Annotated in this window: 42 protein-coding genes and 3 tRNA genes (2 of these 45 running past the window's edge); 16 read left to right on the top strand and 29 right to left on the bottom strand. The window is 55.0% G+C overall.

What is annotated here, in order from left to right; all coding sequences use genetic code 11:
- From lpxD to rpsB, 11 genes are all read right to left on the bottom strand, one after another.
- A protein-coding gene (gene lpxD, locus A6U95_RS08620) for a UDP-3-O-(3-hydroxymyristoyl)glucosamine N-acyltransferase (RefSeq protein ID WP_065684171.1) crosses the window boundary here: on the bottom strand, positions 1-205 show its beginning. The gene continues 818 nt to the left of window position 1, outside the view; the window shows 205 of its 1,023 coding nt (coding positions 1-205); the start codon lies at positions 203-205; the stop codon falls past the left edge of the window.
- Positions 206-209: 4 nt separating this feature from the next.
- On the bottom strand, positions 210-707 hold the full coding sequence (gene skp / locus A6U95_RS08615; protein ID WP_065684170.1) for a molecular chaperone Skp: 498 nt from the start codon (positions 705-707) through the stop codon (positions 210-212).
- Between the two features lie 163 nt (positions 708-870).
- Positions 871-3,294, bottom strand: a complete 2,424-nt coding sequence (bamA, locus tag A6U95_RS08610; protein ID WP_065684169.1) for an outer membrane protein assembly factor BamA — start codon at positions 3,292-3,294, stop codon at positions 871-873.
- A gap of 35 nt (positions 3,295-3,329) precedes the next feature.
- On the bottom strand, positions 3,330-4,685 hold the full coding sequence (rseP, locus tag A6U95_RS08605) for a sigma E protease regulator RseP (RefSeq protein WP_065684168.1): 1,356 nt from the start codon (positions 4,683-4,685) through the stop codon (positions 3,330-3,332).
- Between the two features lie 32 nt (positions 4,686-4,717).
- Positions 4,718-5,566 carry a phosphatidate cytidylyltransferase gene (gene cdsA / locus A6U95_RS08600; protein WP_065684167.1) on the bottom strand — a complete coding sequence of 283 codons (849 nt, stop codon included), beginning with the start codon at positions 5,564-5,566 and terminating at the stop codon, positions 4,718-4,720.
- Positions 5,567-5,575: 9 nt separating this feature from the next.
- Positions 5,576-6,334, bottom strand: a complete 759-nt coding sequence (gene ispU / locus A6U95_RS08595; RefSeq protein ID WP_065684166.1) for a (2E,6E)-farnesyl-diphosphate-specific ditrans,polycis-undecaprenyl-diphosphate synthase — start codon at positions 6,332-6,334, stop codon at positions 5,576-5,578.
- Positions 6,335-6,704: 370 nt separating this feature from the next.
- Positions 6,705-7,901, bottom strand: a complete 1,197-nt coding sequence (gene ispC / locus A6U95_RS08590; protein ID WP_065684165.1) for a 1-deoxy-D-xylulose-5-phosphate reductoisomerase — start codon at positions 7,899-7,901, stop codon at positions 6,705-6,707.
- A gap of 158 nt (positions 7,902-8,059) precedes the next feature.
- Positions 8,060-8,617 (bottom strand): ribosome recycling factor, encoded by a 558-nt coding sequence (frr, locus tag A6U95_RS08585; RefSeq protein ID WP_024484316.1) that lies wholly within the window; start codon positions 8,615-8,617, stop codon positions 8,060-8,062.
- A gap of 126 nt (positions 8,618-8,743) precedes the next feature.
- Entirely contained in the window at positions 8,744-9,469 is a 726-nt protein-coding gene (gene pyrH, locus A6U95_RS08580) for a UMP kinase (RefSeq protein ID WP_021179910.1), read from the bottom strand.
- Between the two features lie 134 nt (positions 9,470-9,603).
- Positions 9,604-10,458, bottom strand: coding sequence for a translation elongation factor Ts (tsf, locus tag A6U95_RS08575; protein ID WP_021179909.1), 855 nt, complete (start codon positions 10,456-10,458; stop codon positions 9,604-9,606).
- A gap of 117 nt (positions 10,459-10,575) precedes the next feature.
- Positions 10,576-11,301 carry a 30S ribosomal protein S2 gene (gene rpsB, locus A6U95_RS08570; protein WP_021179908.1) on the bottom strand — a complete coding sequence of 242 codons (726 nt, stop codon included), beginning with the start codon at positions 11,299-11,301 and terminating at the stop codon, positions 10,576-10,578.
- A gap of 360 nt (positions 11,302-11,661) precedes the next feature.
- Here rpsB and map point away from each other — a divergent pair, with 360 nt between their 5' ends.
- From map to A6U95_RS08550, 4 genes are all read left to right on the top strand, one after another.
- The gene (gene map, locus A6U95_RS08565) at positions 11,662-12,456 is read left to right on the top strand and encodes a type I methionyl aminopeptidase (protein ID WP_021179907.1); all 795 of its coding nucleotides are present in this window, start codon (positions 11,662-11,664) and stop codon (positions 12,454-12,456) included.
- A gap of 60 nt (positions 12,457-12,516) precedes the next feature.
- Positions 12,517-15,180, top strand: a complete 2,664-nt coding sequence (glnD, locus tag A6U95_RS08560; protein ID WP_065684164.1) for a bifunctional uridylyltransferase/uridylyl-removing protein GlnD — start codon at positions 12,517-12,519, stop codon at positions 15,178-15,180.
- 42 nt (positions 15,181-15,222) lie between these two features.
- A complete protein-coding gene (gene dapD / locus A6U95_RS08555; protein ID WP_021179905.1) occupies positions 15,223-16,047 on the top strand; it encodes a 2,3,4,5-tetrahydropyridine-2,6-dicarboxylate N-succinyltransferase in 825 nt (274 codons plus the stop codon).
- A 186-nt stretch (positions 16,048-16,233) separates the two neighbouring features.
- A complete protein-coding gene (locus A6U95_RS08550) occupies positions 16,234-16,623 on the top strand; it encodes a DUF3461 family protein (RefSeq protein WP_021179904.1) in 390 nt (129 codons plus the stop codon).
- A 251-nt stretch (positions 16,624-16,874) separates the two neighbouring features.
- Here the strand turns inward: A6U95_RS08550 and A6U95_RS08545 are convergent, their stop codons facing one another.
- On the bottom strand, positions 16,875-17,324 hold the full coding sequence (locus tag A6U95_RS08545) for a flavodoxin (RefSeq protein WP_065684163.1): 450 nt from the start codon (positions 17,322-17,324) through the stop codon (positions 16,875-16,877).
- A 33-nt stretch (positions 17,325-17,357) separates the two neighbouring features.
- Positions 17,358-18,116 carry a tRNA pseudouridine(65) synthase TruC gene (truC, locus tag A6U95_RS08540; RefSeq protein WP_065684162.1) on the bottom strand — a complete coding sequence of 253 codons (759 nt, stop codon included), beginning with the start codon at positions 18,114-18,116 and terminating at the stop codon, positions 17,358-17,360.
- Between the two features lie 264 nt (positions 18,117-18,380).
- Here truC and A6U95_RS08535 point away from each other — a divergent pair, with 264 nt between their 5' ends.
- Complete coding sequence (locus A6U95_RS08535; protein ID WP_065684161.1) at positions 18,381-19,415, top strand: linear amide C-N hydrolase; 1,035 nt, start codon at positions 18,381-18,383, stop codon at positions 19,413-19,415.
- Positions 19,416-19,699: 284 nt separating this feature from the next.
- Positions 19,700-21,022: an alpha/beta fold hydrolase gene (locus tag A6U95_RS08530; protein ID WP_065684160.1), complete on the top strand. Its 1,323-nt coding sequence runs from the start codon at positions 19,700-19,702 to the stop codon at positions 21,020-21,022.
- Between the two features lie 129 nt (positions 21,023-21,151).
- Here the strand turns inward: A6U95_RS08530 and pbpC are convergent, their stop codons facing one another.
- The 4 genes from pbpC to A6U95_RS08510 form a co-directional block, all read right to left on the bottom strand.
- Positions 21,152-23,515, bottom strand: coding sequence for a penicillin-binding protein 1C (pbpC, locus tag A6U95_RS08525; protein WP_065684159.1), 2,364 nt, complete (start codon positions 23,513-23,515; stop codon positions 21,152-21,154).
- Between the two features lie 55 nt (positions 23,516-23,570).
- A complete protein-coding gene (locus A6U95_RS08520) occupies positions 23,571-29,564 on the bottom strand; it encodes an MG2 domain-containing protein (protein ID WP_065684158.1) in 5,994 nt (1,997 codons plus the stop codon).
- A gap of 69 nt (positions 29,565-29,633) precedes the next feature.
- Positions 29,634-30,077: a hypothetical protein gene (locus A6U95_RS08515; protein ID WP_065684157.1), complete on the bottom strand. Its 444-nt coding sequence runs from the start codon at positions 30,075-30,077 to the stop codon at positions 29,634-29,636.
- 207 nt (positions 30,078-30,284) lie between these two features.
- Complete coding sequence (locus A6U95_RS08510; RefSeq protein ID WP_024484306.1) at positions 30,285-30,611, bottom strand: YqcC family protein; 327 nt, start codon at positions 30,609-30,611, stop codon at positions 30,285-30,287.
- A gap of 152 nt (positions 30,612-30,763) precedes the next feature.
- Here A6U95_RS08510 and A6U95_RS08505 point away from each other — a divergent pair, with 152 nt between their 5' ends.
- Entirely contained in the window at positions 30,764-32,002 is a 1,239-nt protein-coding gene (locus A6U95_RS08505) for an MFS transporter (protein WP_024484305.1), read from the top strand.
- 619 nt (positions 32,003-32,621) lie between these two features.
- Here the strand turns inward: A6U95_RS08505 and syd are convergent.
- Positions 32,622-33,170: a SecY-interacting protein gene (gene syd, locus A6U95_RS08500; protein ID WP_065684156.1), complete on the bottom strand. Its 549-nt coding sequence runs from the start codon at positions 33,168-33,170 to the stop codon at positions 32,622-32,624.
- Positions 33,171-33,233: 63 nt separating this feature from the next.
- Between syd and queF the strand changes: the two genes are divergently transcribed.
- The 3 genes from queF (at position 33,234) to xni (ending at position 36,444) form a co-directional block, all read left to right on the top strand.
- Entirely contained in the window at positions 33,234-34,079 is an 846-nt protein-coding gene (queF, locus tag A6U95_RS08495; protein WP_065684155.1) for an NADPH-dependent 7-cyano-7-deazaguanine reductase QueF, read from the top strand.
- A gap of 183 nt (positions 34,080-34,262) precedes the next feature.
- Positions 34,263-35,627, top strand: a complete 1,365-nt coding sequence (gene ppnN, locus A6U95_RS08490) for a nucleotide 5'-monophosphate nucleosidase PpnN (RefSeq protein ID WP_021179892.1) — start codon at positions 34,263-34,265, stop codon at positions 35,625-35,627.
- Positions 35,628-35,685: 58 nt separating this feature from the next.
- Positions 35,686-36,444 (top strand): flap endonuclease Xni, encoded by a 759-nt coding sequence (xni, locus tag A6U95_RS08485; protein WP_065684154.1) that lies wholly within the window; start codon positions 35,686-35,688, stop codon positions 36,442-36,444.
- Between the two features lie 30 nt (positions 36,445-36,474).
- Here the strand turns inward: xni and rlmM are convergent, their stop codons facing one another.
- The 4 genes from rlmM to A6U95_RS08465 form a co-directional block, all read right to left on the bottom strand.
- Positions 36,475-37,578: a 23S rRNA (cytidine(2498)-2'-O)-methyltransferase RlmM gene (gene rlmM, locus A6U95_RS08480; protein ID WP_065684153.1), complete on the bottom strand. Its 1,104-nt coding sequence runs from the start codon at positions 37,576-37,578 to the stop codon at positions 36,475-36,477.
- Entirely contained in the window at positions 37,571-37,966 is a 396-nt protein-coding gene (locus A6U95_RS08475) for a DUF423 domain-containing protein (RefSeq protein ID WP_024484299.1), read from the bottom strand. Before A6U95_RS08475 ends, rlmM begins: the two co-directional genes overlap by 8 nt.
- A gap of 52 nt (positions 37,967-38,018) precedes the next feature.
- Positions 38,019-38,936 (bottom strand): transcriptional regulator GcvA, encoded by a 918-nt coding sequence (locus A6U95_RS08470; protein WP_024484298.1) that lies wholly within the window; start codon positions 38,934-38,936, stop codon positions 38,019-38,021.
- 537 nt (positions 38,937-39,473) lie between these two features.
- Positions 39,474-39,698 (bottom strand): YgdI/YgdR family lipoprotein, encoded by a 225-nt coding sequence (locus A6U95_RS08465; protein WP_024484297.1) that lies wholly within the window; start codon positions 39,696-39,698, stop codon positions 39,474-39,476.
- A 193-nt stretch (positions 39,699-39,891) separates the two neighbouring features.
- On the opposite strand from A6U95_RS08465, the gene csdA reads away from it, so the two are divergent.
- A complete protein-coding gene (csdA, locus tag A6U95_RS08460; protein WP_065684189.1) occupies positions 39,892-41,097 on the top strand; it encodes a cysteine desulfurase CsdA in 1,206 nt (401 codons plus the stop codon).
- A gap of 19 nt (positions 41,098-41,116) precedes the next feature.
- Positions 41,117-41,551: a cysteine desulfurase sulfur acceptor subunit CsdE gene (csdE, locus tag A6U95_RS08455; RefSeq protein WP_065684188.1), complete on the top strand. Its 435-nt coding sequence runs from the start codon at positions 41,117-41,119 to the stop codon at positions 41,549-41,551.
- On the opposite strand, the gene tcdA is transcribed toward csdE, so the two are convergent.
- Both tcdA and mltA read right to left on the bottom strand, forming a co-directional pair.
- Positions 41,542-42,348 carry a tRNA cyclic N6-threonylcarbamoyladenosine(37) synthase TcdA gene (gene tcdA / locus A6U95_RS08450; RefSeq protein WP_024529484.1) on the bottom strand — a complete coding sequence of 269 codons (807 nt, stop codon included), beginning with the start codon at positions 42,346-42,348 and terminating at the stop codon, positions 41,542-41,544. The two genes, csdE and tcdA, sit on opposite strands and share 10 nt — an antisense overlap.
- A 78-nt stretch (positions 42,349-42,426) precedes the next feature.
- Positions 42,427-43,572 carry a murein transglycosylase A gene (mltA, locus tag A6U95_RS08445; protein WP_065684152.1) on the bottom strand — a complete coding sequence of 382 codons (1,146 nt, stop codon included), beginning with the start codon at positions 43,570-43,572 and terminating at the stop codon, positions 42,427-42,429.
- Between the two features lie 237 nt (positions 43,573-43,809).
- Here mltA and A6U95_RS08440 point away from each other — a divergent pair.
- The 3 genes from A6U95_RS08440 to A6U95_RS08430 all read left to right on the top strand — a co-directional run bounded on the left by A6U95_RS08440 (position 43,810) and on the right by A6U95_RS08430 (position 44,168).
- Positions 43,810-43,886 (top strand) — tRNA-Met (locus A6U95_RS08440).
- A 65-nt stretch (positions 43,887-43,951) separates the two neighbouring features.
- Positions 43,952-44,028 (top strand) — tRNA-Met (locus A6U95_RS08435).
- A gap of 63 nt (positions 44,029-44,091) precedes the next feature.
- A tRNA-Met gene (locus A6U95_RS08430) sits at positions 44,092-44,168 on the top strand.
- A gap of 104 nt (positions 44,169-44,272) precedes the next feature.
- Here A6U95_RS08430 and amiC read toward each other — a convergent pair.
- The gene (gene amiC, locus A6U95_RS08425) at positions 44,273-45,523 is read right to left on the bottom strand and encodes an N-acetylmuramoyl-L-alanine amidase AmiC (protein ID WP_024484292.1); all 1,251 of its coding nucleotides are present in this window, start codon (positions 45,521-45,523) and stop codon (positions 44,273-44,275) included.
- Between the two features lie 228 nt (positions 45,524-45,751).
- Between amiC and argA the strand changes: the two genes are divergently transcribed.
- Positions 45,752-47,077, top strand: coding sequence for an amino-acid N-acetyltransferase (gene argA, locus A6U95_RS08420; protein ID WP_065684151.1), 1,326 nt, complete (start codon positions 45,752-45,754; stop codon positions 47,075-47,077).
- A 59-nt stretch (positions 47,078-47,136) separates the two neighbouring features.
- On the opposite strand, the gene recD is transcribed toward argA, so the two are convergent.
- The 4 genes from recD to recC form a co-directional block, all read right to left on the bottom strand.
- Positions 47,137-48,987: an exodeoxyribonuclease V subunit alpha gene (recD, locus tag A6U95_RS08415; protein ID WP_065684150.1), complete on the bottom strand. Its 1,851-nt coding sequence runs from the start codon at positions 48,985-48,987 to the stop codon at positions 47,137-47,139.
- Positions 48,984-52,535: an exodeoxyribonuclease V subunit beta gene (recB, locus tag A6U95_RS08410; RefSeq protein WP_065684149.1), complete on the bottom strand. Its 3,552-nt coding sequence runs from the start codon at positions 52,533-52,535 to the stop codon at positions 48,984-48,986. The genes recD and recB overlap by 4 nt, the downstream gene beginning before the upstream one ends.
- Positions 52,532-55,423: a pitrilysin gene (ptrA, locus tag A6U95_RS08405; protein WP_065684187.1), complete on the bottom strand. Its 2,892-nt coding sequence runs from the start codon at positions 55,421-55,423 to the stop codon at positions 52,532-52,534. The genes recB and ptrA overlap by 4 nt, the downstream gene beginning before the upstream one ends.
- Before the next feature lie 291 nt (positions 55,424-55,714).
- On the bottom strand, positions 55,715-57,671 hold the 3' portion of the coding sequence (recC, locus tag A6U95_RS08400) for an exodeoxyribonuclease V subunit gamma (RefSeq protein WP_065684148.1). 1,415 nt of this gene lie beyond the right edge of the window; the window shows 1,957 of its 3,372 coding nt (coding positions 1,416-3,372); its start codon lies off the right edge, out of view; its stop codon occupies positions 55,715-55,717.

Here is a 57,671-nt window from a genome sequence, read left to right as displayed (position 1 = left end):
AGTGTGGTAGGTCTGCCTCGGTGAGTACCACGGCACTCGCCTGACAGGAAGCCAGCTGCTCTTGGTAGCGGCTGTTTGACAAAAACGTGATTTGGCCAGGCTGTGCGGAATGCATAGAAGCAATGCCGGTGATGGCGAGATCGCCATCACCGTGCAATTGTGCATCCAACTGCTGCGCTAAATCAGCCAGTCGAATTGAAGGCATGGCGTTATTTAACCTGTTTCAGCACGTCTGCAGTAATATCTTTTGAAGAACCTGCGTAAGCAACTGCGTTGGCGTCGATCACGACGTCATAGCCTTCTTTGCTGGCAACGGCTTTCACAGCATCCTGAATACGGCTCAGGATTTTGTTACGCTCTTCCATCTGGCGACGACGATTGTCCTGCTCGAAAGCCTGCGCTTTCTGAGAGAACTGCTCACGCTGAGCCATCACGTCTTTTTCCATCTTGGTGCGATCGCTGGCTTTCATGGTAGAACCATCACGCTGCAGTTTCTGCATTTTGGTTTGCAGATCGCGTTCCATGTTCTGGAGTTCGCTTGCACGGCCTTTGAATTCGCTTTCCAATTGCTTGGCTACGGTTTCACGAGCTGGCAGCTGTTGGAAAATGCTAGAAACGTTAACAACAGCAATCTTGTCAGCTGCCTGAACGCCTGCAGAAGCAGCCATTGCTAAACCGAGGCCTGCGGCACATAACCACTTTTTCACTATAAACTCCTTACCATCACCCATTTGTGTCACATGACACTTTTGAAAGTACACAATCTGCCAGACTTATCACAGTACACAATGAGATTTCTCTCGCTATGAGCTGGTTTAAGCCTGGCATTTGCGATTCTTGTACCGCTATGCCCACAGGTGAAACCGGTTATTACCAGGTTTTACCGATGTTAAACTGGAACTGCTCCGACCTGTCGCCGTCGTATTTCTTGATCGGATCCGCATAGGAGAAGACCAACGGCCCCAGTGGAGACATCCACTGCAGCGCAAGACCGGCAGACACGCGAATGTTGCTCGCCTTGCTGTAGTCTGGTACCCCGTACATCAGCGTCTGATCGGTGTTTTCCCAGTGGGTATCCCACACGGTACCGGCATCGACAAACAGTGAAGTACGCACCGAGTTGGCGTATTTCTCGCTCAGGAACGGCGTAGGCGTGATCAACTCCATGCTTGCCACGGCCATGGCGTTACCGCCCACCGCATCGTTCGAGCTACAAATCGGCTGAGCGGTGCTGGTGCCTGGCGCGTACTGGCACGAATACGAGTTGGAGTTGTAGTACACGGCTTTTGGACCAATGGTGTTGGACTGGAAGCCACGTACGGTACTTGAACCACCCGCATAGAAGTTTTCATAGAACGGCATTTCTTTACCGCCCAACCCATCGGCATAGCCCAGACGGCCACGACCCAGCAACACCCAGGTCTTGTCATCGTTAAGCGGCATATACTGCGCGGTGTCCAACGTCATCTTGTAGTATGAGTTGTCGGAGCCCGGCACGGTCACCTTGGTGTTGAACGTAGTGCGGTTACCCTGGGTAGGGAAGTAGCCACGGTCCAGATTATTATAGGTCCAGCCCAGGTTCAGCGTGAAGTCGTCGGCTGTAAAGCTGGCGCGATCCTTAAAGTCAGGATAATCACCCATCGAGTTCAGATAGCGCCACATGGCGATCTGCGGCTGCATTTCTGACAAGGAGTTATGGACGTAACCCAGGCCAGCACGCAGCGAGTTGTTCTCGTTGATTGGGAAGCCCAGCGTGCCGTCAATACCATAACTGCTGTTGGTATAGTCGGACAGATCGGCATTATTCGCTTTAAAGTCGTTATAGAAGATACGGCCGCCCAGACTCACACCGTCAACGGTGAAGTACGGGTTGGTCACCGACAGCTCGGTATAGGTCTGGTAGTCGTTCTTGGTGCCGCTGATGCCAACAGAGTAGCCCGTACCCAGCCAGTTATCCTGCTGGACACCCGCCTGGAAGCTGACGCCACTTTCGGTACCGTAACCTACGCCAAAGTTCAGCGTCCCGGTGTTACGTTCTTTCACCTTATAGGTGATATCAACCTGATCGGGGGAACCCGGTACACGCTGGGTTTCAACATCGACCGTCTCGAAATAACCCAGACGATTCAGACGCTCTTTACCCTGCTCGACCTGATCGTTACCCAGCCACGCCCCTTCCATCTGGCGCATTTCGCGGCGCAGAACGGAATCTTTACTGGTGTCGTTGCCTTCGAACTTGATGCGGCGCACATAGAAACGGTTACCCGCGTCAATGTTGATGTTCAGCTTCACGGTTTTATCCGCGTCGTTGATTTCAGGTTGAGTCTGTACGCGAGGATAGGCGTAACCATAACGGCCAAACATCTTCTTGATGTTATCTTCCATTTTGGTCACTTTGGTGCCGTTAAACAGCTCACCCGGCTCAATCTTGGTCAACTGAGCCACTTCTGCCGAATGACCGGCAAGGTTGCCATTTACCACCACGCCAGAAAGCTTGTACTGATCGCCCTCGGTGATGTTAACGGTGATATAGATGCCTTTTTTATCTGGCGTCAGGCTGACCTGCGTCGAATCAATATTGAAACGGGCATAGCCGCGATCCAGATAGAAGCTGCGCAGGCTCTCAAGGTCCCCCGCCAACTTTTGTTTCTGGTATTTGCGATCGGCCACTACGTTCCACCACGGAACATCATCACGCAACTGGAAGTGTGCGATCAGCTCATCGTTGGTGAAGGCATGGTTGCCGACAATGTTGATTTGTTGAATCTTGGCGGAAACCCCTTCCGTGAACACCAGTTTCAGGTCAACACGGTTACGCGGCAACGGCGTGACAACGGCTTTCACCGAGGCACTGTATTTACCGACGCTGTAGTAGAAGTCTTCCAACCCTTTTTCAATGCTGGATAAGGTGGTGCGGTCGAGTGCTTCACCAACCCGGACGCCAGAGGCTTCCAGGTTTTGCTTGAGCATGTCATCTTTCACCGATTTGTTACCGGAGAAAGTGATGCTGGCAATGGTAGGGCGTTCCTTAACCTGAACAATCAGCGTATCACCATCGCGCAGTACGCGAACGTCCTCGAAGTTGCCAGTGGCAAACAAGGCACGGATGGTATTACCGATATCATCATCAGAGACGGTATCGCCTACGCGAACCGGCATGTTGAGTAACGCCGCACCGACGGCGACTCGTTGCAGGCCTTCGAAATGAATATCCTTCACTACGAACCCGTCTGCACCGTATACGGTGGCGCTGCCAAACAGCAGCGACGCTATGAGCAACTTTTTCATCGCCATCGTTGTTATGCGTTCTTCCTAACCTGTCCCCGCCCCTAAAGACGAGAAAAATCATTGAAAAGTGCAAGACCCATCAGCAGTACCAACAAGATCGAACCAATGCGGTAGCTGTAGTCCTGTACTCGCTCAGAAACTGGCCCCCCCTTCAGCTTTTCTATCGCCAGGAAGAGGAGATGCCCACCATCTAATACCGGTAATGGGAAGAGGTTGATGATCCCTAAGTTGACGCTAATCAACGCTAGAAACATCATATAATACACAAAACCCACCTCTGCTGATGCCCCTGCTCCCTGTGCAATGGAAATCGGGCCACTCAGGTTGTTCAGCTTCACATCACCGGTAATTAATTTACCTATCATGCTGACCGTAAGATGCATCAGCTGCCAGGTTTTGTCCCCCGCCTGATACAGCGCAGAGAACGGCCCATATTGACGGATGGTCTTGTACTCATCCGGCAGAGGGATAACTTTAGGTATAATCCCGGCAAACCCCACCGCTTTGTCTTTTCCCACCGGCTTTGTATCTGGTATCAGCGTTAAAGACAAGGGGGCGCCGTTTCTTTCTATCTCTAAAACCAGCGGAAGCCCTGGAGCATTGTGGATACGTTTAACCAACGTAACCCAACGGCCAAGTGGCTGACCATCGACTTTAACGATCCTGTCCCCCGCTTGTAAACCTGCCTTTTGCGCAGCCGACCCGGCCTGCACTTCTGCCAGCACGGATTCAATCTGCGGGCCACGCGGGATCATGCCTAGAGAACGCACGGGATCTTCTTTGTCCGGCTCAAAGCTCCAGTGGCGCAAATCCAGGGTCTTGCTCAGCTTTTGTGAAGAACCAAACGGAGCAATTTCTACCTCGGTTTGCGCATCACCGATTTTGGTCACCAACGCCAGACGAACAGATTCCCAATCAGGCGTTTCGATACCGTCAACGGACTTAAGTTCCATTCCCGGAGAAATTTCAGCATGAGCGGCAATGGATTGCGGAGTAATTTCACCGATGACCGGGCGGTAACTCGGCACGCCGATGATAAAGACGATCCAATAGGCAAGAATGGCAAACAGGAAATTGGCAATGGGGCCCGCGCTGACAATCGCCGCGCGCTGCCAGACGGTTTTATTGTTGAACGCCTCATGACGCAGCTCGGGAGCTACCGTTTCGACGCGCTCATCGAGCATTTTGACGTAGCCGCCAAGGGGGATCATGGCGACGACAAATTCGGTGCCCTGGCGATCGGTGCGGCGCCATAGCGCACGGCCAAAGCCGATAGAGAAACGCTCGACACGGACGCCACAGCGGCGGGCCACCCAAAAGTGCCCGAACTCATGCACGGTGATCAATATACCCAGAGCGATAATAAACGCGACCAAGTTCCAGAGTACGCTGACCATAGAATCCCTTTACTCCCCCCGCCGATGACGGATTAAAACACTAACAGCATCAAGCAGGCAAATACCGGTACCGCTGCGGTCAGGCTATCGATACGATCCAGAATGCCACCGTGCCCCGGGATCAGATGACCACTGTCCTTGATACCGGCTTCACGCTTGAACATGCTTTCCGTCAGATCGCCCAACACCGAAGCCAGGGCAGCAATCACCGAACAGACCAATAGGGTCATAGGCACCACGTTCAGCGGCGCATAGCGGCCAAACAGCCACGAAATCACGGCAGACGTCACCAGCCCGCCGACCAGCCCTTCCCAGGTTTTGCCCGGGGAGACCTTCGGTGCCAGCTTGTGTTTGCCAAACAGCTTGCCGAACATGTAGGCGCCGGAATCTGCGCCCCAGACCAACAGCATAACGTACAGCAACCACCAGGCACCGGTAAAATGATTCTCTTCATAGCCGAATTGACGCAGTGCCAGCATGCCCCAGAAAAACGGCACGATGGTCAACAGGCCAAAGACCAGCCGTAAGGTGCGCGAATTACGCCACAGCGCAGCCGAGCCTGGATAGAACAGCACCAGCAGCAGGGCCGCCAGCCACCATCCCAGCGACAACCACAGCGGGCCAGCGATCTGCAATTGGTGAACAGACTGATGGTAGGCAGGCACGCTGAGCATCATCAGCGCCAATAGGAAACCGCATAATATCGCCAGCCAGATACGTTGTGGGCGGGCAGCAAAGCCAGCCAGCTGCCCCCATTCCCAAGCGGCTAACATGCACACAGCGAGTGTTACCAGGGCAAAACCCATCGGCGGCAGCAAGAACAACGCTGCGATAACAATCGGAATTAAAATCAGAGCCGTTATGATGCGAGACTTCAGCAAAAGTTCCCCCTAGGACGCATTGGCGTCGATAGGTGTTGTTCCTCCGAAGCGACGCTCGCGTTGTGCAAATGCATTCAGCGCACCTTCAAAGACAAGTTCATCAAAATCTGGCCAGAGTACATCAGTAAAGTAAAGCTCGGCGTAAGCAATTTGCCACAACAAAAAGTTACTGATGCGATGTTCGCCGCCCGTACGGATCACCAGATCCACCGGAGACAAATCGCTCATGCAGACGCGCTCGCCCAGTAACTCCTCGCTGATCTGGTTCACGCACAGCGTACCCTGCTGCACTTGCTCAGCCAGATCCTTCACTCCCTGAATAATATCCCAACGGCCACCGTAATTGGCGGCTACGTTAAGCGTCAGGCCATCGTTATTTTCTGTCAGCTGCTCCGAGCGGCGGATACGCTCTTGCAAACGTGCGCTGAACCGGCTGACATCGCCGATCACACGCAACCTGACATTATGTTTATGCAGGCTTTTTACTTCGCTGTCCAGTGCGCGGACAAAAAGCTCCATCAACGCGGAGACTTCCTGCGCCGGGCGGTTCCAGTTTTCGCTGCTGAAGGCATAAAGCGTGAGTGCATCTAAATGGTGACTGGCGGCAAAACTGACCGCACGGCGTACCGATTTCACCCCTGCTTTATGACCGAAGACACGTAACTTGCCCTGGCGTTTAGCCCAACGCCCATTGCCGTCCATAATGATCGCGACATGACGTGGCCCATGAGCAGAAAGATTAGCTTCTTGTTGGTTTGCGGACGACATAACTCGTACTTATTTCCTCGGTAGAAACGCCTTGCCATGCCGGAATATCGGACCTTACGCGCAAAAAAAGCCGTGTGCCTGACACAGCTTTTCAGTCTGCCTGCCTGGTGCCCACAAGGAGCGCCCGGCAAAGATTGGCGTAAGTTTTCCCCGTCTTCTGGCTTGGCACTGCCCTATTGGCCGCGCTTGTCAGGTAAAAAGGGCTGCCAATCCGGCCATTATTCAACGGTATAACCGGTGATTATGGCGCAGACTATAACACCTCCGCGAAGCCTGAACAAACGGCCACACGGCGGCCTGGCGAGTTTACCAGCAAATTCAGACAATGTAGCAGAGCCGAATTTGCCCGCGGTATAACCCGCTCAAGTGATTAACCCCGCAGGTTACGAACCAAACCGCCAGCCACCTCACGCGCCTGGCGATCGATCTCCAGCACCATCTCAATGCTGGTGGGCTCAGGCAGCGCCATACATTCAACAACCTTTTGGTTCACGGCTGAAATATCAGTGAAACGAATTTGTTGCTGCAAAAATGCCGCTACGGCAATCTCATTGGCCGCGTTGAGTGCGGTGGTCGCCGCCTGGCCTGCATCGAAGGCTTCGATTGCCAAATACAGGCAAGGATAGCGCTCAGGTTCCGGCTCAGAGAAGGTCAGCGCCCCGATACGGCAGAAATCGAGCGCTGCCACCCCGGAGTGGACCCTCTGCGGATAAGCCATGGCATGAGCGATAGGCGTGCGCATATCCGGCGTGCCCAGTTGGGCCAGCACGCTACCATCGGCATAGCGCACCATGGAGTGGATCACCGACTGCGGGTGGAGGATCACTTCCATCTGCTCTGCCGAGGCGTTGAACAGCCAGCGAGCTTCGATATACTCCAGCCCCTTGTTCATCATGGTGGCGGAATCTACCGAGATTTTGCGCCCCATCGACCAGTTGGGATGCGCACAGGCCTGATCCGGCGTCATGGTGGCGAACTGTTCCATCGGCGTAGTACGGAACGGGCCACCGGAACCGGTCAGCACGATGCGCGAAACGCCGTGGGCTTCCAGCGAGCTATAACCCAGTTGGCGTTGGATGCTTTCTGGCAGGCTCTGGAAGATAGCGTTGTGCTCGCTGTCCAGCGGCAGCAGCTGGGCCTGGCTCTTTTGCACCGCGTCCATAAACAGGCGGCCACAGGTGACCAGCGACTCTTTGTTCGCCAGCAGCACCTGCTTACCGGCACGGATCGCGGCCAGGGTGGGCAACAGCCCAGCGGCCCCGACAATGGCTGCCGTCACCTGGTCTACGTCGTCTAATGCGGCTAGCTCGCAGGCTGCCTTTTCACCTGCCAGCACTTCGGTTTTCACACCGTTTTCTGCCAGCACGGCGCGTAACTCATTGGCGGACTGCTCATCGGCCATTGCCGCATAGCTCGGGCGGAACTCTATGCACTGCTGCGCCATGACCGCCACATTACGGCCAGCTACCAGTGCCTTGATCGCGAAAAGGTCGGGATTTTCCCTGACCACGGCCAGGGTGCTGGTGCCCACGGAACCGGTGGAACCCAGAATTGTCAGTTGCTTCATGAGATCGCTCTGAATCTACTGCGTGATGAGATCGGAGGTACACCACAGTGTAACTTGCATCACGGCTGGTTTACGCTCTGTGCGTACGATAAAACGAGATCTACACCACAAAAAATAAAGCGCCGCCAAGGCGACGCTCTATTTCAAGGCGATGGAGATTAGAAATCCATCAGTTCTTTTTCTTTATCGGCCAATGCCGCATCAAGCAGTTTGATGTAGGCATCGGTCATTTTCTGGATGTCGTCTTGTGAACGGCGATCTTCATCTTCGCTGATTTCTTTGTCTTTCAGCAGTGCCTTCACTTTATCGTTGGCATCGCGGCGCACGTTACGCACGGCCACACGGCCCTGCTCGGCTTCGCCACGTACAACCTTGATCAGATCCTTACGGCGCTCTTCCGTCAGCGGAGGAAGCGGAACGCGGATCACGGTGCCAGCCGAGCTTGGGTTCAGGCCCAGATCGGAAGACATAATGGCTTTTTCTACCGCCGACCCCAGAGAACGGTCAAACAGGTTGATCGCCAGCGTACGGGAATCTTCTACCGTGACGTTGGCCAGTTGGCGCAGCGGCGTTGCTGCACCGTAGTATTCCACCATGATGCCGTCCAGGATGCTTGGAGAAGCACGGCCAGTACGGATCTTGCTGATTTGGTTTTTGAATGCTTCGACGCTTTTTTCCATGCGTGAATCAGCATCTTTTCTGATTTCATTAATCACGTTGCGAACCCTTGGAAGCTGGTTACTTGGCAGGCTGTACTGAAAAGTATAGCCCGTGAATTTTACTTATCAGAAGCACACAACGCCTGGCGTTACCCGCTCCTGGGAAATTTGGCCAAACAGCCGTTATTTGGTGATCAGAGTACCTTCGTTCTCACCCATCACCACGCGACGCAGTGCGCCCGGCTTGTTCATGTTGAATACGCGGATCGGCAAGCCATGGTCGCGAGCCAGCGTAAACGCCGCCAGATCCATCACTTTTAACTCACGCTCCAACACGTCCTGGTAGGTGATCTGTTCGTACAGCGTTGCGTCCGGGTTTTTCACCGGGTCAGCGGAGTATACACCATCCACTTTAGTCGCTTTCAATACCACATCGGCTTCAATTTCGATGCCGCGCAGGCAGGCCGCAGAATCCGTGGTAAAGAACGGGTTACCCGTACCGGCGGAGAAAATCACCACGCGGTTGTTACGCAGCAGGCTGATCGCCTCTGCCCAGCTGTAGTTGTCACATACGCCATTCAACGGAATGGCAGACATCAGGCGGGCGTTCACATAGGCACGGTGCAGTGCATCACGCATAGCCAGGCCGTTCATCACGGTAGCCAGCATTCCCATGTGGTCGCCCACTACGCGGTTCATGCCGGCTTGTGCCAGACCTGCACCACGGAAAAGATTGCCACCGCCAATAACTACACCGACCTGGATGCCCAGCTCGACCAGCTCTTTTACTTCCTGAGCCATGCGATCCAAAACGCTAGCGTCGATCCCAAAGCCTTCTGCACCTTGCAGGGCTTCACCACTCAGTTTGAGCAGGATACGCTGATAAACGGGTTTTGCATTGGTTGCCATGGTGTTCTGTCCTAAGAAGCAGTAGTTATAGTATTGGGGTTTTCAACCGATTAGCCTGGGCACGCGGGGCCCACCATCGGCATTTCTCTGGCTGGATAAAATGGAGCCGCCTCGCGGCGGCTCCATTAACAGCATTAAGACTGTTTGCTCATTGCTGCAACTTCAGCAGCAAAGTCAGCTTCAACTTTCTCAATGCCTTCACCCACTTCAAAGCGGATGAAATTGGTCACGTCAGTGTTGTGCTCTTTCAGCACCTGAGCAACGCTCTTGCTTGGTTCGATCACGAAAGGCTGACCGGTCAGAGAGACTTCGCCGGTGAATTTCTTCATGCGGCCTTCAACCATCTTCTCTGCGATTTCTTTCGGCTTGCCAGACTGCATGGCGATGTCCAACTGAACTTGGTACTCTTTCTCTACCACTTCAGCAGACACATCTTCAGGCTTGACGAATTCAGGCTTGCTAGCGGCAACGTGCATTGCCAGCTGCTTAACCAGCTCTTCATCCGCGCCTTTGGTAGCGGCAACCAGAACACCGATGCGAGCACCGTGCAGGTAGCTACCCAACACGTCGCCTTCCAGGGCAGCAATACGGCGAATGTTGATGTTCTCACCGATTTTTGCCACCAGCGCAACGCGCTCTTCTTCGAACTGCGCTTTCAGCACGTCAACGTCAGTGATTTTGCCAGCAAAAGCCGCATCCAACACTTTGTCAGCGAAAGCCTGGAAACCGCCGTCTTTAGCAACGAAGTCGGTCTGGCAGTTAACTTCCACGATCATGCCGAAGTTGCCTTCGATCTTGGTTTTGATCACGCCGTCAGCAGCTACGTTGCCTGCTTTTTTCGCCGCTTTGATCGCGCCAGATTTACGCATGTTTTCGATTGCCAGCTCGATGTCGCCGTTAGATTCGATCAGCGCTTTTTTGCAATCCATCATACCTGCGCTGGTACGCTCACGCAGTTCTTTTACCAGGGCAGCGGTAATATCAGCCATTTCTTTTTCCTCGGTTATCTCGCTCGGAGATAGTTCTCATTCAGATAAGCAAAGGGGGCCCTTAAAGGCCCCCCTAACCAACATATTCAATACCTGGTTAATAAGGGCTTGACCTTATTATTCAGCTTCTACGAAGCTTTCTTCCGCCTGAACGGCCAGATCTTGAGAACGACCTTCACGGATGGCGGCAGAAACGGCGGTCAGGTACAATTTGATTGCACGGATTGCGTCGTCGTTACCAGGGATGATGAAGTCAACGCCGTCTGGATCGGAGTTGGTATCAACGATAGAGAATACCGGGATACCCAGGTTGTTGGCTTCTTTGATCGCGATGTGTTCGTGATCGGCATCGATAACAAACAGAGCGTCTGGCAGACCACCCATGTCCTTGATACCACCCAGGGAGTTTTCCAGCTTGGCCAGTTCACGAGTGCGCATCAGCGCTTCTTTCTTGGTCAGCTTGTCGAAGGTGCCGTCTTGGGACTGGATTTCCAGATCTTTCAAACGTTTGATTGACTGACGAACGGTTTTCCAGTTAGTCAGCATGCCGCCCAACCAGCGATGGTTCACGAAGAACTGATCGCAGCCGTTAGCATATTCTTTTACCGCTTCGCTTGCTGCGCGCTTGGTACCAACGAACAGGATCTTACCTTTACGGGAAGAGATCTTGGTCAGTTCAGCCAAAGCCAGGTTGGCCATTGGTACGGTTTTTTCCAGGTTGATGATGTGAACCTTGTTACGTGCGCCGAAGATGAAAGGCTTCATTTTCGGGTTCCAGTAACGGGTCTGGTGACCAAAGTGTACACCAGCCTGGAGCATGTCGCGCATGGAAACAGTTGCCATGATTAAAACCTCTATTAGAGTTGATTGGGGTTATGCCTCCACGTATCCCATAACGCCGACCCGGACAATGACGTGAGTCATCTCAAGGCACCCCGGCGGATGTGTCGATACGTGTGTGTTATTTACACAATGTGAGTGCAGTTAAAACTACTTCGGTCATTTCCTCACTGGCACTCAAGGCCGAATGCGGATCTGCCGGCGCGCTTTATACCATAAACCCGCCCCAGACACCAACTTTTGTTGCAGTTGGCCTGGCCCTTCACAAATGAAATTTGGCAGCCTCAAGCCGGGCTGATACCATAACTCAATGCCTTATCTTTCTACCTTGTCGACCATAACGACACCTGCGGACTAACTTTCATGGCAATTTCAATTAAAACACCTGATGACATTCAAAAGATGCGCGTTGCGGGCCGCCTGGCCGCAGAAGTGCTGGAAATCATCGAGCCCCACGTTAAACCCGGCGTCACCACCGGCGAGCTGGACAGGATCTGCCACGAGCATATCACCAATGAACAGCAAGCGATCTCGGCCTGCCTGGGTTACCACGGCTTCCCAAAATCGGTCTGTATCTCGGTGAACGAAGTGGTGTGCCACGGTATCCCAAGTGACGACAAGGTGCTGAAAGACGGTGATATCGTCAATATCGACGTAACCGTGATCAAAGACGGCTTCCACGGCGACACCTCCAAGATGTTCATCGTCGGTAAACCGACCATTCTGGGCGAGCGCCTGTGCCGCATCACCCAGGAAAGCCTGTATCTGGCCTTGAAGATGGTCAAACCGGGTATCCGCCTGCGCACTCTGGGTAAAGCCATCCAGCAGTTTGTTGAAGCAGAGAAGTTCTCCGTAGTGCGCGAATATTGCGGCCACGGTATCGGCGAAGGTTTCCACGAAGAGCCTCAGGTACTGCATTACGATGCCGATGACGGCGGCGTGGTGCTGCAGGCCGGTATGGCCTTCACCATTGAACCCATGGTCAATGCCGGTGATTACCGCATCCGCACCATGAAAGACGGCTGGACGGTGAAAACCAAAGATCGCAGCTTGTCGGCACAGTATGAGCATACTATTGTGGTGACTGATAACGGCTGCGAGATAATGACGTTGCGCAAGGATGACACCATCCCCAACATCATTACGCACGAGATGTAAGAACCACAGGGTTCTTGTGACAAGCCGGCCTATGCCGGCTTTTTTTATGGGCGGCGAAACATGTCTGAAAATTATCGTGAGCTAGAGACCCCGGCCGTACCCAATAAGCCGGATGCTCCCAGCACCTATGGCGATGAAGAGATCAATTGCCTGGTCCTCAAACAGCGGCTTGAGCAGTTTCAGCAGTGGCTGGCAGCGGCCTTCAATGCCGGCGCCAGTGCCGAAAGCCTGGTGGCGGCGCGCAGCAAGTTTATCGATCGGCTATTGCGGCGGCTGTGGCTGTTTTACGGCTTTGACACTATTCCCGAAACGGCGCTGCTGGCCGTCGGCGGCTATGGCCGTGGTGAACTGCACCCGCTGTCTGATATCGACGTGCTGGTGCTCAGCCAAACTCGCCTGAACGATGAACAGGCCGCTCGCGTCGGTGAATTCATTACCCTGCTGTGGGATCTCAAGCTGGAAGTCGGCCACAGCGTGCGCACGCTGGAAGAGTGCCTGCTGGAAGGCTTGGCGGACCTGACCGTTGCCACCAACCTGATCGAATCCCGCATGATCTGTGGCGATGTCGCCCTGTTCCTGCAATTGCAGAAGCATATTTTCAGCGATGGCTTCTGGCCTTCGCCCAAATTCTTTGACGCCAAACTGATCGAGCAGCAACAACGCCACCAGCGCTATCACGGCACCAGCTACAACCTGGAGCCGGATATCAAGAGCAGCCCCGGTGGCCTGCGTGATATCCATACGCTGATGTGGGTGGCCCGCCGCCATTTCGGCGCAACCTCGCTCGATGAGATGGTCGGTTTTGGCTTCCTGACCCAGGCCGAACGCAACGAATTGAACGAATGCCAAAGCTTCCTGTGGCGTATTCGTTTTGCCCTGCACCTGGCGCTGCCGCGTTATGACAACCGCCTGCTGTTCGATCGCCAGCTCAGCGTAGCCCAGTTGTTGCGCTACGAGGGGGAAGGCAATGAGCCGGTAGAGCGCATGATGAAGGATTTCTATCGCATGACGCGCCGCGTCGGCGAGCTGAACCACATGCTGCTACAGCTGTTCGATGAAGCGATCCTGGCATTGGACACCACGGAGAAACCCCGCCCGCTGAACGATGATTTTCAACTGCGTGGCGATCTGATCGATTTGCGCGACGAAACGCTGTTTATCCGCCAGCCCGAAGCCATCATGCGTATGTTCTACCTGATGGTACGTAATCGCGAAATCAAAGGCATCTACTCCACTACCGTGCGCCAGTTGCGCCATGCGCGCCGCCACCTGAAACAGCCGCTGTGCAACATTCCCGAGGCCAGGGAGCTGTTTATGGCCATTCTGCGGCACCCTGGCGCGGTCTCACGGGCGTTGGTGCCAATGCATCGCCACAGCGTGCTGTGGGCCTATATGCCGCAATGGGGCAGCATCGTCGGCCAGATGCAGTTCGACCTGTTCCATGCTTATACCGTCGATGAACATACCGTGCGCGTGCTGCAAAAGCTGGAAAGCTTCTCCGATGAGGAAACTCGCCCACGCCATCCGCTGTGCGTGGAGCTTTATCCTCGCCTGCCTCACCCAGAATTGCTGTTGCTGGCAGCGCTGTTCCACGATATCGCCAAAGGGCGCGGGGGCGATCACTCCATTTTAGGCGCCCAAGACGCCTTGGAGTTTGCTGCATTGCATGGCTTGAACTCACGCGAAGCACAGCTGGTTGCCTGGCTGGTACGCTGCCACCTGCTGATGTCGGTGACCGCACAACGGCGTGATATTCAGGACCCGACCGTGATCCAGCAGTTCAGCAGCGAAGTGCAAAGCGAAACCCGGCTACGCTACCTGGTTTGCCTGACGGTCGCCGATATCTGTGCCACCAACGAGACCTTGTGGAACAGTTGGAAACAGAGCCTGTTGCGCGAGCTGTACTTCGCCACCGAGAAGCAACTGCGCCGTGGCATGCAGAACAGCCCGGATCTGCGTGAGCGGGTGCGCCACCATCGTTTACAGGCGCTGGCCCTGTTGCGCATGGACAATATCGATGAAGAGGCGTTGCACCATATCTGGAGCCGCTGCCGCGCCGACTATTTCCTGCGCCACTCACCGAATCAACTCGCCTGGCACGCCCGCCACCTGCTGGCCCATGACTCAACCAAGCCACTGGTGCTGGTCAGCCACCAGGCCACGCGTGGCGGCACCGAGATCTTTATCTGGAGCCCGGATCGCCCTTACCTGTTTGCCGCCGTTGCCGGTGAGCTGGATCGGCGTAATCTCAGCGTGCATGACGCCCAGATCTTCACCAACCGCGACGGCATGGCCATGGACACCTTTATCGTGCTGGAGCCGGATGGCAGCCCGCTGGCCCAGGATCGTCATGCCGCGATCCGCCATGCGTTGGAACAAGCTATCACCCAGCGAGATTATCAACCGCCGCGCGCGCGACGTCCGTCGTCCAAGCTACGCCATTTCAGCGTACCGACCGAGGTCAGCTTCCTGCCAACCCACACCGATCGCCGCAGCTATCTGGAACTGATCGCCCTCGATCAGCCCGGCCTGCTAGCGCGTGTGGGTGAAGTTTTCGCCGATCTGGGCCTGTCGCTGCATGGTGCACGTATCTCCACCATCGGCGAACGGGTCGAGGATTTGTTTATTTTGGCCGATGCCGATCGCCGGGCGCTGGATCCGCAAACACGCAGAAAATTAGAACAACGGTTGACAGAGGCACTCAATCCAACCGATAAAATGTGATAAAAGTAACCTTTCGTAAATAAAATCAGGACAGAGAACAGCATGCAGCAATTACAGAACGTTATTGAAAGCGCCTTCGAACGCCGCGCGGATATTACCCCGGCCAACGTAGACACCGTAACGCGTGAAGCGGTAAACCAGGTGATCGCCCTGCTGGACAGCGGCGCCCTGCGCGTTGCCGAGAAGATCGAGGGGCAATGGGTTACCCATCAGTGGCTGAAAAAAGCCGTCCTGCTGTCTTTCCGTATCAACGACAACAAGGTAATGGACGGTGCAGAAACCCGCTATTACGACAAAGTACCGATGAAATTCGCTGACTACGATGAAGCTCGCTTCCAGAAGGAAGGCTTCCGCGTGGTGCCACCGGCAACCGTGCGTCAGGGAGCATTTATCGCTCGTAACACCGTGCTGATGCCTTCTTACGTCAACATCGGTGCCTACGTCGACGAAGGCACCATGGTAGATACCTGGGCCACCGTAGGCTCTTGTGCGCAGATCGGCAAAAACGTTCACCTGTCCGGCGGTGTCGGCATCGGTGGCGTGCTGGAGCCATTGCAGGCCAACCCAACCATCATCGAAGACAACTGCTTTATCGGCGCGCGTTCAGAAGTGGTTGAAGGCGTGATTGTCGAAGAAGGTTCGGTGATCTCAATGGGCGTTTATCTGGGCCAAAGCACCCGTATCTACGATCGTGAAACCGGTGAAGTGCACTATGGCCGCGTACCTGCTGGCTCCGTGGTCGTGTCCGGTAACCTGCCTTCCAAAGATGGTTCCTACAGCCTGTATTGCGCAGTGATCGTCAAGAAAGTGGACGCCAAGACCCGTGGCAAAGTCGGGATTAATGAGTTATTGCGCACTATCGACTAAGCTTGAACGGCGGGTGTATCACCCGCCATTTTTTTGCCTTCAATACGCGGGCCGTCACAGTCTGTGACGGGCGTTTTCGCCATACTCTCTGGCAGTGGAATATTCCTGATGTATTTCGATTTGCAGCTTACAACACTGCATATTGGCTAATCAGGCAAATATAGTTGATTAAAAGGTGGCGCTATTATGTATGACAACCTGAAAAGTTTGGGTATCAATCAACCGGAAGATATCGATCGCTATAGCCTGCGTCAGGAGGCCAATAACGACATCCTCAAGATTTACTTCCGCAAAGATAAGGGCGAGTTCTTTGCCAAGAGCGTGAAGTTCAAGTATCCGCGCCAGCGCAAAACCGTGGTGGCAGACAATGCCGGCCAGGGTTACAAAGAGATCCATGAGATCAACCCCAACCTGCGCTACGTGATCGATGAACTGGATCAACTCTGCCAACGCGATCAGGTGGAAGTGGATCTGAAACGCAAGATCCTCGATGACCTGCAGCATCTGCAAAACGTGGTCACCAACAAGATTGCCGAGATCGAATCCGATCTGGAAAAGCTGACGCGCGGTAAATAACAGCAACCCTTGGCGATAATTTGATCGCCTGTGTGCCAGCGGGTTCACATTTTGCCGGTTTTCTGTGTGATAGGGTAAATCGGTAATCGATAGGGTTGTTACTGCTCCGGCAGGCAAAACCTAATTCTTTAACGCTTGATGGCTGCGGCCTTGAGTGCTTAAGGGATTAGGTTTTTTTTTGCTTTATCTTCACCGCAGGAAATAGCAGGAATAAAGTTGTGCCTGGCCGATCGCCACCAGGCACCGAGAGATTATTTCAACAAGGCGCCCCACTGCTCTACCCACGGGCAGGAAACCACTTCCGGTTCAGGTTGCTCGATCGCATCGATCTCCAGCACATCACCTACACGCGTCGCCCCCTGCTCTTGCAGCAAAGCATCAAAGGTACGCCCGGCACCGCAGAAGTTGTCATAGCTGCTATCGCCCAGAGCAATCAAGCCATAACGCAACTCCGGCTGATAGCCCACCTGGTCGCGAATAGCCTGGAACAGCGGCGCAATACTGTCAGGCAAGTCCCCTTGCCCGGTGGTGGAAGTCACGACCAGCGCATAATGCTGGCGGTACAACTGCCAGTCTGCCAGCGTCCCTTCCTCAAACACTTTGACCTCATGGCCCTGTTGTTGCAGGATATTTTCTGCCTCTTCCGCCACTAACAAAGAGTTACCGTAGACCGTTCCGACGAAAATGCCGACCTGAGCCATCGTTGCTGCTCCCTTATGACCGTTAAAAAATGATTAGCTATCCTGACCGTTAGCCTGCGGAAACTCAAGTTCTGGCAGCACGTTATGCCAGCCAAATTGTGACATGACACCTTGCCAATCTGCTTCCCAGGGCGCGGAAATATGCAGCGGCTGGCCACTTACCGGATGAGTAAGTTGAAGATGGCTAGCGTGCAGCATCAGGCGTGAACAACCGAAATGTTCGGCCATCCCGCGGTTTTGCCGCAGATCGCCGTGAGCGGTATCACCAATAATCGGATGGCGCAAGTGCACCATATGACGACGCAGCTGATGCTTACGCCCGGTCTCTGGTTTCAGCTCAACCAGGCTATAACGCGAGGTGTCATAGCGGCCAATCGCCACCGGCATCTCCACCGTTGCCAAGGGCTGATAATGACTTACCGCCGGTTTTGGTCCTTTGTCCGGATTGGCATGTTTATCCGCCAACTTATCCAGCTCTTCCGTCAGCGCATAGTCAACGGTGCCGCCCTCTAAAACATAGCCCCTCACCACCGCGTGATAGGTTTTCTGTACCTGATGCAGTTCAAACTGTTGTGACAATAACCGAGCCACATCGCTGGACAACGCCATCAGCAATACGCCGGAAGTAGGACGATCCAGACGGTGTACGGTAAAAACGTGCTGGCCAATCTGATCGCGCACGGTTTGCATTACAAACCTCGTCTCGTGACGATCCAGCCAGCTACGATGCACCAGCCAACCTGAGGGTTTGTTGACAGCGATCAGATGTTCGTCCTGGTACAACACCTTCATAGAGTGATTTTTTCCATAGATTAGTCATGCATTTTATCTCCTTGCCCCTACAAGTTGCAGCCAACTGGCCGGTTTTCAGGGGCGAGGAAAGAGGTAATTGATTGATTCTATCGTCAAACATAAATAATAACGAAACGAAAATCCCGTTTGGCGCTCTCGTTTTTGCCCCACGGGTCAGTAGTGCCTACACTGTACAAAAAGTAGCAAGGAGAGATAACATTGAATTGGAATATAACGCTTTTGATAGCCCCCCTTTTACTGTCTATGTGCGGCATTCTGTTTTCACCACAGTTGGCAATGGCCTGTACTCGCGCGGTATACCACGGCGAAGATAACCTGGTGATCACGGGCCGCACTATGGACTGGAGAGAACAGCTGCACTCTGACCTGTGGATTTTTCCTCAAGGAATGGAACGCAGTGGTAATGCGGGCAGCAACTCGATCAAATGGACATCTAAATACGGCAGCGTCGTGACTTCCGCCTATGGTGTTGCAACCACCGATGGCATGAATGAAAAAGGTCTGGTAGCCAATATGCTGTGGTTGGTTGAATCTCAATACCCGGCATTTGATGGCCAGCAGCCAACCTTATCATTGGCAGCATGGGCACAGTATGCATTGGATAATTTCGCCACGGTGCAAGAAGCCGTTAACTCACTGGAAAAGGCCCCTTTTATCGTTGTGACCGGCGGCGTGCCTGGCCAGGAACGTTTGGCTTCCCTTCATTTGTCGTTGTCCGATGCCAGTGGGGACAGCGCTATTTTCGAGTACATTAACGGCAAATTAGTGATTCACCATAGCCGCGACTATCAGGTCCTGACCAATTCCCCTACCTTCGAGCAGCAGTTGGCCATCACCAAGTACTGGCAAGGGATTGGGGGTAACGTCATGCTGCCTGGCACAAACCGTGCTGCCGACCGTTTTGTACGCGCACAGTTTTATATCAACGCTATCCCGAAATATCATCAGGCCAGGCTGGCAGCCTCTAGCGTGCTGAGCGTTATGCGCAATGTTTCTGTGCCCTTTGGCATCACGACCCCTGAAGAACCCAATATTTCTTCCACTCGTTGGCGCACCCTGGCCGATCAAAAGAACAAGCTGTACTACTTTGAATCGGCACTGGGCAGCAGTACTTTTTGGGTAGATCTGAAACGGGTCGACTTTGCTGCTGGCGCGCCGGTTAAAAAGCTGGCGCTGGGTAAAGATGAGATGGCAGATTTTACCGGTGAGGTTTCCGCTGAGTTTAAAACCAGCCCTCCCTTTGAGTTCCTTGCTGCCGACGTCATAGATAACGGCTGAGCCCGATCGATGTTGTCTGGTGGCTCCCCCAGCCACCAGTCGCCCTTTGATTCTCAGCCAAGAATACTTATTCAGTCACACTCTCGCACATATTGACTAAAATTTAATCATTAGTGCATTTGCTAAGTTCCTTCCTCCTGTTACGCTGATGTTCACTCTTCAAACTCCGGACTATTCTTGCTTATCGATAAAATGGAGTAGATCTGAACGCTCCAGATAAACACCGATATGGCATTAAAATAACCGACAGAAAAAAGAGAACACCATAACAGGGAGAGAAAAACATGAGCGTTGAACGAGAATATTTGTTGCCAGCGATCTGGGTACGTGAACACCTGGTCCAGGTCCCGCTGAATTGGTTCAATAACAAGGATACCCGCACCATTGAGATCTTTGCCCGTGAGTTGGTTGACCCGTTACGCCGTGATGAACAACTCCCTTGCCTGCTGTTTTTACAAGGTGGTCCCGGAGGAAAAAGCCCACGCCCTACGGCACGCAGCAGTTGGATTGCCGAAGCCCTCAAGAGTTATCGGGTGATCCTGCTCGATCAGCGTGGCACCGGGCGTAGCAGCCGAATTGAAGGTAAAAGTCTGGCCGGGCTAACCGCCCACCAGGCAGCAGATTACCTCGCCTGCTTCCGCGCCGACTCGATAGTGAGCGATGCCGAATATCTGCGTAAAAACTGCTTTGGCGATCGCCCGTGGAGCACGCTGGGGCAAAGCTATGGCGGCTTTATCACGCTGACCTATCTTTCTCAGGCTCCGGAAGGACTACACTGCTGCTTTATGACCGGCGGCCTGGCAAGCCTGCAGCCCGATGCCGATGAAGTCTACGCTCATACCTATCCGCAGGTGATCGCCAAAAATCGCATCTTCTATCAGCGTTACCCACATCTGGAGTCGCTGCTTGGCCAGATTGCCGACAAGCTTGAGCAGGAAGAGGTGTTGTTGCCCGATGGCGACCGGCTGACCGTACGCCGCCTGCAAAGCCTGGGGATCGATCTTGGCATGAGTGAAGGTTACGAACGGCTACTTTGGCTGTTTGACGAAGCCTTCAACCCGGACGGTGAATTCAGCGACACCTTCCTATCGCAGGTAATGGCGTTGACCAGCTACGCGGAGAATCCGCTGTTTGCCGCGCTGCATGAAAGTATTTACGCGCAGGATAAAGCCACCAACTGGGCCGCCGAGCGGCAACGGGGCAACTTCGATGCTTTCGCCGAGGATCGGCGCCCTCTCTATCTGACCGGGGAAATGATCTATCCCTGGATGTTCACCGAGATCGCCGCTCTGCGGCCCTTCAATGAACCCGCAAAGCTGCTGGCCGATCGCCGCGTATGGTCACCGCTGTATAACAGCGATCGCCTGCTCGACAATCGGGTTCCGGTATTCGCCGCCATTTATTTCAGCGATATGTATGTCGATTTGAAACTCTCGCTGGCGACGGCGCAACAGGTGGGTAATTTGACGCCGTGGATCACCAACGAGTATGAGCATAACGGCTTACGCGTTGGTAATGTTTTTGGTCATTTGCAGACGATGGCGCAGAAAGCGGGCATTTACGCCCCCTCACCCCAACCCTCTCTCGCAGCGATGGGGAGTTGGTAAGCCCTGCTCTTTTGGAAGGAAAGCGATAATCTCAGCAAGCTAGCGCCCCCCTATACCAAGGTGAGGCACTACCATTTCAAACACACTCAAACGGTGCCCTCTCACTAAAGGAGAGGGTTAGGGGGCACCTTAGTTCACCAGCTCAATGGTGATCAGGCGGCTATCGGCCCGGCCATGATCGTCCACCGCCCGGATGCGATACTGACCATTGTTCACCGGCCGCCAATCGATGGCGGTTTTACTGGCGCTGCTGCCAAGATAAATATCATCGACAAACCAATACACCGTTTTACTGTCCGCGTCCGTCACCGCATTGAAGGAGATTTTGTCACGCCCCTGTTGAGATTGCCGCAAGGTATAGGTGGTATTTTTCAGCGGCGAGGTAATGCGCGGCGGGCTGCCACCGATCGCCATCGCATTATCCTTGCAATGGTTTACCGGCGGAGCCCGCTTGGGTAATCCAGCCTGCGCAAACACGTTAGCCAGATCAGAAGGCCAGAACTCAAACACTTCGGTGCGGGTTTGTGTTTCATCATACGGCGGGCAAGCCACCTCACCGCTGTTAATATCCAGCACCACCGGACGATAGACGGTATCGACCTTGATCGGCGACTTGCCGGGGATAAACCAGGTTTTGCCTTTCTGCTGGCACCACTGCGTCGGCAGGTTGCCGCTGGCCAGGCAAATATCCACCCGCTTCAACTGTTTCGGGAAGGGGTGTTTCGGCTCCTGCAAGGCCGGATAGCTGGCGTTAATGCTGTCGATAATATTGAAAAATAGCGGAGCTGCCGCATCGGCCCCCACAAACACATTGTTGCCTCTGCTGTCGAAATTTCCTTCCCATACCACCAGCACGTAAGGCCCGAAGATCCCGACGCTCCAGGCATCGCGGAAGCCCCAGGAGGTCCCGGTTTTCCAATAAACTGGCAGGGATGACGAGCGTTGCGCCAGGGTGTCACCAGGCCGACGATGCTGGCGCAGCATATCCAGCGTAGTAAAGCTGGCTTCTTCGCTGAGCAAACGGATCGGTGGCGGATAGGCATCACTCTTTTGCATCCGTAATGGGCGCAATGCGCCCCTGTTAGCCAGCAGCGCATACAGCTTCGCCAGTTCCTGGGCAGTGATTTCCCCTCCGCCCAACACCAGCGACAGCCCATAATGGTTTTCACTGGCCAGGTTGGCGATGCCGGACAGGCTTAAAAACTGATAAAACGTCGGTTGCCGTAGCTGCGAAGCCACATACACCGCAGGAATATTACGGCTGAAATTCAACGCGTCTGTCGCCGTTACCGGCCCGAGGAAACGTCGGTCAAAGTTTTCTGGCGCATAAGCGCCAAAGGACGAGGGCACGTCCTTCAGGATGGTCATCGGATGCAGCACCCCTTGCTCCATCCCCAAGGCATAAATAAAGGGCTTGAGGGTCGAGCCAGGTGAGCGCTTGGCATTGGTCCCGTTCACCTGCCCCTGGATCTCGCGGTTGTAATAATCGGCAGAGCCCACCAGCGCCCTTATCCCCATATCACGACTGTCCACCAACAGCACAGCGGCATTATGGATCCCCCGGCTCTGGTTGCGGACGATAAACGCATTCACCTGCTTTTCGATCAACCGCTGGAGCCCGGCATCCAACGTAGTATCCACACGGGTATCCAGCTGCACTAACTGCTGGGTCTGTTGGCGTAACTGTTCGATAAAGTGTGGAGCAATGTACGGCATCCGCTCTGGCTGGCGCAGTGCCAAAGGGAGTTGAAACAAGGCTCGCTGGCTGCTGTCGGTGCTATATACGCTCTGCCAGCGTTGAAACAGGCGGTTACGGGCCTGCGTCAGAGCTTGCCCCAACACGCCGGTTTTAGGATCGATGCGATAGCTGGGGGACTGTGGCAACACAGAGAGCGTCAGCGCCTCCGGCAAGGTCAGATCCTGCGGTGCCTTGGCAAAATAGATCAGGCTGGCCGCACCGATGCTTTCAATATTGCGGCCATAGGGGGCGTAATTGAGATAGGCTTCCAGAATATCGTGCTTGGAATAGCTGAGTTCCAACTGAACGGCCCGCAGTACCTGCATCAGTTTGCCGCCAGGTGTGCGGGTATTCAGATGCCAATGCATGCGTGCCAGCTGCATGGTGATGGTCGAACCGCCCTGCATTTTGCCACCGGCTACGTAGCTGCGCCAAAAACCACGCAGCAGGCTGACGGGGTTAAATCCGGGGTTGTAATAGAACCAGCGATCTTCATGCAGCAAAATACCCTGCACCGCCAGCGGTGAGATCTTTTCCAATGGCGTCCACAGGCGATAGCGATCGTCATTGGCCAACGTGAGGCGCATCAGCGTCCCGTGACGATCGTAATAAACCGTGGAAAAGGGCATGCCATGCGAAAGAGGAGGATGCGGCCACAGCCGTGCACCTACCAGGCCCAGCGCCAGCAGAAATACCGCCATCAAGATATTTTGCAGCCAGCGTTTTGCCCTAGCAGATGCAGAAAGGATTTTCATGGAGTCTCGGTACCCACGAACCCCGCAGCTCAACGCTGCGGGGCATCGCGATGGCTTATTGACTTTCCGCCGGTACAACCACCAGTTTACCGCTGCTGGCCGACATGGCCTGCACTTCACGATCGTACATGGCTTCGCCATAAGCCGGAGGGATCACAAAGCTACCGGTGTTGGTCGCTTTAATCTGGTAGACAAACTCCTGCACGTCGGTGCTGGCGCTACCATAGATGATCACTCGGTCTTCACGGATATCACTGTAATCAGGTGCCCAAGTGGAGCCCGAGGCAGCCAGTGGCGACTGCCACCCGGCGTCCGTATTCTCACTGGCTTCTCCGTCTTCGCCGGTCGATTCTGGCTCTGGTGCCGTTTGCTGCACCACTTCAAATCCGCCAGGCAGCAGATCGACAATCGCCAGGTTGCTCTGCCCTTCTTTCGAATTGGCGCGGATTTTCAGATGAACGTTGATCTTCTGCCCCAGCGTCACCTGAGTGACAGGTTTACCCTGTTCATCGGTGTAATCACGGGTAATTTCCAAACCGCGAGCAATGGCTTTCTGTGGAGCAGCCAGATCGTAACCGGCCTGAGTGACCACATACCAGGCCGGAGCGTCGGCGCTGTTGGTAAAGCGAATAGCCTTGGCCTCGGCAGTAAACTGGCCTTTGGCAAACAGCCCTATCATCTCTGAAATCACCTGCGGATCGACGTTACCTTGCTTGTCGACCTGCGCAATCGTCAGCGAATCTTTGGCATTGGCCTGCGCCGCCACCTGAGCCGAGTAGCTTTCCAGCGCCAGGATGCTCATCGCCGAAGAATAAGTGGTGTAGCGCTCTTCTTTCAACGCCTTGACCATGTTCTCCAGCACCTGCGGAGGAATGGAAGAGACCTTCTCCGGGAAGTGGCGAGCGATCAGGAACAGACGCGTTGCGTCCTGCACCAGCGGATCGAAGTAATTCTGCGTCCACCAGCCTTTGTCATAGGCTTTGCTCAGTTGCTTCCAGCTAGGTTGCAGCAAGGCATTGGCCTCATCGTCCATTTTCAGCAGACGGTAAGACGATGCCAGATACAGGGCGCTCAAATCGGTTTTCCAGCTGTCTGGATACAGTTTCTGCAACGTATCCTGCACCGAGGCCAGCGAGTTGGTGGTAATTTCGCCCTGCAAGGTCAGCAGGTAGACCGCCCAGGTACGCAGACGCAGATGATACATATCATCATAACGGTTGGCTGCCAGCTCACGCAGCGCGCCGTTGGCATCTTCCAGCATCCCCACCGGCAAGGCATAGCCCGCCGCTTTGGCTTCCAGCAGATATTGCACCACGTATGGCGTGACGAAAGGATCGGTTTCCGGCGATGAACGCCAGGCACCAATGGCCCCGCTGTCGTTCTGGCGGGAACGCAGTACGCCGAGCAGGTTTTTCAGCTGTTTGCTGACTTCTGCCTGGCTCAGGCTGCTTTTCATTTCCGGATGCTGGCTTTGCATGATCAGCGGAATGGAACGGCTGACGATCTGCTCAGAACAGTAATACGGATAATCTGCCAGATACTGCGCCAGACCGTTGGTCAGCACCAACGGCGAGTGGGATACCGCCGCGCTACGCTGCGCATAGGCATCAAACATCTGCCGCAGATTATCAATATTCTGGCTGCTGCTCATCCGGCCCATCACCGTCTGGGTGCGGTAAGGCATTGCCGGACGTACCGAGGTGCTAATGGTACGGCGGCTGGTTTTATCACCATAACGCGCATCAAACACCAGCGGAGCATCACCCAGTGCCGCCTTGGCACGCAGGCGGAAGTTGATCACGCCTTCACGCTTCTCCGCCAACGACAGGCTTTGCTCGGCCTTACCCACCACTTCCAACTGCGGCGGTGGCGTCAACTGCACGGCGATCTCCACAGGTTTACCGTTCAACCCTTCGAGATTATTGCTAACCCCTACGCTAACATCAAACTCATCCCCCGGAGCCACCATGTAAGGCACGTTCGGCGTCATGATGAAGTTGTCACGTACCGTCGCGGAGGTTTGGGCCTTACCAATTTTGCTTGGCGTCACCGAAATGGCCATCACGCGGATCTTGCCGTTGAAGTAATCCGGCACCGGATAGGTAAACTGCTTCTCGCCGTTGACTTCGGTAATGCCAGACCAATAAGCCACCGGCTTGTCACGCTTGCGTTTGAACGGGTTCAGGTTGAGATCCAGCCCTTCCCCTGCATCACCGCCCGGTGCCGCCGAAAGTGCCATCAGCTTGCTGAATTCCGGCAGGATCAGATCGAGGATTTGCGAGCTTTCCACGCTCAGCTCACGCTTACGGAAGAAGTACTCCAGCGGATCTTTCAGGCGGTAACGCGCTACCTGCAAGATCCCTTCATCTACGGCAAACAGTGCCACCTGCTGAGGACCATCGGTTTTCACCGTCATCGTCAGGTTTTCACCCGGCTTTATCACCTCCGGTGTCACTATTTCCAGGCCGTTTTGCCGGGCTTTGGTGCTGATTTTAAACGGCATGACGCCATAGCTCAGCGGGCTCATAAAGATCTCGCTGGAGTTCACGTCGCGCACAAACTGCACGTTGATATAACCGTTGCCTTCCATCCCGGCCGGAACCCGGATTTTCTGCACCGAGCTGGTGGTATCGGTGTGGAACCACTGCCAGGCATAGACACGGTCTTTTTCAATGGTGATCAAACCGCTGCCGGTATAAGGCGCGTTGATCGCCACTTCAATTTCTTCACCCGGCTGATATTCCGCCTGGTTCAGTTTCAGCTTCAGTTCGGCATTGCGATCCAGTGAACGGCTGAGGTTGGCGTTGCCCGCCACGCTATAGGCGATACGGTTGAGCACCTTGCCCTGCGCATCTTCGATCACCAGAACGAAGTCACCCGGGGTTTCGGTCGCCAGGGTCAGATCGGTGCCCTGCTCGCTCAGCGCCAACGGCTGCTCGGACAGCTGCACCTCTTTCATTTTCGACTGGTATTTATAAACGCCAGAATCCTGCTTGGTCAGCACCGAGATGTATTTCTGCTCGATCAACACCTGCTTCAGATCGGCGAGTGCGATCTGTTTCAGGGAAGGATCGACGGCAATCACGTTCAAATGCCGCGCCGAACCCCGGTTGATGTAGCCTAAATCACCGTCTGGCTTCACCCCCACCAGATAGTCATACGGCGACACCAGCACCCGAGCAGTGGCGGCAACGGAACGCCCACCGCCCGCTACAAAGGCCTCCGACAGCAGTTGCAACTGGTAGGTCGCATCCGCATAGGACTTCAGGTCCAGCGGAATATTCGCCACGCCCTGCTCGTTGGTGGTGCGGTCTTCCAGTTCCGTTTCAAAACCGTCGCTATTCTGGCGGTTCTCAAAGAAGGCGTAATCCGGGAAGCGATCGAAGCTTGGATACATTGGCCGTAGCGTCAGCTTCGAGGTAACTCGGCGATCCTGGGCCGGTGTGCCAAACAGGTTCTGCACATCGATGTTCGCCTGCAGCTCAGAAGGTTTTACCCACCCTTGCTGCCGGTTCGGCGTCAACTCCAGCTTGACCTTCAGTTGGTCTGGCTCAAACTCTTTCACGTTGACGGCGGTATGGCCGAGCAAGGTGGATGTGTCGTTATTTTTGCCAATCAGATACAGGTAGACGTTCCACTCGCCCGTTGGCGCGTTCTCATCGGTGGTGTAACTCAATTCATTGAAACCACTGCCACCGAGAGTCAGCGGCACCGTCGTCATCAGTTTGTCGCGCGGATCGCGGATTTCGGCACGCACCGGTACGCCAGCCAGGGCTACGCCCCAATCGGCCGCACGGGTGATCAGACCAATATTGAAGGTATCGCCCGGACGGTACACGCCACGATCGGAGAACAGGTAACTGCTCAGGGTGCGTGGATCGATCGGAGTTTCTTCGCCTTCAATATCAAAGCGGGAGAAATCCAGCCCGCGATCGTTGTAGCGGGTGGTCGGCAAGAAGGACACATCGCCCTCTTTTTCCACCAGGAACATTACCGGCTGGCGTTCGTTGGTATACACGTCCAGCGATGGGAAACGCACGTGCCCATTGGCATCGGTCACCTGGCTGAGCAGCGTCACGCCGTTTTTGGCGATCACCGAAACTTTGGCGTTACCGACTGGCGCACCGCTGTGGATAGATTGGACAAACACATCGCGCGTTTTATCCTGCGAACGTTTGGCAATAATCCCCAGATCGGTCACGACGACAAAGCGCGAATCTCCCACGCTTGGTGAATCATCCCCTTCCTGCTCGCCCTGATCGCCTTCATCCTCTGTAGCCTGCGTCTTTTTCTTTTCCGGCTGCCATTCTGACAGCGTCAGCAGGAACACGCCGCGATGGGAATCCGTGTTGGTGGAGAGGTAACGTGAGAGATCGATGCCCTTGTAGCTCACTTCACCCGGCCGATCGTTATTGATTACCGTTTGATACTTATAGTGTTCGGTAAAATATTCATCGTTAAGCTGGTTGAACTGGGCCGAAGAGTATTCGCTGCTTTTGAATGAGACGATATGTTGCAGCTGGCTTGGGATCACCCGCTTGATATCCAGACGCAGGCCGGGCACGTTACGCGCCGCCACGCTGATTTGCTTGTCACCATTCACCGACAGCAGAGAACCCTGTGACATAAACTGCAAGGTTTTCGGGAAATCTGGTACTTCGACGATGCGGTAGACCTTCTCCGGCATTTTATAGCCGCCCGAAGAGGTCATCAGGTTGGTGATTTCCAGCAGCATAAAGCGGTGAGCCGGTGCGTCAAACTTGAAACTGAACTGCGGTTGATAGGTCTCTTCCACTTCATTCAGGGTCAGCGTCAGCGGCGTAGACTGGGCCATCACGCTGTTTTCGATGCTCTCGGTACCGCCCCACTGATAAAAATCGTCCGGTTCGTTACTGGCTTCAGAGTCGTTAGGGTTATGCTGCGGCAATAACCAGGCCTTGACCGCACGCCCGGCATCTTTGTCTTTGATCGCATCGCTGAAGGCGACAATCAGCGCACGCTGGCCTTTAGTGCCATCGCTATCGACCACCTGAGCACTGGCATCCTTCACCGTGAGACTATACAGGGTTGGCACCGATACCCAGCTGTCTTTCGATTGAGCGATCTCATTGGCAGACACCACCGACTTGATGCCCTTGCCCAGCACCAGATGCACTTTACCACCGTGATCCAGCGCTTTCAGCGGTTCAGAGTGCACCCAGGCGTTCAGTTTCTTGGCGTCAAAGACCACGGAGAAATTGAGTTTCTTTTCAGATTTGGCATTGGCTTCGATCAACCCCATGGCGATCTGCTTTTCAAAGCTGGCCACGTCCACTGGCGCATTGAATTTGACGTTGAAGATAGCGCTGCGCTTTTGCGGATCTTGTGGGTCCTGATAATACTCGGCTTGCCCAAGTTGATAGTCAAAAACCGGGGCACTAAAGCTGTAGTTGGTGTTGGCGAGTTTAATCTGCGGGGCCAGCAACACGGCGGGATCAAGCTTAACCTCATATTTGCTGCCCATCGGCAATGGGTTTTTCGGCGTGAAGACCAGGGTCCAAGCGTTATTCCACTTCCACTGCCCTTCAAGGGCCGGGCTGATGGAGATGCCTTTTTCCACGGCCTTGCCGGCATCGGTCAAGGGTGCCACGGAGTTTCTAAAGGTGAGGGTGACCTGCTGTGGCGCAGATTTCTGCACGGCATAGTTAATCAGCTCAGGATCGGATACCCGCACGCTGGTTTCCTGGTACACCATCGGTGCCGGTTCAATCGGCTGTGGCCGATTCAGCCACCAGTGCCATCCGTAGAAGGCGCCACCCGCGGCGCACAACAGCACCAGCAACGACAGGCTAATGGCTTTGGGATAGTTGTCTACCCCGCCTTCCAGCCGCAGGAAGCCGCGCTTCACCCCGCCGGATACCGCTGCCCACCAGGCAGGTGCATTCCAGTTCAGGTTGCCCACCACCGGCTTGAACAGCCGCCCCAACAGGCCAAAAATCAGGGCCAACAGGCGGAACAGGCCTTTGATCAACGTGAAAGGCAAACGGAGGATAAACTTCAGCAAATCCATGATTGCAGCACCTTTTTATTCCTTGAAAGACACCCAGAGACAAGGTTCCCGACGGCGGAACCTAAGCAGCTAACAGCCCGCACCAATTCCAGAAATCAGTGACAACACCAATACAATAAGAAGAATGGTCATGATCACGCCAAAAGCAAACATGGCAATTTGAAAAGCCAGCGTACCAATACCGAGCATTACCGCAGCAGAAACCGCGCGCGGGTTTTCCTTACACGCCCCAGCAATAGCGCCCAGGATCACGGCCCCCACCGCCAATACGGCAGTGACGATCTTCAATATTCGATCGGCATCATACTGAGGCCGCGAGACCTTTTCGGGGATTTGATGGCCAGCCAATGAGGCCAACAGTGATTCTTTGATAGCCACCGCTTTGCCCGCAACGAGGCTTTCCAACGTCTGCTGAGGGGCAAATGGCCCGGCATAGAAATGCACCATCGCCAATAACAGCGCCAAACCGCCTAGCGCGATCCCCGACCAACCGAATATATTTTGTCTGAGCAAGCGAAACCCTCCCTGGTGACTCGCGATAATGTGCACATTATCTACTAGTTCCACACGGCGGTGGAAACTCTATTGTAGCCATACCGCGTGAATTGCGCATTACCACGCATAAATCGGAAATTGCTGATCAAACGCAACGAGTTCACAACAGATAGGCTAAGCGGGCGCAGCATGCGGCGGCGCCCTACGGTCGAACATACAGCGCGATTACAGCTCGATATTGAGCAGTGAATCCAACTGCTGTAGCAGCAACAGCAGCGGCAGGCAGTTCGGCTGTTTATCTTTTAGCGCTTCTTCAAAATAGGGGGTGATGGCAAAACGCGTTGGTAGTGGCGCATTGGCATCGAGCAGCGCATGCATCCTTGGCAACAGTATCCACTGCAACCACTCTTCGGCCTGCATGCTGTCGATGCAAAAAGGTTCCGTGCTGGCAAAAGCCTCGGCTTCCGGCGGCGTCAACTGCCACAACGCCAAATCCCGCATGGACTGTTCAATCGCCTGTAAATTGTGGCGAACCTGGTTGGATATACTCATCGACATTCCCGAACAATTTAAGCATGTTAATCAGCCTACGGCTGCAAGCCGCAAAGCATAACATTTAAGCCCAAAGCACCCAATTTTATCTGGTGGCGCCACGCCTGGCACGGCACAATACGCGCACCCAAAAATCACTCATGATAAAAGACATGCCCGCAACATCACTCAATAAAAATCACGCTACGCCCGGTAAAGCCATGCTGGCTTCGGTTACCGGATATGCTATGGACGGCTTCGATCTGTTGATACTCGGCTTTATGCTGCCGGTGATCACCACTGAACTGGGTCTCACCTCATCACAAGCCGGTTCGCTGGTGACCTGGACATTGATCGGCGCAGTGATTGGCGGCGTGATCTTCGGCCATCTCAGCGACCGTTTTGGCCGCATCCGCGTGTTGACCATCACTATCCTGATGTTTTCGCTGTTTACCGGCCTATGCGCCGTTGCGGTCGGTTACTGGGACTTGCTTGCCTATCGCACCCTGGCCGGGATTGGACTGGGTGGCGAATTCGGTATTGGCATGGCGTTGATCGCCGAAGCCTGGCCCGCTGAGAAGCGTAACCGTGCCTCAGCCTATGTGGGCATGGGTTGGCAGCTCGGCGTGCTTGCCGCAGCCTTCCTCACCCCGCTGTTGTTACCTTATATCGGCTGGCGTGGCATGTTCCTGGTGGGCCTGCTGCCGGCGCTGGTTTCCTTCCTTATTCGCCGAACCATGGGCGAACCCAAAGAGTTTACGCAGCAAAAAACCAGTGAACAGCAACTCTCCTTTACTCAACGATTAAAGCTGCTATTTAAAGATCGCGCCACCAGCAAGGCCAGCCTGGGGATCTTTATCCTCTGCTCGGTGCAGAACTTTGGCTATTACGGGCTGATGATCTGGATGCCGACCTATCTGGCCAAAAACTTTGGCTTCTCGCTGACCAAATCCGGCGTCTGGACAGGGGTCACGGTGATTGGTATGACCTTCGGTATCTGGCTGTTCGGCGTATTGGCCGACCGCTTTCCCCGTTGGATCATCTTTGTCATTTATCAGGTTGGTGCCGTGGTGATGGTCATAAGCTATGCGCAGCTCACCGATCCCACGCTGATGCTGTTTGCGGGTGCACTGATGGGGGTGTTTGTTAACGGGATGATTGGTGGCTACGGCGCGCTGATTTCTGACACCTACCCGGTACAGGCTCGCGCCACAGCACAGAATATCCTGTTCAACCTGGGCCGCGGTGTTGGTGGGCTAGGGCCATTGGTGATCGGTGCGCTGGTCACTCAGGTTTCCTTTACCGCCGCGATCAGCCTGCTGGCCGCTATTTACCTGTTGGATATTTTTGCCACGCTGTTCCTGCTACCGAAGAAACAAAGCACGGGCGATACGTTGGGGGCAATCGGGTAAACCTTGAGGGGGAAGCCAGGCAGGATTTGCTGTCTGGCCTTTGCTCCAGACAAAAAGTTGGGGGCACTGCGTTAACAGTGCCCCCGGTTCGTTTTATAGCTAATCCCGCTACAAGTGTGCTCCCTGCTCAATCCCTGAAAACTTTTCCTTTCGGCCATCCTGACCAAAACAATCCTTCGCAAAATCCTCTAGCATCATCCTGACGCGGTTCCTCGGCCTTCCTGACCCACCAACAATCCTGTGCTGGCTCTCTATCTCCGTCCTGGAGGTGTCCTTGGTTTCAATCCTGAAACATCCTGTGTATCATCCTGATACCAATCCTTTTCACTCTTCCTGAGTGCATCCCTTTCTTCTTCCTGAAGCTGCATCATCCTGACGCTTTCCTGCTCCATCCGGCTTCCTTCCGGTAGACATAAGATCGCTTATTTCCTTTCCGTTAACAAGGGCATGTAGGACGGATTACAGTAAATTTGACTTAACCTACATCGCCTAAAAAACATAACAAACTGATATATATAACTAATAATTAAAAAATGGCTAACTAAAATGAAAAATTAAAAGCGATCTCTCACAGCTTTTGTAAGAGATCTCGCACACGCACTAAAGGCAAATTAGCCAATTACTTAACTCTGGGGCGTAAAGCATTGAGAAAATCCCCCAAACAAGCGGCTAATAGCGTGCGTTTTTTGCTGCCAAATTGCTCAAGCAGCACGTTGCCGCTGACATTACACAGCGACACCACCGTCATTTCCGATTCTGTGGTTGCCAGGAATAACGTAGGCGAGAGCTTAAGGCGTTTTTGCGTCACCAGATGCCCAATCAGATTCTCCTGCAGGCGAATAAAGTCGTCTTCACTCCAGACCTGCAATAGCGTCAACGAATGCTTACCAAACTGCGCATTCATATCCCCGGCATATTGTTGGGTATAGAAGGTGTGGATATCCGGCTGCAGTTGCAGTTCCAGCGCCTGCTCCACCTTTTCCAGGCTAGCCGCTGGCGTAAAAGGCTGCGGCAGCCACAGCACCGTATCATCGCGATTTTCGACAATACAGGGGGAAGCCACGCCGTACAGTTCCTGGCTAGCCGGGGCATGGCCGTACTGCTGCTGCCATTCGTCAACATAGCGCTGGGTAAATTCACGCAGGGCGTGCGATACATCATGGTCCATATTTTTTCTCGCATACGGTAAACTGGTGCCTATTGTACCTATCTCACACCAAGGTGACAGCTCATGTCCTCCTATCAAGATCATCAGGCTCTGGCGGCACTGACGCTGGGCAAACCAACCGCATACCGTGACAGCTACGATGCCTCACTGCTACAAGCGGTTCCTCGCAGTATGAACCGGGAGCCGCTGGGGCTTTATCCCGATAACCTGCCGTTCCACGGTGCCGATATCTGGACGCTGTATGAACTTTCCTGGCTCAATGCCAAGGGGCTGCCGCAGGTCGCGGTGGGTGAAATCAGCCTGAATGCCAACAGCGTCAACCTGATTGAGTCCAAAAGCTTCAAGCTCTATCTCAACAGCTTTAACCAAACCCACTTCCCGGACTGGGAAGCGGTACGCTCTACGCTACAACGCGATCTCGCCGCCTGCGCGCAAGGGGATGTCAGCGTGAGCCTGTTCAGCGTCGATCGGCTTGAAGGCAGCCCAATCGCCCGGTTAGAGGGTGAATGCCTTGACCACCAAGACATCAGCATTGATAACTACGAGTTCGATACGGGCTACCTAGAAGGCGCAGCCGGTAGCCAAGTCGTAGAGGAAACGCTGGTCAGCCATCTGCTGAAGTCCAACTGTCTGATCACCAACCAGCCTGATTGGGGCTCGGTGCAAATCCGCTATCGCGGCCCGCAGATCAACCGTGAAGCCCTGCTGCGCTATCTGGTTTCGTTCCGCCATCACAACGAATTCCATGAACAATGCGTTGAGCGGATCTTTAACGATCTGCTGCGTTTCTGCCAGCCACAACAATTGAGCGTTTATGCCCGCTATACCCGGCGCGGTGGTCTGGATATCAACCCTTGGCGCAGCAATGTGGCCTTCGAACCGGCGCATGGCCGTCTGGCCCGCCAATAATGCTCAACAACTGAGCTAACAGGCGGTTTGTATTGGTAAAAATCCGGAGACGGCGGTAAGGTTAAATCAAGAGTGCCCGCTTTTTGTTCAGGCATTCCAGTAGGCAATACAAAATTCTTACCGCAGTGCACAGAGACAGGTAAGGATTATTATCGCCCTATTTATGGGCGCAAAGGAGTTACCTTGATTACACATATCAGCCCACTTGGCGCTATGGATTTGTTGTCGCAGCTGGAAGTTGACATGCTGAAGCGTACCGCCAGCAGCGACCTGTACCGTTTGTTCCGCAACTGCTCCCTGGCGGTGTTAAACTCCGGCAGCCAGACCGACAACAGCAAACAGCTGCTATCGCGTTATGAAAACTTTGATATCAACGTGCTGCGCCGTGAACGCGGCGTAAAACTGGAGCTGGTGAACCCGCCAGAAGAGGCTTTCGTTGATGGCCGCATTATTCGTTCACTGCAGGCCAACCTGTTTGCGGTGCTGCGCGATATCCTGTTTGTCCACGGCCAAATTGACAGCGCCGGGCGTTTCCAACACCTGAATTCGGAAGACTCCATTCATATCACCAATCTGGTGTTCTCCATCCTGCGTAATGCCCGCACGCTTCACCTCGACGAAGACCCGAATATGGTGGTGTGCTGGGGTGGCCACTCGATCAATGAAAACGAATATCTTTATGCCCGTAAGGTCGGCAGCCAGTTGGGTCTGCGCGAGCTGAATATCTGTACCGGCTGTGGGCCAGGGGCGATGGAAGCGCCAATGAAAGGGGCCGCCGTCGGTCATGCGCAGCAGCGCTACCACAACAGCCGCTTTATCGGCATGACCGAGCCCTCTATCATTGCCGCCGAGCCGCCAAACCCACTGGTTAACGAGCTGGTGATCATGCCAGATATCGAAAAACGTCTGGAAGCCTTTGTGCGGATCGCACACGGCATCATCATTTTCCCTGGCGGGGTCGGCACTGCGGAAGAACTGCTGTATCTGTTGGGCATTCTGATGAACCCGGAAAACAGCGAACAGGTACTGCCGCTGATCCTCACCGGGCCGAAAGAAAGCGCCGATTATTTCCGCGTGCTGGACGAATTCATCATGAATACGCTGGGCGAGAAGGCCCGCCGTCACTACACCATCATCATCGACGATCCGGCCGAAGTGGCCCGTCAGATGAAAAAGGCCATGCCGCTGGTGAAAGAAAACCGCCGCAATACCGGTGATGCTTACAGCTTTAACTGGTCGATGCGCATTGCACCGGATCTGCAGCTCCCCTTCGAGCCAAGCCATGAAAACATGGCCAACCTCAACCTGTACCCGAATCAACCTGCAGAACAGTTGGCCGCGGCCCTGCGCCGTGCATTCTCGGGGATCGTGGCGGGTAACGTGAAGGAGAACGGCATTCATGCCATCGAACAGTTCGGCCCTTACAAGCTGCATGGCGATCCGTTGATGATGAAGCAGATGGACAACCTGTTGCAGGGCTTTGTCGCCCAGCACCGTATGAAACTGCCGGGTACCGCCTACGTACCTTGCTACGAAATTGTAGCCTGATCATCACCTCTGGGCGGCGTCATAACCGCCCTTATTTTCTGACGTTGTTGCCTTGCCTATGCCTATACATTTACTGATTGTCGATGCTTTGAACTTAATCCGCCGCATTCATGCGGTGCAAGGCTCCCCTTGTGTCAACGCTTGCAAGCATGCGCTACAGCAGTTGATTCAACACAGCCAGCCCACTCATGCCGTGGCGGTGTTCGACGAAGACGACCGTAGCGAGAGCTGGCGCCATCAGATTCTGCCCGATTACAAAGCCGGACGTTCGCCGATGCCGGAAAACCTGCATCAGGAGATGCCGCAGCTGCGTGAAGCGTTTGCCGAGCTCGGGGTGGCCAGTTGGCATTCTGCAGGCAATGAGGCGGACGATCTGGCTGCGACCCTGACGGCCAAAATTGCCGCTGGCGGGCACCAGGTGACGATTGTCTCTACCGACAAAGGCTACTGCCAACTACTGGCACCCAACGTACAGATCCGTGACTACTTCCAGAAACGCTGGTTGGATATGCCGTTTGTGCAGCAAGAGTTTGGCGTGTTACCGCAACAGCTCACGGATTATTGGGGGCTGGCAGGCATAGGTAGCAGCAAGATCCCAGGCGTTGCCGGTATCGGGCCAAAAACGGCAGTATTGCTGCTGCAACAGATGGGGAGTCTGGATGGTCTGTATCAACACCTGGAGCAGGTGCCGGAGAAGTGGCACGGCAAGCTGTTAGAGCACCGCGAGCTGGCCTATATCAGCAAGCAGGTCGCTACCCTCCGTACCGATCTGACGCTGGATGGCAACCTACAACAGTTACGTTTGCCAACAAAGTAAGGGCGCTGCCAGCAGCAACGCCCATATGCCTTACTCGCGCTCGTCGCGGCGGCCAGGAATAGCTGACCACATGCGGCGCACGTGTACGGTGATCTCTTCACGATCGTGGTACAGCTGCTTGGCATGGATCTCTGCGCTAATCCCCTCGTTGGCCAAGGCTTCGTGGATACTTTGCAGGTTCTGCGCCACCTCTTCGTAGCGCTTCTTCATCGGCAGCTTCAGGTTAAAGATCGCCTCACGGCACCAGCCTTTGAGCAACCATTGGATCATCAGGCTGGTCACTTTTGCCGGTTTCTCCACCATATCGCACACCACCCAGTAGTTTTTGCTGGTGGTCGGTTCAAAGCGGAAGCCGTCGGCACGATGATGGGTCACCTGCCCGGTATCCATCAGGCTCTGGGCCATCGGGCCGTTGTCCACCGAATGCACCATCATGCTGCGTTTGACCAACTGATAGGTCCAGCCGCCAGGGCAAGCCCCCAGATCGACCGCAAACATCCCGCTACCTAAACGCTCGTCCCATTCGTCTGCCGGGATGAAAACGTGGAAAGCCTCTTCCAGCTTCAGCGTAGAACGGCTTGGTGCATCGGACGGGAACTTCAGCCGCGGGATCCCCATATAGAACGGGGAGTTATTGTTGCTGTAGGAATACCCCACGTAGCAACAACCCGGCGCGATAAAGAACACGTGAACCACTGGACGAGAGGGATTCTCACGCGCCATCAGCACTTTCTGCTCACGCAATGCGCCGCGCAGTGGCACAGTCAGCTTGCGGCAGAACTTCAGCAGCTCTTTGCTTTCGTTGGTATCTGGCACTTCTACCCGTAATTCACCGCCGCGGTCGACCACGCCCATCAGCATGCCGACAATCGGTGAAACCCGATCTTCCGGCGGCAAATCACGCAGCAGTTCTCCCACCACCAACATCTGGCGGGCAAAGATCAGCTCACGGAACGGGATTTCTTTCGCCAGGCGATCGGCATCGTCCGGCTGATAGCATTCAAACAGCACATAGCCGCTGTTGTCTTTAACCCTGGCAAAGCCAAACACTTCCAACTGGGCGGCCTTGTCGGTAATTTCCGCCGCGCACTCTTTCTCAAAGCCTTGGCGGCAGTACAACGCGATCTTATTCATGGCGCTCGGCCTTTTTCCTCAGACGCAAAGCGCCAATCAACATCAATGCCCAACCGATCAGGAAGCAGGTCCCGCCTACTGGCGTGACATAAACCCAAACCTTTTGGTGAGACAGCGCCAGACAGTACAGGCTGCCGCTGAACAACACGGTGCCGAGCGCCAACAGCGCTCCGCTCCAGTAAAACCACAGGCTGACCCGACGCTGCATGGCAACAGCCAGCCCCAGGATAGCCAGAGTATGGAACCCCTGATAATCAAGCCCGGTGCGGATCCAGGCCATTTCATTGACCCCAAGCGCACTACTCAATACGTGCGCACCAAACGCGCCCAGAGCAACATAGACAAAACCACTGATAGCAGCAAAAATCAGCATAGAACGGCTACTCATCATTATTCACCTTAATCGAGATTAACCAGCCACAACGTCACCGCAGCCGGCCTTATTGTTCATAGCGAAAGCGGAACTTCTCCTGTTCGCTGGCCGCACGCGCCAAGATCCATTGGCGAAAGGCGGCTATTTTACCCAGTTCTGCCTGGCTGTCATGACATACCAGATAAAAAGCGTTTTTACTTACCAACACATCGTTAAACGGGCAGACCAGCCGACCGGCTTCGATCTCGGTTTGCGCCATCACGTTATTCACCAGCGCAATCCCCTGGCCGTGAACGGCCGCCTGAACCACCATGGCGCTATGGCTAAAGATCGGCCCTTGCTGCACGTTGATATGCTGTAACCCCAGTTGGCGGGTGTATGCCAGCCAGTCGCGGCGTGAAGTATCATGCAGAAGCGTATGATAAGCCAGATCGCCCGGCACTTTCAGTGCATGATCGCCCATTAACAGGCTGGGAGAACAAACCGGCAGCAGATATTCCGCATACAAACGCTCGGTGCGCACTCCCGGCCAGTTGCCACGGCCATAAAAGATCGCCACGTCAACATCATCCGCCAGCTTTTCTTCTTCGCGGTCAATAGCCTGGATGCGCACATCGATCCCCGGATAAGCTGAGTTAAAGCTGGAAAGACGTGGCACCAGCCACTGAATGGCGAAACTGGGCGGCAGGCTGACAGTCAAAGCCCCCTTGGCACTGCGAGCCTGAAGCTTGCGTGTTGCCTCATTGATCGAAGAGAAGATCTCTTTGATATCCAGGTAATAACTCTGCCCCTCTTCCGTCAGCAGCAGCGAACGGTTACGCCGTCGAAACAGTTTCAGCCCCAGGAAATCCTCCAGAGACTTGATCTGGTGGCTGACTGCGGCCTGGGTAACAAACAGCTCCTCTGCCGCCTTGGTAAAACTCAAATGGCGGGCTGCCGCGTCAAAAACCCGCAGAGCATTAAGTGGAGGGAGACGTTTAGACATGAATTAACCCTTTTGTATTGCAAACTGCGGCGTTGTCGGCTGAATGCGCCTTTATGCCGCCTGGCTGTGCCGAACAGGGATGTTCAAATGCCGCGAGCGCAAGGATATGCCTACGCGGCCAATCTGCAATTCATCGGCTTTAGTTACATTTATGTAACAAATGACCACCGGGTTTCGCAAACGAGATCAGGCTGCACGATACATAACGCCACTAGCCCATCCGCGTGGACTATTGCCATTAGTTTTTTTAATCCGAGCCATTATAAATTGTCCGTTGAGCATGCGCCAGTAAATACCTATAGTGGCGACACTTCCTGGGCCGGAACGAAAAGGGATTGGGTGTCGAGGACGCCGATGAACTTTTGGCTTGTGGTTGTGATGTTGTGTTTGCAATTTGTCCGCCAATTCGGACATGGTAGCTAGGCTACTGTTTTTCACTTCCTGTACATTTACCCTGTCTGTCCATAGTGATTTTATGCAGCACCGCCAACTTCGCGGTGCTTTTTTTTGCCTGAAACTTACTGTTTTATCTGAAAATTACTGATTACCTTCAACCATTTCCTTCACGTCGGCACGGTTAATCTGCTGCTCAACGCCGTTGGCGTCTTTGTAGCTGATCATCCCGGTATCGTCATCCACCTTGGGTTTTCCATCGGCGACAATGGTGCGCCCATCGCTGGTATGCATGACGTAGTTGCTTGAGCAGGCTGATAGGGTAAACGTAAGCATCAGGGCAGAGATAACTGCGGCTGTCTTGTTCATTTGTGACTCCTTGTAGATAAAAATGCTGTAAAACTCATTTCTGTTATTTAAGGGACTCATTCGAACGCCAATATTCAGCATAACAAACTTTCGTCAGATTTCCAGAAAACAGCGACAATTGTTCGGGACAACTTGTCTCTGACGGCAAAATAGGACAGGATCAATGGCTGACAAAGCCACTGATAATCAGCCGATGAAGCCTTTTGAGCCTACCTTGTTCCGCAGCCAGTTCCCGGCCCTTCAACAGGCAGGAATTTATCTGGACAGTGCCGCTACCGCGCTAAAACCGCAGGCGGTGATCGACGCCACGCAGCAGTTTTACAGCGCAGATGCCGCCACCGTACACCGTAGCCAACATCGTGCGGCGCAGGATTTGACCCAGCGCTTTGAACAGGCACGCCAGCAGGTCGCCACCTTGATTAATGCCCCCTGTGCGGACGATATCGTTTGGACCCGTGGCACCACGGAAGCCATCAATCTGGTCGCGCAGAGCTATGCTCGCCCACGCCTGCAGCCTGGGGATCAGATCCTGGTTAGCGAGGCGGAGCATCATGCCAACCTGATCCCGTGGTTGATGGTGGCAGAACAGACCGGTGCCAAAGTGGTAAAGCTGCCGCTTGGCCCCGATCGCCTGCCAGATTTGACGCTGCTCCCTACCCTATTGTGCGAGAAAACCCGCATTCTGGCCTTGGGGCAAATGTCCAACGTCACGGGAGGCTGCCCGGATATCGCGCTGGCTATCGAGTTGGCTCATGCGGTGAACGCGGTAGTGATGATCGACGGCGCACAGGGCATTGTGCATTGCCCTGCCGACGTTCAGCGGCTCGATATCGATTTCTACGCCTTCTCAGCGCATAAACTCTATGGCCCAACTGGCATTGGTGCGTTGTATGGCAAAACCGCGTTGCTGGCCCAAATGGGGCCATGGCAAGGCGGAGGGAAAATGCTGACGCAGGCTTCTTTCAGCGGCTTTACGCCACAAAAACCGCCGCACTGTTTTGAAGCCGGTACGCCAAATATTGCCGGAGTGCTGGGGCTGGGTGCCGCGTTGAGCTGGCTGGAAACGCAGGATATGGCCGCCGCCGAGCAATACAGCCGCGCTCTGGCGCAAAATGCCGAACAGCGTTTGCAGCAGTTACCCGGATTTCGCAGCTTCCGCAGTTCCGGCTCCAGCCTGCTGGCCTTTGATATCGCCGGGATCCACCACAGCGATATCGTCACCCTGCTAGCCGAACAGAACATCGCGCTCCGCGCAGGCCAACACTGTGCACAACCTTTGATCGCCGCATTAGGGGTCAGCGGAACGTTACGTGCGTCATTTGCGCCTTATAATACGCCGCAAGACGTCGATGCTCTGGTGCTGGCGTTAACTAACGCCATCGAATTACTGGCGGAATAAGATGCAAAATGGAGAACCGATGCTTGCCCCTCACCCTTTTGGCCGTGAAATCACCGCCGAGACGCTGATAGCAACCTTCAGCGCGCTAAAACAGTGGGAAGACCGTTACCGCCAACTGATCATGCTGGCGAAACGCTTACCATCGCTGGCGGACGACCTGCGGCAAACGGAGATGGAACTGAGCGGTTGCGAAAACCGGGTCTGGTTGGGGCACCAGCGGTTGGCTGATGGAACACTGCATTTTTATGGCGACAGCGAAGGACGCATTGTGCGCGGCCTGCTGGCGATCCTGCTGACAGCCGTCGAAGGCAAAACGCCGCAACAGGTACTAGCCATCGATCCCTTGGCCCTGTTTGATAGCTTGGCGCTGCGTGCACAGCTCAGCGCCACCCGAGCCAGCGGCCTGGCAGCCTTGGCGGCAAGGGTGCACGCCATCGCTGCCAGCTATGCCTGACGAGCCGCCTTTGCCACCATCTTCTTCAACGCGTGGGAGACGGCAATAAAGCCAAAGGTCGCGGTGACCATGGTCGCCGCACCAAAACCCGCGCTGCAATCCATTCTCTTTGGCCCTTCTGCGGTACTGCGTGAGGCACACACTGAACCATCCGGCTGCGGATACACCAGCGGCTCGGTGGAGAAGACGCAGTCGATCCCCAGCTTGCCTTTGCTGTTTTTCACCACGTTAAAGTCGTTCTTCAACCTTTCACGCAGCTTGGCTGCCAACGGATCCTGGATGGTTTTGGCCAGATCGGCCACGGCGATCTGCGTAGGATCGATCTGCCCACCGGCACCGCCGGTAGTGACTACCGGGATCTTGAAACGTCGGCAATAGGCCAACAACGCCGCTTTGGGCCGCACGCTGTCGATCGCATCAATCACATAGCTGAAATTATGGTTCAACAGCTCGGCGACGTTGTCGGGGGTAATAAAATCATCCACGCAGGTCACCCGGCATTCCGGGTTGATCGCCAGGATCCGTTCCGCCATCACTTCGGTCTTCGACTGGCCAACATGCTGGCGCAAAGCATGGATCTGCCGGTTGGTGTTGGTGACGCATACGTCATCCATGTCGATCAGAGTGATCGCACCAATGCCGGTTCGCGCCAGCGCTTCAGCCGCCCATGAACCGACCCCGCCAATGCCGATCACACAAACGTGCGCCTGGGCAAACAATGCCAATGCCGGTTGGCCATACAGGCGCGCCGTGCCGCCAAAACGCTGAAGATAGGCCTCTGAATAGGCTGTACTCATTTCGCTTTACTTACCTTGGTTGCAAATAGTCAGGGCCGGAAGATCCGGCCCTGCGGGTCAATCTATATGCCATCGTTCTCAGCGAGTCACCAACTGGGAACCACTCGAGGCGGTCAATGGCTGATTGGCGCTAAACAGCTGCGCCCCAGGATTACCGCCTTTCAATACCCAGACCCGGCCATAGTGATTGTAGAACCCGGCCGAGTGACCGGCTTCTGGGCCAATCCCCTGGTACATATCAAAATGCTGGCCCTTGATGGCACCACCCACGTCAAGAGCGACCATCAGGCGCATTTCATATTTTCCCGTGAACTTGCCCTTGTTGTCCAGTAGCGGGACTTCTGCCAGCAACGTGGTACCAGCCGGGATCAGGGAGCGATCGGAAGCCACTGAGGCTTTGGCGATCAGCGGCACCGCGCTGGCCCCTTTCACCGGAGCGAAAGGCACCGGGTGGAAGAACACGAACGACGGGTTTTGCTCCAGCAGTTCGCGCACTTCAGCTTCGCTGTGGGTATCCGCCCACTGGCGAATGGCCTGCATTGACATATCGGCCTTGGCCACTTCACCGCGATCGATCAGCACCTTGCCGATACTGCGGTAAGCATGGCCGTTCTTGCCGCTATAACCAAAGAACACCAATGGCTGGCCGTTGCCGAAATCAACATAGCCGCTGCCCTGCACTTCCATCATGAAGTTATCCATCAGGGAGTTGGTGTAAGCAATGATGTAACGGCTGTCCAGCGCCCCTGAGTAGATACCGGCACGATCCGGCAGGCGGCGCTTGCCTTTGGCTGGCATGCTGTACAGCGGGTAGCGGAATTCCCCCTGTTGGGTATAACGAGCCTGCAGCACCGGGGTGTAATAGCCAGTGAACTGGACGTTGCCATAGCTATCGACGCCTTCCATCTGATAGGCGCTGAGGCCGAACTGGTTCAGTTGGCGCGTATCCGCCCCCGCCGCCATCCAGTTTTGCACCGCCTGATAGGTGGAGTTATTGCGGTTAAACAGCGACGGCGAAGCGTATTTAATCTCCATCAGCTGGTTGGAGTAATCCTGGCCGTTGATCGGGGCGCCTCTGGCATTGGGCCGATTCACCAACTCCAGCGACTGATCCAGATGACCATCTTTATACTGCTGCCCCCGGTCGGTCGGTTTTGACGAACAACCGGCCAGTACCGCAATCACTAACCCACCGAGCAGGTATTTGCCCCAACGTCCTTTCATTGCACACTCTCTCAGACTGATATGTTCCATACCCAATGGATACGGGTAAACTGGCTGAACGATAACAAACGGCTATAGATAAAGGAATCGCTACCGCTAAAAATTCCCAGCCAGATGATTATGATGAAAAAAAACGCAAATTGGGGACTAATGCAGCATAAAAATGGCTTTCGGTGAATTATATGCAAAAAGGGTTTGCAACAAAATGCCTGGAGAGTATAGTGCGCTTCCATCGGACGCGGGGTGGAGCAGCCTGGTAGCTCGTCGGGCTCATAACCCGAAGGTCGTCAGTTCAAATCTGGCCCCCGCAACCAACCGATACTGTGATAACGGTATCAAAAACAGGTTGGATTCGATGAAAGAAAAGGTATTATACGGACGCGGGGTGGAGCAGCCTGGTAGCTCGTCGGGCTCATAACCCGAAGGTCGTCGGTTCAAATCCGGCCCCCGCAACCAACCGATACGGCAATGGCGGTATCACATGAAGGGTTGGTTCGATAATATCAGTATCAAGACGGACGCGGGGTGGAGCAGCCCGGTAGCTCGTCGGGCTCATAACCCGAAGGTCGTCAGTTCAAATCTGGCCCCCGCAACCAATCTTGATAACATCAGACAAGCACCTTAACGGGTGTTTTTTTGTATCTGAATTTCCCCTACCTTCCCCATTAACCACGCCGCCCCTCCTTGGGCTACGCCTGGTTTAACGCCGTGCCAATGCGCCACCGTTGGCGAAATAGGCTTTGATCCCAGCCAGAATAGATTGCGCCACCTGCTGCTGAAAATGGCTGGTGCGCAGCTTGCGCTCTTCTTCCAGATTGCTGATAAACGCCGTTTCCACCAGGATCGACGGAATATCCGGGGCCTTCAATACGGCAAAGCCGGCCTGATCGACACGATTCTTATGCAGACGGTTAATTTTACCCATGCGGTTCAGCACTTCCTTACCGAACTTCAAACTGTCATTGACGGTGGCGGTCTGCAATAGATCGAACATGGTGTGATCCAGGTAGCGATCGCCACTCTTGCTAACCCCGCCAATATCGTCGGCGGCATTCTGGGTCTGCGCCAAAAACTTGGCGGCGTTGCTGGTTGCCCCTTTGGTAGAAAGCGCAAACACCGAGGAACCGCGTGCCGAACGGTTGCTGAAAGCATCGGCGTGGATCGAGACAAACAGATCGGCCCGCTGCTTACGAGCTTTGGCTACGCGCACCTTCAATGGAATAAACACGTCTTCATTACGCGTCATAAACACTCTCATGTTGGGTTCGCGTTTGATCAACGCACTGAGACGGCGGGCAATCTGCAGCACGATGTCTTTTTCACGGGTTTTGTTTTTGCCAATAGCCCCCGGATCTTCACCTCCGTGTCCAGGATCCAGCATGATCACAATCGGCCGATCGCGCCCAGCCTTACCGGCCTGCGGTGCTTCCGCCGGTAACGTCCGCTCCAGATCGCCCTTGTTGTAATCTTCCAGTAACGCCAACAGCGGATCATACTCTTCACCGCTGCCCCCCTTGGTAGGATAAAGATCCATCACCAGGCGGTTGCGGTATTCGGAGACGGGTGTCAGGGTAAACATATTTGGGCTGACGCTTTGCTTGAGTTCCAGCACCAGCCTGACGGTATTCTTGTCAAACTGGCCGACCCGCGCCTGTTTCAGATAGGGATCTTCTTTGCGCACCTGCCCGGCGATACCTTTAAGCACGCTATTTAGCTGTACCCCTTCCACATCCACCACGATGCGCTCTGGATTGGTCAGGGCAAACTGTTTGTATTTCAGTGGAACATTGGATTCCAGCGTGACTCGGGTATAGGTCGAGGAAGGCCAGACACGGACAGCAATCACATGAGAAGCAGCGGCGAAACCAACGCGACTCACACTCAGCAACCAGGTTGCGGCAACCCCCTGCAACAAACGACGGCGGCCCGGATTGTGATTTGAGTTAGGCATGCGGCTCCGGTAAAAATAACGATTAAAAAAACAGCAAAAAAAAACAATGGCAAAAACTTTACCCAATCCATTCACCGCTGTCATCAGAAAATCTTTTTATGATCTTTCAATTTATTAATCAGTTAGCGCATTTGTCAGAAAAATCGTGCTCATTTCCTACTTGCCTTTGGCGCAATAAAAGAATAAAAATACAAAAATACCGTATAAATATGCAAATGAGGTCTTGCCGTGAAGGAACGTAGTACAGAGCTGGTGCAAGGATTCCGTCACTCAGTTCCCTATATCAATACTCACCGTGGCAAGACCTTTGTCGTCATGCTGGGTGGCGAAGCTATTGAACATGAAAACTTTTCCAGTATCGTTAACGATATCGGGCTGTTACATAGCCTGGGCATTCGTTTGGTGGTGGTCTACGGTGCGCGGCCGCAGATTGACAGCAATCTGGCGCAGCATAACTACGAGCCGATTTATCATAAGCATACCCGGGTGACCGACGCCCATACGCTAGAGTTGGTCAAACAGGCCGCCGGCTTGTTACAGCTGGATATTACCGCACGGCTTTCCATGAGCCTGAATAACACCCCATTGCAAGGGGCGCACATCAACGTAGTGAGTGGCAACTTTATTATCGCCCAACCGCTAGGCGTGGATGACGGCGTCGATTATTGCCACAGCGGCCGTATTCGCCGTATTGATGAAGAAGCCATTCATCGCCAACTAGACAGTAAGGCCATCGTGCTGATTGGCCCGGTGGCGGTATCGGTGACCGGCGAAAGCTTTAACCTGACCTCGGAAGAAGTCGCCACCCAGTTGGCAATCAAACTGAAGGCCGAGAAAATGATCGGTTTCTGTTCATCACAAGGGGTGACCGATGCGGAAGGCAATATCCTTTCCGAACTGTTCCCCAACGATGCACAAAAACGTATCGAGCAGTTGGAAGAGGCTGGTGACTACCATTCCGGCACCGTGCGCTTCCTGCGCGGCGCGGTAAAGGCCTGCCGCAGCGGGGTACGCCGCAGCCACCTGATCAGCTATCAGGAGGATGGTGCACTGGTACAGGAGCTATTTTCACGCGACGGTATCGGTACCCAAATCGTCATGGAGAGCGCCGAACAGGTACGCCGGGCGACCATCAATGATATCGGTGGGATACTTGAGCTGATCCGCCCGTTGGAGCAGCAAGGGATTTTAGTCCGCCGTTCGCGCGAGCAGTTGGAAATGGAGATCGACAAGTTCACGATTATCGAACGCGATAACCTGACCATCGCCTGCGCCGCGCTCTATCCGTTCCCGGAAGAGAAGATTGGTGAGATGGCCTGCGTGGCGGTGCATCCGGATTACCGCAGCTCGTCACGGGGCGAGATGCTGCTGCAGCGGGTAGAAAGCCAGGCTCGCCAGATGGGGCTACAGAAGCTGTTTGTGTTGACCACGCGCAGCATCCACTGGTTCCAGGAACGCGGCTTCACTCCGGCGGAAGTCGACGTGCTGCCGATGCAGAAACAGGCTTTATATAACTACCAGCGCCGCTCGAAGATCCTGTTGGCCGATCTTTGACTTACCCTGGCTAACCCATTGAATATCAGACGGGCGCAGCGTGCTGCGCCCCCTCGTTGTTACTTCCCGATCTGCAAGCGTTCGGCCAACCCGCTGCGGCGCTGCGTGGGGGTGCGGATAGCGCTTACCAACACCTTGTCTACCGCATACAGCGAAAGCCGCTGGCGTGCGCGTGTAATGGCGGTATAAACCAGCTCGCGGGTCAGCACCGGCAGAAAATGATTCGGCAGCACTAGTGCCGTATGGTCGAACTCCGAACCCTGTGATTTATGCACCGTCATCGCATAGGCGGTTTCATGCGCCGGTAAGCGGCTAGGCTGTACCGATTTGATGCTGCCGTCCGGTAATTGGAAATGCACGCGCAGATCGCCACCCTCACCGGGTAAGGCAATGCCAATATCGCCGTTAAACAGCCCCAGCGCGCTATCATTACGGCCAATCATCACCGGCCGCCCCAAATACCAGCGCCCGGCGGGGCCAGGATTACGCCGGATCAAACCGGCACGCTGCAGCCCGCTTTCGATACGCTCATTCAGCCCGGCAACGCCAAATGGCCCTTCGCGCAGTGCGCAAAGCAACTGGAAGCGGCCAAAGGCATCCAGGATCGTCACGGCCCCTGCCCCTTCTGCCACCAGCCGCAGATAGTCGCGATAACCGGCAACGCAGCTATCCAGCAGCCGTTGATAATCTTCGGTTTCTGCCAGCGGGTAACCCGCCACGTCAGCATAGCTGCCGTTCAACGCTGCCAGGGCGCGCTTGCTATCGCCAGCATTCACCGCCAAAGCCAACTGGCCAATGCCGGATTTGGCATCAAACCGGTAACTCTTGCGCAGTAGGCACAGGCTATCGCGCACCGCTGCCTCGGCCTCCGCTGGCTGCCCTTGCACGGGGCAACCGGTCAGACGCGCCAACTGTGCCGCACGGGCCTCGCTATATCCCTGCTCGGCAAACCGGCAGATATCCCCCAGCACGGCTCCAGCCTCCACCGAGGCCAGTTGATCGCGATCGCCCAGGAAGATGACTCGCGCCTTGGGGGGCAAGGCAGCAATCAACCTTGCCATCATGGGCAAATCCACCATCGAAGCTTCATCCACTACCAGCACATCCAGATGCAGCGGGTTCCCCCGGTGATAGCGCATGCGCTGGCTGTTTGGCTGGGCCCCCAGCAAGCGGTGTAACGTTGCCGCTTCCGTAGGGAATAAGGCTCGTTGCTCCAGGGTTAAATCCAACTGACGGCTAGCGCTTCCCAAGGACTCGGTTAGACGAGCTGCTGCTTTACCGGTAGGCGCAGCAAGTTGAATGCGCAGACGCTCCCCGTCCGCCAACTGCACCAGTGCCGCCAACAGCTTGGCAACGGTGGTCGTTTTGCCGGTGCCGGGGCCGCCGGAAATAATCGCGATGCGGCGCGTGGCGGCTACCGCTGCGGCAATTTTTTGCCAGTCGGGTTCGTCCGTAGCCGCGCCAAATAACCGATCGAGAATGGTGCGAAGCTGCGCCTCTTCAAGTTCCTGTGGCACGCTGTCGCTACTGATAAAAGTGGCAACATCACCTTCGCTCTGCCACATGCGTTGCAGATACAGCCGCTGCTGTTGCAGGACCATCGGCGTTGCCGTACTGCCATCGCTAACCGCAGGCGATCTCGCCAGACGCTGTTGCCAACTAGCCACGTCCGGTTGCCCGCAGGCCTGCCAGGCAGCCAGGGCCAACTCAGGCTGGCGGCCATCAAACAGATTTTCCGGCAATAGCTGTTCGAGCAACAGACAAACGTGGCCCGCACCGGCCTCCGAGCTCAGGCAGGCGGCGGCCAGCAGGATATCCGGTTCATCATCGTTGGCGACCACCTGGGCAAATTGCACGTCCAGCGGTCGCAAGGCGCCCAGAGCCAACGCCTGATGCAAAATCTCAATCATTGCCCATCCTCAACGTTGGCCGTTTCACCGCTAAACAGGCGATCCATTCCTTCAACCAGAGCATACTCCGGACGACAGGCAAAAATACCGTTGCCCTCATGCTCGGCATCTACCCCGCGTAAAAACAGATAAATCACTCCGCCAAAATGGCGCTGGTAATCGTAATCCGCCAGGCGATGCCCCAGATAGCGGTGCAGCGCCAAGGTATAGAGTTGGTATTGCAAATCGTAGCGGTGTTCCGCCATCGCCCGCGCCATCGCCTCTTGGGTATAGGCGCTGCTGTCTTCGCCCAGCCAGTTGGATTTGTAATCCAGCAGGTAGTATTTACCCTGCCAGCAGAATACCAGATCGATAAAGCCTTTCAGCATGCCCTGAACCTGTTGGAAATCCAGCGCCGGGCAGCCAGCAGAAAGGGGATCGTAGCGTTTTACCAACTCATCCAGTTGCTGCGCTTGCAGCAGGCCACCGATCGGCAGATAGAACTGTAATTCTGCCTGCCTGGCTCCTGACGGTAAGGCGGATAGCGCGACGCCGCTGCTATTAAGCGGCGCATTCAGCAGCACGTGCATCCAGCCGGATAATACCGGCAACCAATGCTCCTCCAGCCCTTGGTGTTGCAACTGCTCCAGCAGCCACTGCTCATCTAGCGGTTGGGTAAAATCCAGCTCCTCAAACAGGCTGTGGAGGAAAGTGCCAGGGGCCGCACCGCGCGGGAAAGTATGGGGAGTAAATGCGGGGGGGATAACCGTATCGCCCTCACCAACGGCATCAACGTCCAGGCGCGGCAACAGCTCCTGCATCCGGCTTGAGCCATGCTGCTGCAAGCCGGTATAGCTGGTTACCCGCCAGAAATCCTGCATCCTGCGTGGGAACTGCCTGGCCGTCAGTTCTGCGGCGGTTGCCGTCTGCGGCTCCCAGCTCTGTTCACCTGGCGCATCCACCAGCGACAGCGCAATGCCTTGGGTTGCCAACTGCTGCAGGCAGGTTTGCAGATAGGCAGCATCGCCCGCCTGCCCGGCCTGCACCAGATATCCCAGGGCACTGCGGTGCAAATCCGTATCGCCCTGCTTCTTGCGCGTACCGAGAAACAACGGCGCAATACCGATACTGCAGTGATATACCGAACGGGTCAGCGCCACATACAGCAGGCGCAAATCCTCTGCCAACCGTTCCTCTTCCGCCCAGGCCACGCTTTCTTCGTTGGCATTAAGATCCAGCAGGGCTTTAAAGGTCTGACGATCGTGATACAGCACCTGCTGCTGCTGGCGGAAATTCCCCACAAAAGGCAGCCACACCAGATCGAACTCTAACCCTTTCGACTTGTGGATGGTGATTACCTGCACCAGATGACGGTCACTTTCCAGCCGCAGTTGCTGATTATCCGACTGGCGATTCGGCTGAGCGATCTGCTGCGCCAACCAACGTACCAGCGCATGTTCACCATCCAACTGCGCCGTGGCTTCCTGCAACAGCTCCCCCAGGTGCATCACATCGGTCAAACGGCGCTCGCCCCCTGGGCTGGCCAGCAGGTTTTCAGCCAGATGCCGCTTGGCCATCACCTCACGCAGCATCGGTAATACGCCACGGCGCAGCCAGTGGCTACGGTATTCATCAAACTCGTTGACCAAATCATCCCAAGCGGACTCGTTATGGTTTAGCCCATCCAGCGTCAAGGCATCCAACCCCAATAGCCCGGTGGCCAACGCGCAGCGCAGGGTTCGCTCCTGTTCGGGAGCCAGCACCGCCTGTAGCAGCCACAGTAAATCTTTGGCTTCCGGCGTATCAAACACGCTGTCACGGTTGGAAAGGTAAACCGAAGGGATGGCCAGCGCGCTGAGTGCGTCACGTACCAACGCCGCTTCGGCGCGGCTACGCACCAGAATGGTAATATCCGATGCCTGAACGTGGCGACGTTGACCCCCTTTGACCAGCCAGGCTTCTCCGGCCTGCCCGGCACTCAGCCAGTCGCGGATCTGGGCTGCGCACAAGCGCGCCATTAATTGTTGGTAATCACTTACTCCGGCCCCATCCCCGGGTTGCAACCAAAATTGCATGGCCGGTTGCGGTTTATTCTGCCACTCGAAGACCAGTTCCTGATTCTTCGCTGCGGCTGCTACCTCGATAAACGGGATTTGGCCAAACAGGAACGGCTTTTCCACCTGAGCAAACAGGCGGTTAACGCTGCCAACCATAGCAGGTGATGAGCGCCAGTTTGTCTCTAAGGTGTAGTGGGCACTTACCTCTGAGCGAGCCTTCATATAGGTAAAAATGTCTGCCCCACGGAAGGCGTAAATCGCTTGTTTTGGATCCCCAATCAGCAGCAAACCACACTCTTCCCGGCCAACATACAGTTTCTGGAAGATCCGGTACTGCTGTGGGTCAGTATCCTGAAACTCATCGATCATCGCCACCGGATAACGCTGACGGATCGCCAATGCCAATTGTTCACCACCGGCGCTTTGCAGTGCCGCATCCAGCCTGCTGAGCAGATCGTCAAAACCCAGTTCGGCACGCTGACGTTTTTCCTGTTGAATAGAAAGGCGTATTTCACTCAGCGCCCGTGCCATGATCAGGTCACGCAGGGTCAAGGGTTCGGCAAATAGCTCATCAACCGCCACAAACAGCGGATGCCTCGGGGCTTCACCTTTTTTGGTTTTCTCCAGCAGCACCGATTGGCGGAACTTCTCCAGCTCTTTAGGTAACTGGTAATCTTCGGTTTCCTGGCCCGCCCATTCCCCGACCTTATTCAGCCAGTTGGGTAAATGTTTGCTGCTGTAGCTGCGTTTGTCGACGCCAGACTGACTGATAAGCGCTTCCAGATCCGCCGCCGATGCCTGCCATTGCGCCTTGAGGGCATCGATCCGCGCAACTATCTGTTCATGGCGCATCAGCACCGTTTCTTCATCTTTAGGGGGCTGACGCAGAGTGGGAGCTTCGCCATGCAGGTAGCCCGAGAGATCGCTCAACAAGGCCTCTGGGCCGCTCCACTCCTGACTAACCGCCCGGGCAACGCCCAGTGGCAATGGGTAGCAGTGACGCCGCCAAAAATCGGCGCAGGCCTGACGGCGCAACGGCAGTTCGTCCTGCACCAGCGTTTGTTCAAACAGAATGCCCGACTCGAATGCGTTGTGAGTGAGCATTCGCTGACAAAAACCGTGGATAGTGTAGATCGCCGCTTCGTCCATCTGGCGCTCGGCAGCCAGCAATTGCGCTGCGGCCTCTGGCAGATCGCCAATCTCCGCCATCAGCGCGGCAAACAGCGGGTCTGAGCTATGCCCACGTACGCAGGCAATGCGTAATGCGTGGATATTGCTGCGAATGCGGCCCCGGAGCTCCTCCGTCGCCGCTTCGGTAAAGGTAACTACCAGGATCTCTTCTACCGTGAGCGGCCGTGGAAACGCCGCCGCCTGGCCTAAGCCAAGCAGCAAGCGCAGATACAAAGCACCGATAGTGAAGGTCTTCCCTGTCCCTGCCGAGGCTTCGATCAGCCGTTCACCAAACAGCGGCAACGTCGGTGGATCAAGCCGCTGAGGAACGCCTTTCGTCATGGCGTCGCCACTTTACGAGGCAGCGTTTTTTGCAGGGACGAGGCGTTAGGATAGGTCACCCAACCTTCACCCGGCGCAGCAAAGTCGGCTTTCTGCTGGCTGCTGCCACTCACCTGAGACAACAGTGCCAGACCCTGTGGCTTAATCACCGCCTGATGGAAGTAATCCGCCAGTTTGGCAGGCGTTAGAGTCTGCACCTGGGCGATCAGCTTTTCACGGGTATCGAAGGCGAAATTACCGCGATCGAAATCGCTACTGAAACGGCCCGCTTCTTCACCCAAGGTCTGTGGACGCTGTTGCAGCTCATTGATCATGGCCTGTTTGTATTGGGCAAAATCGGCATCGCTCAATTCACGCAGGCGCTTTTCCGTCTTCGGATAGAAATCTTGATAGCGCTGGTAGAGATAGGCTGGCTGCTTACTGTTGCTTTGCAGCAGGAAACCTATGCCCCACTGGCGGCCAACTGGCATCGCAAAGGAGAACACCGCATAGCCGAGCTGCTCTTGGGTACGCAATTGGCTGTAGAACCAAGGTTGGATGATCTGCCCCAGCAATGAGCTATACGCCATGCTGGTCACTTCGTCATACCCCGTTGGGACATACACCGCCGCCAGCGCCGAATCGGTGCTGCTGCCAGGACGCTGCAGATTGGCAAACTGGTTTTTATCAATCACGACGTTTTCGCCGTGCCACCATTCCACACCGGTACAACCCAGGCTCTTCTTCAGTGAAGAGGCCAGCGTGTCCACCTGTTGCTTGCTCATATTACCCACTACCAGCAACTCCGGCGTGGCCCCGGCCATCAGGCTGTCGCGGTAAGCCAGCACGTCTTGCAACGTTATGGTTTTCAGCACTTCACGGCGTTCACTGCGCTCGGAGTAAGGCACGCGGGACAGCATCTGTACCGGCTGGATCGCCAGCTCAAAGGCTTTGCCCTTCTCGGCGGAATCCAACTGTTCCAGATACCAGGATTTCGCCTGTTCCAACTGCTCTTGCGTTGGGGTAAAGCTGGAGTAGCCTTCAATCAATGAGGTCAACAGCTGTGGCAAACGCTGGGTAAAACCATTGGCGCTAAACATCAGGCCATTATTGGGCGCGGTAGAGAAGCTAATCCCGCCCACCGAAGCCTGATAGCTCAACTCATCGAGCGAGATCCCCGCCAGATAATCCATCAACGAGAACAGCACCTGATTACGCGCCGAATCCATGGTTTTGGCGTTACGCAAAGCTACCGTCACATCGGCCTTGGGTTCATCGGCAAAATAGCGGCTTGGCATATACAGCACCCGCAGCCCTGGCTGGTTCACCACCATTTCCGGTTTGGTAAACTCATGTGAGGGCTTGTTCAGGGTAAACTCATCCGGAATATAAGGGTTCAGCCCCGGTAAAGAAAGCGCGATATCTTTACCCAACTGCTGCCATTTCGCGAAGCGTTCCGCGCTGATTTTCTCAACCTGATAAGGTGCATCAACAAAGTAAGCCGTTTTGTTGTGCGGCTCATTCGGGCTGACAAACCAGATACGCGCATTTTGTGGCGTCATCTGACCCAGGCGTTCAGCAATGGCTTTAGGATCGTAGCGATCGGCCAGGTACGGCGCATCCAGCGTATTCTCTACCGGTACGCGCAGCATGGTGTCCACCAGCCACTCGATGTAATTCATGTCGCGGGTAATCGACGGATAGCGGAAATCCAGATTCAGCACATGGGCGATCTCGTCAAAATAACTTTGTTTGATCCCTTCGCCCTGCAGCATTTTCAGATAGCTGAAGATCGCTGCCACCACCTGGTCACGCTCCGCCAGCCCCTTGTCGGTCAAGGAAACGCTGATTGAGAATACGCCGCCGTTGCGATCGACCATCGGGTCGGCACCCGCATTGATGGCATCTGCCAGCCCCTGCTTCTGCAGCCAATCGGAAAGCGTATTGGTGCTGCGGTTGCCAATCAGGTAGCTGATATAGGTATCGGTTTTGCTGCGGAACTCGGCGCTGTTGTTATCGATACGGAATTCGACCTTCAGCTGCTTGCGCGGCTGCGCCGGTACATAATGAATAATGATGCCCTGCTGCTCCGAGGTAACCGCCGGAACGGTGATCGGTGGCACTTTCGCATCATGATTAGGAATGCGGCCGAAGGTTTTAACCGCCAGCGCTCTCAGTTCAGGCAGGGATTGGTTGCTATACAGCACGCCCTTCATCAGGTTGGCAGAATAGTAACGCTGATAAAAACCAACGAGTTCTTCGTGCAGCTTGCTGCCTGGCTTATCCTGCAAAGTCTCGAGGTTGCCGCCAGAAAAACGTGCACTAGGGTGAGCCGGATTGAGGGTTTCTGCCCCAACCTGCGCCATGCGCATACCGTCACGGGAGCGCGCCATCGTTAACTCGGCATTCACCGCGTTGCGTTCACGGTCCGCATTGCCGGGATCGAGAATAGGTTCGGCAATGGCATCGGCCATGCGGTCGACAGCGGGCTCTAAAGCGTCGTTTTCCACTTCCAGATAGTATGCGGTGCGATAAGACGCGGTGCTGGCATTGTGGCTACCACCGTGCTTTTTCAAAAACTCGGAGAGGTTCTCAGGTTCTGGATAGCGCTTGGAGCCCATCAGTACCATATGTTCCAGGTAGTGAGCCAGGCCAAGTTGGCTGTTGGGATCTTCCAGCGAGCCTACCGGCAGCGCCAGGGCAGCCAGTGACTTTGGTGCCAGCGCGTCAGACACCAGCAGTACGGTCATGCCGTTATCCAGCTTGATAGCCTGATATTCACGCGGATCGTGATCGCTTTTGTTGATCTTTTCCGCCAACGGTTGCCAGCCTTGTGCGGCCCAACTTAACGGCGCCCAAAACATAACCAATAACATCAACCCGGTAATGCGGGTCAACAGTCTGCGCATATCCAAAATAAACCCCTGTTCTCTGGCTGTCACGCCAACTCCCTGACGGTGACAGCATGGTGCAAAATGACACAACCGGAAGCGATGCCCAATGAAATTCAATTTCTAACTCAAAGCATTACGGTTTTAAACACTCAACTCACTATAGCCCACATCGTTGGGGGCGTTACGTACGCCACTCTACAACGTATATGCCTATACGTTATGTAAGACCAGACTTAACCTCAATGGTTGAGTATAAAAGCGTAAAATTTTTATCATCTCACTGCGACCTGTGTCACCGAGGGGGTATTACCCCAGGTTATTGCGGGCCACGGGCAACAGGTAACGCTCTGTTTCTTTCAGGATTTGTTCAAGGCGAACATTATCCATTTGGCGGAAAACGCGCTGGGTATAGGGATCTGCCCCCTCGCCCGGGATCCGCTGATCGCCCTGCCAGGCTTGCAGCAGCTTGGCACGCGCCTTGATCTGGACTTCTTCATCCCAGTCTATCTGCTGCGTTTGCGCCTGATAACATTGGCTCAACCAGGCCCAACCGCTTTTATTGAGCAGCATCAGCGGCTGCGACAGGCCACGGCGGTAGCCCGCCACTAGCTCCGCCAACTGCTCATGGGCCTGCTCGCTCGTAAGCGCAGCGAAGCGCCAGGCGGAATTCTTGCTGCCAAACATGCGGCTTTCGCCGCTACCACCAACGCAGCAATACACCAGGTGCTCCAGCCAAAGTAAGATACCGTCTACGGCCGAAAGCGTTGCTGGCCGCCAGCGTAGCAAGCCATCCTGCTGTACCTGATGCAGCCAACCGGTGATACGCATGCCCGCCACCTCGATATCCAGCTCCAGGCTGCCATTCTCCTGGCGCTGTTCACGCACCCGTTCAGCCAGCTCCGCCATTTCTTCCTGCTGCTTTTGCCAGTAAATCTCACCGAAAGCTCCGTAAGGTAATCCCCCCGATGCCCGCACCCGTTGGTATAACTTGCCTGCGTCCTCCCCCTCGATCAGCGTGTTCAGCAATTGGCTGTTGAACTGATAGCGGCTGAGGTTATCCAGCGTAAAAGGCTCGTCTTCCGGCAGATCGGTCTCTTCCAGAATGAAGTTAACACCCAGACGTAGCTGGAAGAAAGCACGGATCGGATGGCGGTAAAAACGGAGCAGTTCATCAAGAGAAACCTGGGTTTTCTCTTCCACCACCAGCGGTTGATTAAATTCCGGATGTGCAGCGCCACGACCATCGGCAGCGGCCAACCATTCTGCCGCATAGCTTTGATCTTCACTCCCCGGCAGGAAGTTTTCCGCAGCAAACGGCATGCGGGCATGGCGTTTAAGCAAGTGCTCACCGACCCTGCGTGCGCTGCCGTCCGCATCCAACGCTTCATCGCCGGGCAAACAGTAGCTTTGCTGCAGATATTCCAGCAGTTCAGTGACCAATACCGAAGGATAACGCTCACTGTTGTCCTGAATGGAACGGCCGATAAAGCTGATGTACAACTGGTGCTGGGCAGAGAGGATTGCCTCCAGGAACAGGTAGCGGTCATCGTCACGTCGGCTGCGATCGCCCCGCTTAATCTGCTGCGCCATCAGGTCAAACCCCAGCGGCGGCAAGGTGCGAGGGTAGACACCGTCGTTCATGCCCAGCAGGCAGACCACCTTGAACGGAATGGAACGCATGGGCATCAGGGTACAAAAGTTGATCTGGCCGGCCAGGAAACGCTGGCTGATGCGTTGCTGATCGAGCCGTGCGGCCAGTTCATCGCGCAGCAGCGTCAACGGCACGGCATCGGGATAGCGTGCTGCCAGGCCAAAGCTGGCCACTTTCTGCCACTGCTCTTCGATCAGCGCCAACGCCTCTTCCGTTTCGCTGTCCGTCTCAAAGAAGCTATTGAGCAGTTGGCGGCACAGCGGCAGCCATTCGGCTAACGGCCGCTCTTCGCTGAGGATTTGCCGCCAACGGCTAAGTTGTGCCAGCAGATCGGCCAATTGCCCGGCCAGTTCGGCCACTAATCCACTCGACTCATCATAAGGTAATACGCCCTGCCAATCTCCGGCGTTACTGTCCATGGCGTAGCCCAGCAGCATCCGCGTCAGGCCAAACCGCCAGGTATGCTGCCCGGTTGCGGGTAGATCCAGCTCACGCACGTTGTCATCATCCAATCCCCAACGTACCCCTGATTCGCCAGTCCAGTGGCGTAACAGGCTTAACCCCTCTTCCTGAATCGAGAAACGCGCCGCTAACGCGGGCACGTCCAACAGC

Origin of the sequence: Serratia sp. 14-2641 (genome assembly GCF_001692375.1) — a bacterium.
Lineage (GTDB): Bacteria > Pseudomonadota > Gammaproteobacteria > Enterobacterales > Enterobacteriaceae > Chania > Chania fonticola_C.
Note: the sequence above shows the minus strand (reverse complement) of the source record. Positions and strands in the feature narration are given on the sequence as shown.

Coding starts and splice junctions, on each gene's coding strand:
- A6U95_RS08465 (WP_024484297.1), bottom strand. CDS start 39,698: ATGAACAAGACAGCCGCAGTTATCTCTGCCCTGATGCTTACGTTTACC.
- ptrA (WP_065684187.1), bottom strand. CDS start 55,423: ATGCGCAGACTGTTGACCCGCATTACCGGGTTGATGTTATTGGTTATG.
- recD (WP_065684150.1), bottom strand. CDS start 48,987: ATGATTGAGATTTTGCATCAGGCGTTGGCTCTGGGCGCCTTGCGACCG.
- map (WP_021179907.1), top strand. CDS start 11,662: ATGGCAATTTCAATTAAAACACCTGATGACATTCAAAAGATGCGCGTT.
- ispU (WP_065684166.1), bottom strand. CDS start 6,334: ATGTCGTCCGCAAACCAACAAGAAGCTAATCTTTCTGCTCATGGGCCA.
- ispC (WP_065684165.1), bottom strand. CDS start 7,901: ATGAAGCAACTGACAATTCTGGGTTCCACCGGTTCCGTGGGCACCAGC.
- truC (WP_065684162.1), bottom strand. CDS start 18,116: ATGAAGGTGTTGTACCAGGACGAACATCTGATCGCTGTCAACAAACCC.
- A6U95_RS08550 (WP_021179904.1), top strand. CDS start 16,234: ATGTATGACAACCTGAAAAGTTTGGGTATCAATCAACCGGAAGATATC.
- mltA (WP_065684152.1), bottom strand. CDS start 43,572: ATGAAAGGACGTTGGGGCAAATACCTGCTCGGTGGGTTAGTGATTGCG.
- A6U95_RS08520 (WP_065684158.1), bottom strand. CDS start 29,564: ATGGATTTGCTGAAGTTTATCCTCCGTTTGCCTTTCACGTTGATCAAA.
- glnD (WP_065684164.1), top strand. CDS start 12,517: ATGTCTGAAAATTATCGTGAGCTAGAGACCCCGGCCGTACCCAATAAG.
- dapD (WP_021179905.1), top strand. CDS start 15,223: ATGCAGCAATTACAGAACGTTATTGAAAGCGCCTTCGAACGCCGCGCG.
- queF (WP_065684155.1), top strand. CDS start 33,234: ATGTCCTCCTATCAAGATCATCAGGCTCTGGCGGCACTGACGCTGGGC.
- recB (WP_065684149.1), bottom strand. CDS start 52,535: ATGACGAAAGGCGTTCCTCAGCGGCTTGATCCACCGACGTTGCCGCTG.
- tcdA (WP_024529484.1), bottom strand. CDS start 42,348: ATGAGTACAGCCTATTCAGAGGCCTATCTTCAGCGTTTTGGCGGCACG.
- csdA (WP_065684189.1), top strand. CDS start 39,892: ATGAAGCCTTTTGAGCCTACCTTGTTCCGCAGCCAGTTCCCGGCCCTT.
- syd (WP_065684156.1), bottom strand. CDS start 33,170: ATGGACCATGATGTATCGCACGCCCTGCGTGAATTTACCCAGCGCTAT.
- tsf (WP_021179909.1), bottom strand. CDS start 10,458: ATGGCTGATATTACCGCTGCCCTGGTAAAAGAACTGCGTGAGCGTACC.
- pbpC (WP_065684159.1), bottom strand. CDS start 23,515: ATGAAAATCCTTTCTGCATCTGCTAGGGCAAAACGCTGGCTGCAAAAT.
- A6U95_RS08505 (WP_024484305.1), top strand. CDS start 30,764: ATGCCCGCAACATCACTCAATAAAAATCACGCTACGCCCGGTAAAGCC.
- xni (WP_065684154.1), top strand. CDS start 35,686: ATGCCTATACATTTACTGATTGTCGATGCTTTGAACTTAATCCGCCGC.
- A6U95_RS08530 (WP_065684160.1), top strand. CDS start 19,700: ATGAGCGTTGAACGAGAATATTTGTTGCCAGCGATCTGGGTACGTGAA.
- bamA (WP_065684169.1), bottom strand. CDS start 3,294: ATGGCGATGAAAAAGTTGCTCATAGCGTCGCTGCTGTTTGGCAGCGCC.
- A6U95_RS08510 (WP_024484306.1), bottom strand. CDS start 30,611: ATGAGTATATCCAACCAGGTTCGCCACAATTTACAGGCGATTGAACAG.
- rpsB (WP_021179908.1), bottom strand. CDS start 11,301: ATGGCAACTGTTTCCATGCGCGACATGCTCCAGGCTGGTGTACACTTT.
- pyrH (WP_021179910.1), bottom strand. CDS start 9,469: ATGGCAACCAATGCAAAACCCGTTTATCAGCGTATCCTGCTCAAACTG.
- rseP (WP_065684168.1), bottom strand. CDS start 4,685: ATGGTCAGCGTACTCTGGAACTTGGTCGCGTTTATTATCGCTCTGGGT.
- rlmM (WP_065684153.1), bottom strand. CDS start 37,578: ATGAATAAGATCGCGTTGTACTGCCGCCAAGGCTTTGAGAAAGAGTGC.
- amiC (WP_024484292.1), bottom strand. CDS start 45,523: ATGCCTAACTCAAATCACAATCCGGGCCGCCGTCGTTTGTTGCAGGGG.
- A6U95_RS08545 (WP_065684163.1), bottom strand. CDS start 17,324: ATGGCTCAGGTCGGCATTTTCGTCGGAACGGTCTACGGTAACTCTTTG.
- csdE (WP_065684188.1), top strand. CDS start 41,117: ATGCTTGCCCCTCACCCTTTTGGCCGTGAAATCACCGCCGAGACGCTG.
- A6U95_RS08535 (WP_065684161.1), top strand. CDS start 18,381: ATGTGCGGCATTCTGTTTTCACCACAGTTGGCAATGGCCTGTACTCGC.
- A6U95_RS08475 (WP_024484299.1), bottom strand. CDS start 37,966: ATGAGTAGCCGTTCTATGCTGATTTTTGCTGCTATCAGTGGTTTTGTC.
- A6U95_RS08470 (WP_024484298.1), bottom strand. CDS start 38,936: ATGTCTAAACGTCTCCCTCCACTTAATGCTCTGCGGGTTTTTGACGCG.